Source organism: Agrobacterium sp. 22-223-1 (assembly GCF_053522385.1).
This window is the reverse complement of record NZ_JBNWCN010000004.1, coordinates 1-57,532: the sequence shown is the minus strand read 5'-3', so window position 1 is coordinate 57,532 and position 57,532 is coordinate 1. Positions and strand designations below refer to the sequence as shown.

Annotated in this window: 51 protein-coding genes (1 of these 51 cut by a window edge); 31 read left to right on the top strand and 20 right to left on the bottom strand. The window is 60.7% G+C overall.

Annotated elements, in window-relative coordinates; all coding sequences use genetic code 11:
- Both ACQZ60_RS17840 and ytfQ read right to left on the bottom strand, forming a co-directional pair.
- Window positions 1–1,331 carry the 5' portion of a sugar ABC transporter ATP-binding protein gene (locus tag ACQZ60_RS17840; RefSeq protein ID WP_448735798.1) on the bottom strand. 193 nt of this gene lie to the left of the window's left edge, so the window shows 1,331 of its 1,524 coding nt (coding positions 1–1,331); it begins with the start codon at window positions 1,329–1,331; the stop codon falls past the left edge of the window.
- 75 nt (window positions 1,332–1,406) lie between these two features.
- Window positions 1,407–2,366, bottom strand: a complete 960-nt coding sequence (gene ytfQ, locus ACQZ60_RS17835; protein WP_020809449.1) for a galactofuranose ABC transporter, galactofuranose-binding protein YtfQ — start codon at window positions 2,364–2,366, stop codon at window positions 1,407–1,409.
- 522 nt (window positions 2,367–2,888) lie between these two features.
- Here ytfQ and ACQZ60_RS17830 point away from each other — a divergent pair.
- A complete protein-coding gene (locus ACQZ60_RS17830; protein ID WP_020809448.1) occupies window positions 2,889–4,700 on the top strand; it encodes an IlvD/Edd family dehydratase in 1,812 nt (603 codons plus the stop codon).
- Window positions 4,701–4,838: 138 nt separating this feature from the next.
- Here ACQZ60_RS17830 and ACQZ60_RS17825 read toward each other — a convergent pair whose 3' ends face one another.
- From ACQZ60_RS17825 to ACQZ60_RS17780, 10 genes are all read right to left on the bottom strand, one after another.
- Window positions 4,839–5,048: a hypothetical protein gene (locus tag ACQZ60_RS17825; RefSeq protein WP_020809447.1), complete on the bottom strand. Its 210-nt coding sequence runs from the start codon at window positions 5,046–5,048 to the stop codon at window positions 4,839–4,841.
- A 56-nt stretch (window positions 5,049–5,104) separates the two neighbouring features.
- The gene (locus ACQZ60_RS17820) at window positions 5,105–5,509 is read right to left on the bottom strand and encodes a VOC family protein (RefSeq protein WP_003523747.1); all 405 of its coding nucleotides are present in this window, start codon (window positions 5,507–5,509) and stop codon (window positions 5,105–5,107) included.
- Window positions 5,510–5,523: 14 nt separating this feature from the next.
- Entirely contained in the window at window positions 5,524–6,012 is a 489-nt protein-coding gene (locus ACQZ60_RS17815) for a helix-turn-helix domain-containing protein (protein WP_448735797.1), read from the bottom strand.
- A 66-nt stretch (window positions 6,013–6,078) separates the two neighbouring features.
- Entirely contained in the window at window positions 6,079–6,273 is a 195-nt protein-coding gene (locus tag ACQZ60_RS17810; protein ID WP_003523745.1) for a hypothetical protein, read from the bottom strand.
- Window positions 6,274–6,431: 158 nt separating this feature from the next.
- The gene (locus ACQZ60_RS17805; RefSeq protein ID WP_448735796.1) at window positions 6,432–7,550 is read right to left on the bottom strand and encodes a pyridoxal-phosphate-dependent aminotransferase family protein; all 1,119 of its coding nucleotides are present in this window, start codon (window positions 7,548–7,550) and stop codon (window positions 6,432–6,434) included.
- A gap of 9 nt (window positions 7,551–7,559) precedes the next feature.
- The gene (locus ACQZ60_RS17800) at window positions 7,560–8,339 is read right to left on the bottom strand and encodes an ABC transporter ATP-binding protein (RefSeq protein WP_448735795.1); all 780 of its coding nucleotides are present in this window, start codon (window positions 8,337–8,339) and stop codon (window positions 7,560–7,562) included.
- Entirely contained in the window at window positions 8,336–9,139 is an 804-nt protein-coding gene (locus ACQZ60_RS17795) for an ABC transporter ATP-binding protein (protein ID WP_448735794.1), read from the bottom strand. The genes ACQZ60_RS17800 and ACQZ60_RS17795 overlap by 4 nt, the downstream gene beginning before the upstream one ends.
- On the bottom strand, window positions 9,136–9,966 hold the full coding sequence (locus ACQZ60_RS17790) for an ABC transporter permease (protein ID WP_448735793.1): 831 nt from the start codon (window positions 9,964–9,966) through the stop codon (window positions 9,136–9,138). The genes ACQZ60_RS17795 and ACQZ60_RS17790 overlap by 4 nt, the downstream gene beginning before the upstream one ends.
- On the bottom strand, window positions 9,963–10,952 hold the full coding sequence (locus ACQZ60_RS17785; protein WP_448735792.1) for an ABC transporter permease: 990 nt from the start codon (window positions 10,950–10,952) through the stop codon (window positions 9,963–9,965). Before ACQZ60_RS17785 ends, ACQZ60_RS17790 begins: the two co-directional genes overlap by 4 nt.
- A gap of 9 nt (window positions 10,953–10,961) precedes the next feature.
- Window positions 10,962–12,572: an ABC transporter substrate-binding protein gene (locus tag ACQZ60_RS17780; RefSeq protein WP_448735791.1), complete on the bottom strand. Its 1,611-nt coding sequence runs from the start codon at window positions 12,570–12,572 to the stop codon at window positions 10,962–10,964.
- Between the two features lie 374 nt (window positions 12,573–12,946).
- Between ACQZ60_RS17780 and ACQZ60_RS17775 the strand changes: the two genes are divergently transcribed.
- Together ACQZ60_RS17775 and ACQZ60_RS17770 are read left to right on the top strand one after the other, a co-directional pair.
- Entirely contained in the window at window positions 12,947–15,640 is a 2,694-nt protein-coding gene (locus ACQZ60_RS17775; RefSeq protein WP_448735790.1) for a DNA translocase FtsK, read from the top strand.
- A 92-nt stretch (window positions 15,641–15,732) separates the two neighbouring features.
- Window positions 15,733–16,809 carry an Ldh family oxidoreductase gene (locus ACQZ60_RS17770; RefSeq protein WP_448735789.1) on the top strand — a complete coding sequence of 359 codons (1,077 nt, stop codon included), beginning with the start codon at window positions 15,733–15,735 and terminating at the stop codon, window positions 16,807–16,809.
- 42 nt (window positions 16,810–16,851) lie between these two features.
- Here the strand turns inward: ACQZ60_RS17770 and ACQZ60_RS17765 are convergent, their stop codons facing one another.
- Window positions 16,852–18,846 (bottom strand): putative bifunctional diguanylate cyclase/phosphodiesterase, encoded by a 1,995-nt coding sequence (locus ACQZ60_RS17765; RefSeq protein WP_448735788.1) that lies wholly within the window; start codon window positions 18,844–18,846, stop codon window positions 16,852–16,854.
- 316 nt (window positions 18,847–19,162) lie between these two features.
- Between ACQZ60_RS17765 and ACQZ60_RS17760 the strand changes: the two genes are divergently transcribed.
- The 9 genes from ACQZ60_RS17760 (at window position 19,163) to ACQZ60_RS17720 (ending at window position 32,141) form a co-directional block, all read left to right on the top strand.
- Window positions 19,163–20,209, top strand: coding sequence for a methyltransferase domain-containing protein (locus ACQZ60_RS17760; protein ID WP_196379118.1), 1,047 nt, complete (start codon window positions 19,163–19,165; stop codon window positions 20,207–20,209).
- A 92-nt stretch (window positions 20,210–20,301) separates the two neighbouring features.
- Window positions 20,302–21,126, top strand: a complete 825-nt coding sequence (locus ACQZ60_RS17755; RefSeq protein WP_448735787.1) for a bifunctional allantoicase/(S)-ureidoglycine aminohydrolase — start codon at window positions 20,302–20,304, stop codon at window positions 21,124–21,126.
- 166 nt (window positions 21,127–21,292) lie between these two features.
- Window positions 21,293–22,798 carry a diguanylate cyclase domain-containing protein gene (locus tag ACQZ60_RS17750; RefSeq protein WP_448735786.1) on the top strand — a complete coding sequence of 502 codons (1,506 nt, stop codon included), beginning with the start codon at window positions 21,293–21,295 and terminating at the stop codon, window positions 22,796–22,798.
- A gap of 473 nt (window positions 22,799–23,271) precedes the next feature.
- Window positions 23,272–24,462: an efflux RND transporter periplasmic adaptor subunit gene (locus ACQZ60_RS17745; protein ID WP_448735785.1), complete on the top strand. Its 1,191-nt coding sequence runs from the start codon at window positions 23,272–23,274 to the stop codon at window positions 24,460–24,462.
- 11 nt (window positions 24,463–24,473) lie between these two features.
- On the top strand, window positions 24,474–27,608 hold the full coding sequence (locus ACQZ60_RS17740) for a multidrug efflux RND transporter permease subunit (protein WP_448735784.1): 3,135 nt from the start codon (window positions 24,474–24,476) through the stop codon (window positions 27,606–27,608).
- Window positions 27,609–27,726: 118 nt separating this feature from the next.
- A complete protein-coding gene (locus ACQZ60_RS17735; RefSeq protein WP_080854673.1) occupies window positions 27,727–28,347 on the top strand; it encodes a TetR family transcriptional regulator in 621 nt (206 codons plus the stop codon).
- 192 nt (window positions 28,348–28,539) lie between these two features.
- Window positions 28,540–30,063: a sugar ABC transporter ATP-binding protein gene (locus tag ACQZ60_RS17730; protein WP_448735783.1), complete on the top strand. Its 1,524-nt coding sequence runs from the start codon at window positions 28,540–28,542 to the stop codon at window positions 30,061–30,063.
- A gap of 50 nt (window positions 30,064–30,113) precedes the next feature.
- Window positions 30,114–31,115 (top strand): ABC transporter permease, encoded by a 1,002-nt coding sequence (locus tag ACQZ60_RS17725; protein WP_448735782.1) that lies wholly within the window; start codon window positions 30,114–30,116, stop codon window positions 31,113–31,115.
- Window positions 31,116–31,187: 72 nt separating this feature from the next.
- A complete protein-coding gene (locus ACQZ60_RS17720) occupies window positions 31,188–32,141 on the top strand; it encodes a substrate-binding domain-containing protein (protein WP_020810860.1) in 954 nt (317 codons plus the stop codon).
- Between the two features lie 56 nt (window positions 32,142–32,197).
- Here ACQZ60_RS17720 and ACQZ60_RS17715 read toward each other — a convergent pair whose 3' ends face one another.
- Window positions 32,198–33,091 (bottom strand): LysR family transcriptional regulator, encoded by an 894-nt coding sequence (locus ACQZ60_RS17715; RefSeq protein WP_020810861.1) that lies wholly within the window; start codon window positions 33,089–33,091, stop codon window positions 32,198–32,200.
- A gap of 537 nt (window positions 33,092–33,628) precedes the next feature.
- On the opposite strand from ACQZ60_RS17715, the gene odc2 reads away from it, so the two are divergent.
- From odc2 to ACQZ60_RS17685, 6 genes are all read left to right on the top strand, one after another.
- On the top strand, window positions 33,629–34,762 hold the full coding sequence (odc2, locus tag ACQZ60_RS17710; RefSeq protein WP_035261035.1) for an ornithine/lysine decarboxylase: 1,134 nt from the start codon (window positions 33,629–33,631) through the stop codon (window positions 34,760–34,762).
- 249 nt (window positions 34,763–35,011) lie between these two features.
- The gene (locus tag ACQZ60_RS17705; protein ID WP_174057694.1) at window positions 35,012–35,581 is read left to right on the top strand and encodes a GNAT family N-acetyltransferase; all 570 of its coding nucleotides are present in this window, start codon (window positions 35,012–35,014) and stop codon (window positions 35,579–35,581) included.
- 147 nt (window positions 35,582–35,728) lie between these two features.
- Window positions 35,729–36,130, top strand: a complete 402-nt coding sequence (locus tag ACQZ60_RS17700; RefSeq protein WP_448735781.1) for a MarR family winged helix-turn-helix transcriptional regulator — start codon at window positions 35,729–35,731, stop codon at window positions 36,128–36,130.
- Between the two features lie 86 nt (window positions 36,131–36,216).
- Window positions 36,217–37,512: an MFS transporter gene (locus ACQZ60_RS17695; RefSeq protein ID WP_174057693.1), complete on the top strand. Its 1,296-nt coding sequence runs from the start codon at window positions 36,217–36,219 to the stop codon at window positions 37,510–37,512.
- A 310-nt stretch (window positions 37,513–37,822) separates the two neighbouring features.
- On the top strand, window positions 37,823–38,521 hold the full coding sequence (locus tag ACQZ60_RS17690) for an OmpW/AlkL family protein (protein WP_059757254.1): 699 nt from the start codon (window positions 37,823–37,825) through the stop codon (window positions 38,519–38,521).
- A gap of 209 nt (window positions 38,522–38,730) precedes the next feature.
- On the top strand, window positions 38,731–39,174 hold the full coding sequence (locus tag ACQZ60_RS17685) for a glyoxalase superfamily protein (protein ID WP_448735780.1): 444 nt from the start codon (window positions 38,731–38,733) through the stop codon (window positions 39,172–39,174).
- Between the two features lie 72 nt (window positions 39,175–39,246).
- On the opposite strand, the gene ACQZ60_RS17680 is transcribed toward ACQZ60_RS17685, so the two are convergent.
- From ACQZ60_RS17680 to ugpB, 4 genes are all read right to left on the bottom strand, one after another.
- Entirely contained in the window at window positions 39,247–40,308 is a 1,062-nt protein-coding gene (locus ACQZ60_RS17680) for a sn-glycerol-3-phosphate import ATP-binding protein UgpC (RefSeq protein ID WP_448735779.1), read from the bottom strand.
- Window positions 40,308–41,156, bottom strand: a complete 849-nt coding sequence (gene ugpE / locus ACQZ60_RS17675) for a sn-glycerol-3-phosphate ABC transporter permease UgpE (protein ID WP_003523347.1) — start codon at window positions 41,154–41,156, stop codon at window positions 40,308–40,310. Before ugpE ends, ACQZ60_RS17680 begins: the two co-directional genes overlap by 1 nt.
- A 9-nt stretch (window positions 41,157–41,165) precedes the next feature.
- Window positions 41,166–42,047, bottom strand: a complete 882-nt coding sequence (gene ugpA / locus ACQZ60_RS17670; RefSeq protein ID WP_003523346.1) for a sn-glycerol-3-phosphate ABC transporter permease UgpA — start codon at window positions 42,045–42,047, stop codon at window positions 41,166–41,168.
- A 69-nt stretch (window positions 42,048–42,116) separates the two neighbouring features.
- The gene (gene ugpB, locus ACQZ60_RS17665; RefSeq protein WP_448735778.1) at window positions 42,117–43,427 is read right to left on the bottom strand and encodes a sn-glycerol-3-phosphate ABC transporter substrate-binding protein UgpB; all 1,311 of its coding nucleotides are present in this window, start codon (window positions 43,425–43,427) and stop codon (window positions 42,117–42,119) included.
- A 338-nt stretch (window positions 43,428–43,765) separates the two neighbouring features.
- Between ugpB and ACQZ60_RS17660 the strand changes: the two genes are divergently transcribed.
- From ACQZ60_RS17660 to ACQZ60_RS17650, 3 genes are all read left to right on the top strand, one after another.
- Complete coding sequence (locus tag ACQZ60_RS17660; protein ID WP_162144099.1) at window positions 43,766–44,872, top strand: CobW family GTP-binding protein; 1,107 nt, start codon at window positions 43,766–43,768, stop codon at window positions 44,870–44,872.
- Window positions 44,869–45,138, top strand: coding sequence for a hypothetical protein (locus tag ACQZ60_RS17655; protein ID WP_020813339.1), 270 nt, complete (start codon window positions 44,869–44,871; stop codon window positions 45,136–45,138). The genes ACQZ60_RS17660 and ACQZ60_RS17655 overlap by 4 nt, the downstream gene beginning before the upstream one ends.
- Before the next feature lie 96 nt (window positions 45,139–45,234).
- On the top strand, window positions 45,235–45,672 hold the full coding sequence (locus ACQZ60_RS17650; protein WP_031234538.1) for a YqaA family protein: 438 nt from the start codon (window positions 45,235–45,237) through the stop codon (window positions 45,670–45,672).
- A 192-nt stretch (window positions 45,673–45,864) separates the two neighbouring features.
- On the opposite strand, the gene zigA is transcribed toward ACQZ60_RS17650, so the two are convergent.
- Window positions 45,865–47,070 (bottom strand): zinc metallochaperone GTPase ZigA, encoded by a 1,206-nt coding sequence (gene zigA, locus ACQZ60_RS17645; RefSeq protein ID WP_020813337.1) that lies wholly within the window; start codon window positions 47,068–47,070, stop codon window positions 45,865–45,867.
- 296 nt (window positions 47,071–47,366) lie between these two features.
- Between zigA and aztA the strand changes: the two genes are divergently transcribed.
- From aztA to ACQZ60_RS17595, 10 genes are all read left to right on the top strand, one after another.
- Window positions 47,367–48,194, top strand: coding sequence for a zinc ABC transporter ATP-binding protein AztA (gene aztA / locus ACQZ60_RS17640; RefSeq protein WP_020813336.1), 828 nt, complete (start codon window positions 47,367–47,369; stop codon window positions 48,192–48,194).
- On the top strand, window positions 48,187–49,053 hold the full coding sequence (gene aztB / locus ACQZ60_RS17635) for a zinc ABC transporter permease AztB (RefSeq protein WP_174057685.1): 867 nt from the start codon (window positions 48,187–48,189) through the stop codon (window positions 49,051–49,053). The genes aztA and aztB overlap by 8 nt, the downstream gene beginning before the upstream one ends.
- 28 nt (window positions 49,054–49,081) lie before the next feature.
- The gene (aztC, locus tag ACQZ60_RS17630) at window positions 49,082–50,107 is read left to right on the top strand and encodes a zinc ABC transporter substrate-binding protein AztC (RefSeq protein ID WP_020813334.1); all 1,026 of its coding nucleotides are present in this window, start codon (window positions 49,082–49,084) and stop codon (window positions 50,105–50,107) included.
- 125 nt (window positions 50,108–50,232) lie between these two features.
- The gene (locus ACQZ60_RS17625; RefSeq protein ID WP_448735777.1) at window positions 50,233–50,706 is read left to right on the top strand and encodes a ribonuclease H family protein; all 474 of its coding nucleotides are present in this window, start codon (window positions 50,233–50,235) and stop codon (window positions 50,704–50,706) included.
- A 229-nt stretch (window positions 50,707–50,935) separates the two neighbouring features.
- Window positions 50,936–51,628: a FadR/GntR family transcriptional regulator gene (locus ACQZ60_RS17620; RefSeq protein WP_191856105.1), complete on the top strand. Its 693-nt coding sequence runs from the start codon at window positions 50,936–50,938 to the stop codon at window positions 51,626–51,628.
- Window positions 51,625–52,797: a PLP-dependent transferase gene (locus ACQZ60_RS17615; RefSeq protein ID WP_448735776.1), complete on the top strand. Its 1,173-nt coding sequence runs from the start codon at window positions 51,625–51,627 to the stop codon at window positions 52,795–52,797. The genes ACQZ60_RS17620 and ACQZ60_RS17615 overlap by 4 nt, the downstream gene beginning before the upstream one ends.
- 38 nt (window positions 52,798–52,835) lie before the next feature.
- Window positions 52,836–54,095: an ABC transporter substrate-binding protein gene (locus ACQZ60_RS17610; RefSeq protein ID WP_448735775.1), complete on the top strand. Its 1,260-nt coding sequence runs from the start codon at window positions 52,836–52,838 to the stop codon at window positions 54,093–54,095.
- Between the two features lie 150 nt (window positions 54,096–54,245).
- On the top strand, window positions 54,246–55,190 hold the full coding sequence (locus tag ACQZ60_RS17605) for a carbohydrate ABC transporter permease (RefSeq protein ID WP_003525091.1): 945 nt from the start codon (window positions 54,246–54,248) through the stop codon (window positions 55,188–55,190).
- 3 nt (window positions 55,191–55,193) lie between these two features.
- Complete coding sequence (locus ACQZ60_RS17600; RefSeq protein WP_035228147.1) at window positions 55,194–56,024, top strand: carbohydrate ABC transporter permease; 831 nt, start codon at window positions 55,194–55,196, stop codon at window positions 56,022–56,024.
- 4 nt (window positions 56,025–56,028) lie between these two features.
- A complete protein-coding gene (locus tag ACQZ60_RS17595; RefSeq protein ID WP_448735774.1) occupies window positions 56,029–57,105 on the top strand; it encodes an ABC transporter ATP-binding protein in 1,077 nt (358 codons plus the stop codon).
- Window positions 57,106–57,336: 231 nt separating this feature from the next.
- On the opposite strand, the gene ACQZ60_RS17590 is transcribed toward ACQZ60_RS17595, so the two are convergent.
- Window positions 57,337–57,532 (bottom strand): TOBE domain-containing protein (locus tag ACQZ60_RS17590; RefSeq protein WP_448735773.1); only part of this gene is annotated, 196 nt, incomplete at its 5' end.

The window sequence follows — 57,532 nt, the reverse complement described above, 5'->3', positions numbered from 1 at the left end:
ATTTTCAGGATTTCCGCATGCGCGCCGATATCGATGCCGCGTGTCGGCTCGTCGAGGATCAGCAGCCGGGGCTGGGTGGCGAGCCAGCGCGCCAGAATGGCCTTCTGCTGATTGCCGCCGGACAGGAATTTGATCGGCCGGTCGGGGTCGGCCGGGCGGATATCGAGCGACTTGATAAAGCTTTCGGCAAGCTCAGCCTTCTGCCGGCGCGAGAGCGGCCGTGCCCAGCCCTGCCGTGCCTGCAGCGCCAGGGCAATATTATCGGTAACGGAGAAGTCGCCGATGATGCCGTCCGTCTTGCGCTCTTCCGGACAGAATCCGAACCCGGCCGAGATCGCAGCTTCAGGAGACGAAATCGCCGCCGTCTTTCCGTCGATTGTCGCCGTGCCGGTATCGGGCCGGTCGATGCCGAACAGCAGGAAGGCGGTTTCGGTTCGGCCGGAGCCAAGGAGACCGGCGACGCCGACGATTTCTCCCGGGCGGATGCCGAGATCGAAGGGCCCGATGCTGCCGCGTTTGCCGTAACCTTCGAAACGGATCGGCGGCTCGCCCTCGGCAACCGTATCTTCGGTCGCCTGATGGTCATGGGTAATGTGCTGAAGCTCGCGACCGAGCATCATCGAAATGAGTTCGGATCTCGGCAGGCTGCCGATGTCGCGGGTGCCGACGAGGCGGCCATTGCGCAGCACCGTCACCCGGTCGGCGATATCATAGACCTGATTGAGGAAGTGGGTGATGATGACGATGCCGATGCCGCGGGCGCGCAGGTTTTTCAAAACCCCGAACAGCATCTCGACCTCATGGGCATCAAGGCTGGCGGTTGGCTCGTCCAGCACCAGCACCTTGCCGGAAAGATCGACGGCGCGGGCAATGGCGATGATTTGCCGGATGGCGACGGAATAACTTGAAAGAAGCGCGTTGACATCGATGGAAAGCCCGTATTGGGCAAGCAGCGCCTGCGAATTCTTTTGCATCGTGTTGCGGTCGATCAGCCCGAAGCGGCGCGGTTGGCGGCCGAGAAACAGGTTTTCGGCAACCGTCAAGTTTTCGAGAAGGTTCACTTCCTGATAGACCGTGCCGATGCCGAGCGCCTGCGCCTCGCCCACATTGGCGGGCGAAATCTCGCTGCCCTCCAGAAAGATCGAGCCGCTGTCGCGGTGATAAACGCCGGTCAGGATTTTGATGAGCGTCGATTTACCCGCGCCGTTTTCGCCGAGCAGGGCATGGATTTCACCATGTCCAAGCGAAAAATCGACGCCATCGAGCGCCGTGATCCCCAGAAAGGATTTGCCGATGGCGCGTGCTTCCAGAAGTGGTGCCGTTTCGGACATTGAGCAGGTTCCGCATGAAAAATGCCATGATGGAGCGGCACGAACGGCGCGCCGCTCCTTCCGAAGAATGGGGTATCAGTAACCCAGACCCTTCTTCGCCTCGTAGACCTTCATCGGGTCGTCGGACGCCGTGTAGAGCTTGGATTCGGTCTGAATCCACTTCGGCGGGGCCTTCTTGTCCTTCAGATAGGCTTCGAGCGCGTCGAAGGCGGGGCCGGCCATATCAGGCGTCAGTTCGACGGTGGCGTTGGCTTCGCCGGCCGCCATGGCCTTGAAGATATCAGGCACGGCATCGATGGAAACGACCTTGATGTCGGTTCCGGGTTTCAGACCGGCTTCCTTGATCGCCTGGATCGCGCCGACGGCCATGTCGTCATTATGAGCGTAGACCGCACAGATATCCTTGCCGCCACCTTCGGCCTTGATGAAGCTTTCCATCACTTCCTTGCCCTTGGTGCGGGTGAAGTCACCGGTCTGCGAGCGCGCGATCTTGATGTTCTTGTGCGAGGCAATCGCCTCTTCGAAGCCCTTCTTGCGGTTGATGGCGGGCGAAGAGCCGGTCGTGCCCTGCAATTCAACGACCTTGCAGTCCTTGGAGCCGACATCCTTGACCAGCCAGTCGCCGGCAACCTTGCCCTCATGAACCTGATCGGAGGTCACGGCGGTGAGGTAAAGATCGTCCGAAGCCTCGATCTGGCGGTCGAGCAGGATGACAGGGATTTTTTCTTCCTTGGCTTCCTTCAGCACGGCGTCCCAGCCGGTTGCGACGACCGGAGCGATCAGGATCGCATCGACGCCCTGCGCGATGAAGCCGCGAACGGCCTTGATCTGATTTTCCTGCTTCTGCTGCGCGTCGGCGAATTTCAGCGTGACGCCGCGCTTCTCCGCCTGCTGCTTGGTGACGGTTGTTTCAGCCGCGCGCCAGCCGGATTCCGAACCGATCTGCGAGAAGCCGACGGTAAGCGATTGTGCGGAAACACTGGATGCAAGGCATGCGGAAACGGCGACAGTGAATGCCGCAAGAGCTTTTCTCATCTTATCCTCCCAGAGATGATGTCAGCGTGACGGCGACACTATGAGCATATAGTAATACTCTTGAAAAGTGGTTTTTTGGCCTTTTCGCAATTTGGTTTTCACGAGCTGCGACGAAATTTTGTCATAAAATACAATGAATCAATGGTTTGAATGGAAATTAATTGCGCTTTTTTCCTGTCTGAACACGCCGAAAATGGCCCGTGATGTGGCTTGACAGCCAATGATGGCATCTAATAGTAATACAAATAAAGAGATCAGACTGAGGCGGAGTGCCGGGCCATCGGGCCGGCCGCATTCAGGCAAGGCAGGGAGGAAGAGGCCGTTGCGCGAAACCGGTATCATCGTAAATGCCGAAAAATATTCGGTTAAAGCCGAAGAACAGCTCCAAATCACTCGTCTGGGGCTGCTCTGTCGGTTATGCGTGATCTCCGAAAGCTGATTCCATTTTCCTTGCGCACAACATAAGCTTGTCGCATTTCGTAATATTTTACCGTTGGCCACTTCCGGCTGGAGACCTGCATAATGACCAAATCCGACAATCTGCCTGCAACCCAAGGCAAGCTTCGCTCGCGCGCGTGGTTCGACAATCCCGCCAACGCGGATATGACCGCGCTTTATCTCGAGCGTTACATGAACTTCGGTCTGAGCCAGGCCGAGCTTCAGTCCGACCGCCCGATCATCGGCATTGCGCAGACCGGTTCGGACCTTTCGCCCTGCAACCGCCACCATCTGGAACTGGCGAACCGCCTGCGCGAAGGCATCCGTGAAGCGGGCGGCATCGCCATCGAATTCCCGGTGCATCCGATCCAGGAAACCGGCAAGCGCCCGACCGCCGGTCTCGACCGTAACCTTGCCTATCTCGGCCTCGTGGAAGTGCTTTATGGCTATCCGCTCGATGGCGTCGTTCTGACCATCGGCTGCGACAAGACCACGCCTGCCTGTCTTATGGCGGCGGCCACCGTCAACATTCCGGCCATCGCCCTTTCCGTCGGCCCCATGCTGAACGGCTGGTTCCGTGGCGAACGCACCGGTTCCGGCACCATCGTCTGGAAGGCGCGCGAACTGCTGGCGAAGGGCGAGATCGATTATCAGGGCTTCGTCAAGCTCGTCGCCTCTTCGGCTCCCTCCACGGGTTACTGCAACACCATGGGCACGGCAACGACCATGAACTCGCTTGCTGAAGCGCTCGGCATGCAGCTTCCGGGCTCCGCCGCCATCCCGGCGCCTTACCGTGACCGTCAGGAAGTCTCCTATCTTACCGGCCTGCGCATCGTCGAAATGGTCAAGGAAGATCTGAAGCCTTCCGATATCATGACCAAGGATGCCTTCATCAACGCCATCCGCGTCAATTCGGCGATTGGCGGTTCCACCAATGCGCCGATCCATCTGAACGGCCTCGCCCGCCACGTCGGCGTCGAGTTGACGGTGGATGACTGGCAGACCTATGGCGAAGACGTGCCGCTGCTCGTTAACCTGCAGCCGGCCGGTGAATATCTCGGCGAGGATTATTACCATGCCGGCGGCGTTCCTGCCGTCGTCAACCAGCTGATGACACAGGGACTGATCATGGAAGACGCCATGACCGTCAACGGCAAGACCATCGGCGAAAACTGCCGTGGCGCGATCATCGAAGACGAGAAGGTCATCCGCCCCTATGAGCAGCCGCTCAAGGAGCGCGCCGGCTTCCGCGTTCTGCGCGGCAACCTGTTCTCCTCCGCCATCATGAAGACCAGCGTGATCTCGGAAGAGTTCCGCAACCGTTACCTCTCCAACCCGAACGATCCGGAAGCCTTCGAAGGCCGCGCCGTGGTGTTCGACGGTCCGGAGGACTACCATCACCGCATCGACGATCCGTCGCTGAAGATCGACGCCAATACCATCCTCTTCATGCGCGGCGCAGGCCCCATCGGTTATCCGGGTGCGGCGGAAGTGGTGAACATGCGCGCACCGGATTATCTTTTGAAGGAAGGCGTCAATTCGCTGCCCTGCATCGGCGATGGCCGTCAGTCCGGCACGTCGGGCAGCCCGTCCATCCTCAACGCTTCCCCGGAAGCGGCGGCAGGCGGCGGTCTTGCCATTCTTCAGACGGGCGACCGCGTCCGCATCGATGTGGGCCGCGGCAAGGCGGATATCCTGATTTCCGGTGAAGAGCTGGCCAAGCGTTACGAGGCGCTTTCCGCCGAGGGCGGTTACAAGTTCCCCGATCACCAGACCCCATGGCAGGAAATCCAGCGCGGTATCGTCAGCCAGATGGAAACCGGCGCGGTTCTGGAGCCGGCCGTGAAGTATCAGCGCATCGCCCAGACCAAGGGCCTGCCGCGCGACAACCACTAAGGTCAGGTAGTTTCGGCCGACCGCTTTTTAATCGGCCCCGGGGTAAAACCCGGGGCCGAAACATTTTGAATACCGTGCTTCGCAACCGCATAAACTGCACGGCGGCCGAAGAGCGCGATAGCATCATTGCTTATCTGCCTACTTCTCCGATGGGGCTGGCGGCTTTCCCAGATATGGCAGGAAGAACATGTAAAGCCCGCTGAAAACAAGCAAAGTCAGAGGCAGCAGCGGAGCAAAGACGATCACCGGCGGCGTCGGGCCGAAGGCCATCGAAGCGAAGTTCGCCAGAATGGTAATGGTCAGCAGAATGCCCAGCCACCGATGGCCCTGCCTTATCCAGTTTCGCAAGATCAAAATCGCCCCCAAGAAAAAGCATCCATGATGGAATGTGACACATCGGCGCTTCAGCGGGCCTGAACGAGCTTCCAGCCATTGCCGGAAGGATCGCGGAAGCTCGCATCCACCGAGCCGTAGCGGGCGATCGGTTCCTGGGTGAATTCGACGCCGCGTTTGTGCATGGCGTCAAAGGCTTTCTGGCAATCCTCGACCACCAGAACCAGCGGCGGCATGGCGCCTTTGGCCACGGCTTCGTTCAGATCCTGCGCCGTCGCCTCATCAACGGTCGGGGCCTGCGGCCGAAACAGGCCCAGCTGGAAATCCGGCTGGTCCGGGTGCTGCACGGTCAACCAGCGATAATCGCCGTTACGTGCGTCCGTATGCAGACGAAATCCGACTTTTTCGACATAAAATTGCAGCGCTTCGTCCTGGTCATGAACATAAAGCCCGACAAGTTGAACACCATTTTTCATGAGCTATCTCCCTTTCACTCACCGTGCCTACCGCTTTCCGTTCGCCGGCGCTTCTCCGAAACTGCGATTGTGAGATGGGGACGATGTGCGGCGCTGACGAAGCAATGGGGAACCTGCTCAAGGTCGGCAGGCAAAAGCCGCATCCTGCGCCGCAATTCACTCGGGTTTTCCCCGGTCACGTCGCGGAAAACACGGCCGAATGTGCCGATGCTGTTCCAGCCGGTTTGCAACGCGATTTCGATGACCGGAAAATCCGTGTCACGCAACAGCGCCACTGCGCGCTCCACCCGGCGGGTCAGCAGATAGCGGTGAGGAGGTATGCCGAAAGCATCGCGAAACGATCTCGCGAAGTGCGCCTGCGAGGCGCCGCTGACGCTTGCAAGGCGTGAAACAGGCCACGCCTCATGGGGCGCCGCGTCCATATGATCCTTGGCCCGCAGAAGGCGGCGCAGCAGTTTCAAGTCTCTGTTTGCAGAGTTCTTTTCATTTCCGGACCGGCGCATGCGGCAATCATTGAATGAACCCGCGGTCCTTGGCAAGGTTCATGCCTGCAAGCCGCTGTGAGTGGCTCAGATCACCGGGTAAAGCGACCAGAAGAACAGTTCATATTCCTGATCGCGGTCATCGTCATGCGACTCGTCATCGGGTCTGCGCGGTGTTTTGTCCTGAAACTCCGTCTCCACCCGCTCATTGACGACGGGCATCCTTCGGCCGATGCCAAAGAGGTCAAAGGAGAGCATGTTGAACCCTGCTACCATGGCCATTTCCCTTCTTCACGCGAGTTAACGTAGCGTTAAGTTTCGCGCGTTGCCATGATTTCGTCAAGATTGGCCGAGGAATTTGTCTACCATTTTTAACAACAATGTCGTGACTGACATTCCACCGCTGCCGGATTTGGCGCAATGAACGTTTATTAGCCGCATTAAACGCCGTTCGCAGGGCCGTCAGAATAGGTTTTTTCAGTCGCTTCCAGTGCGGAATCGGTATCTGCGGCATGGCCGAGGCTCTTCAGGGCGCTGGAGAAGGCCGCGATATTGGCTTTTACCGCCTCCGGATGCGCCCGCCGACCGGTGTGATTGAGCCTTATCAACCGTTCCGCGCCGGGGCCGACACCGGCGGAAAGATCCGCGCCCTGCTTTTGGGATGCAGCGGCGAGGAACGCTCCGGCTTCCACGGTATCCGGCAGGATCGCCGTGGAAACGAGGGCGGAGGCGTGTGCCTCTTCCACCCAGGTCGGGATACCGAGCGCCCTGATGCCGTTCCGGGTGGCCGCGGCCGCTCTTTCATGGCGTTCATTGGCAGACGCCAGACCTTCTGTCTCTATCCGGTCGAGGGCGGCCTCCAGCGCGTAGAATTCCAGCGGAGCGGGCGTTCCGGGCAGCACGCCGCGGCCGGCATCGAGCCAGAGTTTTTTCTGGTCCAGAAGCGAGAGCATGGAGTTTGCCGGCGCATCACCATGGGAAAGTAGGTCCCAGGCTTTTTCGCTGACGGAAATGGCTGAAACCCCGGCCGGGCCGGCCAGCGCCTTTTGCGGGCCGATCACGGCGATATCGATGCCCAGCCGGTCGACCTCGAAGGCATGGCCGCCGATGGAGGCGACGGCATCGACAAGGGTTACGATGCCCCTTTGCCGAGCGAGCGCGGCAATGGCGGGCAGGGGGTTGAGAATGCCGCTTGCCGATTCCGCATGGACGATGGCGAGAAGATCGAAGCCCGGACCCTCGTTCAGCGCCCGCTCCACCTCCTCCAGCGTGACCGGCTTTGCCGGGCTGGCGGTCAGGTTGCGCACCGTCGCGCCACCTCTCGCGAGCCAGCCGCCGAACCATGCGCCATAGGGGCTGGTGACGATGTTGAGCGCTCTAAGACCCGGTCGGGCAAGGCTCGTCGCCGCAGCCTCAAGCGCCAGCACGGCTTCCGCCTGTATGAGAAGGACGTCGTTCCCCGTGCCCATCAAGGCTGCCAGCCGGTCGGCCAGAATGGCGTAACGCTCCGCGGGAAAAGCGGGTGGGTCGAGCAGCAATGCATAATCCGGAACGGGCATGTCTTTTCCTTACGTGGCAATGGTCAGGCGCGGTGCGGCGTCGATCAGGGTTCTGGCGGTCGAGGATTGCGGCGCCGAGACGATATTTCCCGTCCTGCCGATTTCAACGATCCGTCCCGCTTCCATGATGGCGACGCGGTGGCAGACGGCCCGGATGACCGCGAGATCATGGGAAACGAAAATACAGGAAACAGCCGTCTCCCGCTGTATTTCCACCAGCAGTTCGAGGATTTGCCGGCGAACCGAAACATCGAGCGCGGAGACAGCTTCGTCCAGAATGAGAAGCGACGGTTTGAGCGCAATGGCCCGTGCAATCGCGACACGCTGCCTTTGGCCGCCGGAAAGCTCGAAGACCGAGCGGCCGGCATAGCTGGCGGGCAGGCCCACGCGCTCGAGAAGGCGGCGTATTTCCGCCGCACGCTCGCGTCTTTTGACCGTGCGATGGATGCGCAACGGTTCGCCGATGGCATCCTCGACGCTGGCGCGCGGATTGAAGGCGCCATGCGTGTCCTGAAACACCATCTGCATGTGCCGGCGGGCGGGGCGAAGCTTGCCGTCGTCAAGCGCCAGCCAGTCACGGCCTTTGAAATGGATCGTGCCTTCGTCGGCTGGGATCAGCCGCATCAGAATGCGCGCCAGTGTCGATTTCCCGCAGCCGGAGGGACCGGCAAGCCCCATGGTCTCGCCCGGCTGAAGCGAAAAGGAGATGTCGGAAAGCGCCGCCACCGTTCTTGCGCCGGTGCGATAGGTTTTCGACAGTCCGTCGACGCTCAGAAGGGCTTCGTTCATGACGCGGCCTCGCTGATGAGCGGCGGGGTGGAGAGATCGAGATAATCGGCAAGCAGCGCACGCGTATAGTCATGGCTGGGTGCGGAAAGCACCCGCCGCGTCGGGCCGTGTTCCACCAGCAGCCCCGCGCGCAGAACCGCGATCTCGTCGGCAAGGCTGGAAGCAAGGCCGATATCATGGGTGATGAACACCAGCGTCTTGTTTTCCTGCCGCACCAGATCGTCCAGCAGCGTGGCGATGGCGGCCTGACTGACCGTATCGAGCGCGCTCGTGGCCTCGTCGGCAATAAGGATCGAAGGACTGGCGGCAATGGCGGCGGCAATCGCCACGCGCTGCCTCTGGCCGCCGGAAAGCTGGTGCGGATAGGCGGCAAGCAGATGGGAAGGATGCGGCAGCCGCACCCGCTCCAGAAGGTCGCGGGCAAGATCGCGCGCTTGCCTCCATGACAGGCCGAGATGTCGCACGGCGCCTTCCGCCACCTGTTCTCCGATGGTGAGAACCGGGTTGAGTGTCGCGCCGGTATCCTGAAAGATCGTGCCGATATCGCGCCCTGGCAGCGGCCTGCCATGAAACAGGCCGCTATCGCGGCTCCAGGAAATATCGCCGGAAACCCGCGCATTGCCGGGAAGAAGCCCGGCAATGGCTCTGCCGAGCGTGGATTTTCCTGAACCGCTTTCGCCGATGATCGCCAGCCTCTGCCCCTGCCGAATCGTCAGCGAAACATTCTGCAAGGCCGGTGCATCGCCCGCCGCATAAAAAACGCTGAGATCGTCGATCCGGCACAGCGCATTTCCGCTCATGGCGCTTGCCTCCTCGTCGCCATCGCCCTGTTGATGCCTTCGCCGAGAAGGTAAACGCCGAGAACGGTGACCAGAAGGCCGATGCCGGGGATGATGGACAAAAACGCGGCTGAGCGCAGGACGTTGCGTCCTTCGGCGATCATAGAACCCCAGGTGACGATATTGGGATCGCCAAGCCCGAGGAAGGACAGTGCCGCTTCGGTGAGAATGGCTGCCGCGACGATGATGGCGGCCAGCGCCAGAACCGGCGGCAGGGCATTCGGTAAAATCTGCCGGAAGGCGATTTCCAGCGGATGCATGCCGATGGCGCGGGCGGATTGAACATAATCGCGCTCGCGGATGCTCAACACCTGCGCCCGCATCAGCCGCGCCGGATCCGCCCATGCGCCGAGCGCAATGGCGAGAATGACGATGGGCATTGAGGGGCCGATGGTGCTGACGAAGGCGAGCGCGAGCAGGAAATTCGGCACGATCTGGAAGGCGTCGGTGACGCGCATCAATGCTTCATCCACGAGACCGCCCGCAAAACCGGCAATGGTGCCGATGACGGTGCCGATCACCAGCGCGGCGGCGGCAGCACCCATGCCGACGAGCAGGGAGGCCTGCGCGCCATGGGCAAGCTCGGCCAGCACATTGCGGCCCAGCCGGTCGGTGCCCAGCGGCAGGGCGGCATCCGTAAACGGCGCAATCAGCGGTTCGCCGACGATGGCCAGCGGGTCGCCCGGAAAGAGGAGGGGGGCGGCAAGCGCCGTCACGGCAAGCAGCACCAGAATGATGGTGCCCGTAGCGCCTTCGAAACTGCGCAGCAGCCGGAGAGCGAAACTCATGCCTGTCGCTCCCCGCTGCCGATGCGCGGATCGAGAACGGCATAGACAATATCGACGGCGAGATTGACGAGGATGACGAAGACGGCGCTTGTCAGAATAATGCCCATCAAAAGCGGCGTATCGCGGCCGCTGACCGCCTCCTGCGCCAGCCGGCCGAAGCCGGGAATCGCGAAGACGCTTTCGATCACCACGCTGCCGCCCAGCATGGTTGCGGCCTGCAGGCCAAGCACGGTGACAAGCGGAAGAGCGGCGTTGCGCGCGACATGGCGCAGCACGATCCGTCTCCTGGAAAGTCCCTTGGATTGAGCAAAAAGCACGAAATCCAGCGGCCAGACCGCAGCCATGGCAGTGCGCATGACGCGCAGGAAAAGCGCGAGATAAATGAGGCCGAGACTGGCGACCGGCAGCACGAGATGGCGGGCAATATCGAGCGCCCTTGCAAATCCCTGCTTGCCCGAGGCGATGGTTTCGATGCCTGAGGTGGGCAGCCATTTGAGTTGAACGGCAAAGACGATGGCCAGCACGAGGCCGAGCCAGAAGCCGGGCGTGGCGTAAAGCGCCAGCGAAAGCGTTGAAAGCACGCGATCCGTCAGCCCTCCGGGACGGGCACCCGCCACAATGCCAAGCCCGGTGCCGAGAATGAAGGCGAGTGCGGTGGCGCTGCCCATCAGGAGAAGCGTGTTCGGCAACCGCTCGAGGATCAGCCCCAGCACCGGCCGGTCGAAGGCAAGCGACCAGCCGAGATCGAGCCGCAGCACCGAGCTGGCATAGAGCCAGAAACGGGCCAGCACCGAACCGTTCAGGCCATATTGCTCGCGCAATACATCCCTGAGCCCGGCATCGCCGCCGCCGATGGAGACGAGATAGGCGTCTACCGCGTCTCCAGATGCATTTTCAAGCAGTACGAAAGTGAAGATGAGAACGATCAGCAGCACCGGAATGGCGCTGACTGCCCTTCGCTTCAGCAATGTTACTGCACGCTTCACGATGCGTCCTTACGTATCGACCGCCGTATCCGCCCAGTTGGAAACGGCCCAGCGGGGATTGCTGGCGACATGTTTGACGGTATCGCGCGCCACTGTGATGAAGCCCCATTCGGCAACGTTGATCAGCGGCAGATCGGCGGCGACCTGCTTCTGGAAATCCTTGTAAAGCGCCGTGCGCGCGGCGGTGTCGACCGTTATCGCCGCCTTGTCGATCAATTCGTCCAGCGTCCTGTTCTCGTAACCGCCCTGGTTGGAGAAGCCGACGCCCGCCGGAATGCCGGAACGCACGAGAATGGTGGTGGAAATTGCCGGGTCGCCGCGGAAGACCGGCGGCGCGATGGCGAGATCGAAGGCATGATCGGTGTAGACGGCCTTCTGGTGAGCGGCTGAATCATTATTGACCAACTCGGCATCGATGCCGATTTCCTGCAACGCCTGACGAAGATAGGAGCCGAACTGTCTGGTTTCGTTGAAATAGGGCGCCGGCAGAAGTTTCAGCGAGAAACGTGTTCCGTTCGGGCCGCGCGCATAACCCGCCTCGTCCAGCAGGGCATTGGCCTTGGCCACATCGAAATCATAGGTCTCGACATCGTCGGTGTAGAATTCAGGGGCGTTTTTCGGTACCGGGCCTGTGGATGCCGTGGCGTAACCGAGGAAGACCTTGTCGATGACGAATTTTTTGTCGATGGCGTGGGCGATGGCCTTTCTGACCTTGAGATCGGCCAGTTCCTTGCGGCGATGGTTGATTTCGACCACCAGCTGATAGGTCAGCGCCTCGTAACCATCGGCAATGACCTTGATGCCCGCCACCTTTGAGATGCGGTCGAGATCGGCCAAAGGCACGGCGGAGAAGGCGGCGAGCTGGATTTCCTCTGCTTCGAGCGCGGAGGCCGCACCGGCCCGGTCCGGCAGGACGCGGTAGATGATCTCTTCGAGCTGCGGTTCGTCCTTGCCCCAGTAGTTGGGATTGCGGGTCAGGCGATAATATTCGCCGGGCTTGTATTCGGCAAAGACGAAAGGCCCGGTGCCGACCGGTTTGGTATTGGCCGGGTTGGTGGCGATATCGGTGCCTTCATAAAGATGTTTCGGCACGACGCTAGTAACGACCGGCAGCGCGTTGCGGATGAGCTGGAAGGGCGTGGGCTTGGAGAAGCGGAAGATCGCCGTGTGTTCATCCGGCGTGTCCACCTTCTCGAGATTGGCGAAGACCAGCCGTCCGAGATTCTGTAACGGCTTCCAGATGGAGAGCGCAGAAAAGGCCACATCCGCCGAGGTGAACGGCTTGCCGTCATGCCAGGACACGCCTTCGCGCAGCTTGAAAGTGGCGCTGAGACCGTCATCCGATCCCTGCCATTCGGTCGCAAGCCGCGGCGTGAGCCCATCCTTGCCATCGAAGGAGGCCTCGGCCAGCGGCTCGACGATCTTGCTGGCGATATAAAACACGCCGTTTGAGGCGACGATCGCCGGGTTGAGGTTCTTCGGCTCCGAATCGGCCGCCACGATCAGCCTTCCGCCGGGTGCCGCCTGCTGAGCGGCGGCGATGCCCGCCAAACCCGTGGTTGCGGCAAGAAGGAGTGACGTCTTGAGAAGCGAGCGGCGGGACAGGTGGACAGGCGACATGATTCACTCCGGAAATGAGGGCTGGGCGGGCCTTTCCACTTGGTCCGCGGCGGCCGATCTTAAGACTGCAACCTCGGCAGTGTCCACGTTAATTCGCGGGCTTTACAGCAATGATTTTACGTTGCGTGGGCCTTTGCGGAAACAATATGCTTTCCGGCGGTAATACGCTTTTCTCCTGCTGCGGTGCTACCGGCGGCGATGTTCCGGAAAATTGATTTAACGCAATGAAATTAGGTGGTTGGGATACCGATGCTTCGGCCGTGTGTGCCCCGTTGCGCCTGTGGGCGGAGCGAAAATCTGCCGCGGTGACCCCGTTTGGAAAGGGGTAATTAACCTTTATTTTCTATTTCAGGGAGACCGAAATATGTACGTTTATGATGAGTGTGCACGCTGCCATGAGTTTCTCCCGATCCAGATTCCAGAATTCGTCCAATAGCGTAGGGGAGGGGAGCGAGAAGGCTCGTCATGCCGGCGGCCAGTCGGTTGCCGGGCAGCAGACGGCGGGAATGAAGGTGGGCGCGACACCCCGGCCGAATGCCGATGTCAGTGCAGCCGACGCCATTGAAGGCCGCGCCGAGATGCCCGGCTGGCAGAATGCTTTCGTGCTTGGCCCGAATGTGCGTTTCACCCGCACGCCGGAAAGCGCCTTTGCCCGGCGCATGCCGGTCGAGACACCCAATATTCCGGAAGAGGAAATCCCGGTTGCCGCTCCGCCTGAAACGGTGGAGCAGGAAGCGGTGGCGCAGCAGCAGGCTGTGCAGGAGGAGGCTGCTCCTGTCTCCCAACCCGTCGTGAAGCCGGCGGAGCAGCGCGTGCCGCCGCCGCGCATGCCGTTTCTGCCGCAGCCGCCGGAGGCCCGGGGCGCCAGAGCGCTGACTTACAAATTGCGGCTGGAGCTTGCCCGCAAGCAGGCGGAAGAGGCGGCTGCCGCTGCGCAGATGCCGGTTCAGGAAGGTATCTCCGTAGCCGTGGAAGCGCCCGTGCCGCAGATATTCCCGTCGGTTCAGCCGCAATCCGTCGCACCTGCTGTCGAGGCCGCTCAGGCCGTCATTCCTGCTTTCGCCGCCCATCTGCCGGATGAGCTTTTCTGGGAAGTGATGACGCTCGATCTGCCGGGCAGCGCCGGCGAGGGCGTTTCCGCGTCCACGCGCGCCGTTCTTGCAAATTCGGTCGTCACGGCGCCAGCGATAGTCGCGCCGGTCGCCGTCGTGTCGCCGGCAGCCGCTGCGATCGTGCTTTCGTCCGAACCTCCTGTCGTCACCGTGCCGGGCGGTTCGGCAATCCGGCTTTACCGCGAGATCGGCGTGCGCCAGTCCGTCGTTCCTGCCGCCCTTCCGGTCGCGGAACAGGAAGTCATACCGCCGCCCGTCGCGGAAGCGCCGATGGTTGTCGAGACGCCGAGACCTGTGGAGCAGGTTCAGCCGGTTGAGAGAATTGCGGCCGAGCCGCGCTTCACGCCGCGCGCGCCTATCCAGGCCTCGCAGCCGATGTTCCGCGAAGCGCCTGTCTTCGCCGAGGGGGAATATGAATACCCCTCCATCGATCTTCTGCAGGAGGCCCGCGTCCAGCAGACCACGACCATGACGCCGGAAGCGCTGGAGCAGAGCGCCGGGCTTCTCGAAAGCGTGCTGGAGGATTTCGGCATCAAGGGCGAGATCATCGACGTTCGTCCCGGCCCGGTCGTCACGCTGTACGAGTTCGAACCCGCCCCCGGCGTCAAGTCCTCGCGCGTCATCGGTCTCTCGGACGATATCGCCCGCTCCATGTCGGCGCTCTCGGCCCGTGTCGCCGTCGTGCCCGGCCGCAATGTCATCGGCATCGAACTGCCGAATCCGGTGCGCGAGACGGTTTATCTGCGCGAACTGATCGAAGCGACAGACTATGCCGAGACCCGCCAGAAGCTCGCGCTTTGCCTCGGCAAAACCATCGGCGGCGAACCTGTCATCGCCGAACTGGCGAAGATGCCGCATCTGCTGGTCGCCGGCACCACCGGCTCCGGCAAGTCGGTTGCCATCAACACCATGATCCTGTCGCTGCTCTATCGTCTGAAGCCGGAAGAATGCCGTCTCATCATGGTCGATCCCAAGATGCTCGAGCTTTCCGTTTATGACGGTATTCCGCATCTGTTGACGCCTGTGGTTACCGATCCGAAAAAGGCGGTCATGGCGCTGAAATGGGCCGTGCGCGAAATGGAAGACCGTTATCGCAAGATGTCGCGTCTCGGCGTGCGCAATATCGACGGCTACAATGCAAGGGCCGCTGCCGCACGCGCCAAGGGCGAGACGGTGTTCTGCAACGTGCAGAGCGGCTTTGACCGCGCCACCGGCGAGGCGGTCTACGAGCAGGAGGAAATGGACCTCACGGCGATGCCTTATATCGTCGTCATCGTCGACGAAATGGCCGACCTGATGATGGTCGCGGGCAAGGAAATCGAAGGCGCGATCCAGCGCCTGGCGCAGATGGCGCGTGCTGCCGGCATCCATCTCATCATGGCAACCCAGCGCCCGTCGGTCGATGTCATCACCGGTACGATCAAGGCGAACTTCCCGACCCGCATCTCCTTCCAGGTGACCTCGAAAATCGACAGCCGTACCATCCTTGGCGAACAGGGCGCGGAGCATCTGCTCGGCCAGGGCGATATGCTGCACATGATGGGCGGCGGCCGCATCGCCCGTGTCCACGGTCCCTTCGTTTCGGATGAGGAAGTGGAAAAGGTGGTCGCGCATCTGAAGACGCAGGGACGCCCGGAATATCTCGGCACCGTTACCGAAGACGCCGACGAAACCGACGAAGAGGTGGAAGAAGAAGCCACTGTTTTCGACAAGACCGCCATGGGTGAGGACGATAGCGACGATCTCTATGAAAAGGCCGTCAAGGTGGTGATGCGCGACAAGAAGTGCTCCACTTCCTATATTCAGCGCCGCCTGTCCGTCGGTTATAACCGTGCCGCTTCGCTGGTCGAGCGAATGGAACAGGAAGGCATTGTCGGGCCTGCCAACCATGTCGGCAAACGCGCGATCATCGCCGGCGAACGATCTTCTTACGATGCCATGGGAGCGGAAGACTGATTGAGCTTTCGGGGCGCGCGATATTCGATTGCAAAAACGCGCCCCGTGAATAGCTTGTGCGGCATGGATTCTGGAATTGGGAGGATTCCCTCATGGCGCACAGCAATGAAAAAGCCACCGTTCTGGCGAGTCTGGATGAGCTGGAGCGGTTTTGCCGCACCGTTTTCCTGGCCGCCGGCACCGATGACGAAACGGCCGATGCGGCGACACGCGCCATGATGCACGGCACAAGGCTCGGTGTAGACAGCCACGGTGTGCGGCTGCTCGCACATTATATTACCGCGCTCGAAGGCGGGCGTCTCAATCGGCGGCCGCAGATCCGCCGCGTTTCGGGCTTCGGCGCGGTGGAGACGATCGACGCAGACCATGCCCATGGCGCCCGCGCCACCTATGCGGCGATGGACAGCGCCATGGCGCTCGCGGAAAAATTCGGCATTGGCGCGGTGGCGATCCGCAACTCATCGCATTTCGGCCCGGCCGGCGCTTATGCCCTGGAAGCGGCGCGGCAGGGCTATATCGGCCTCACCTTCTGCAATTCCGACAGTTTCGTGCGCCTTCATGATGGCGCCATGCGTTTCCACGGCACCAATCCAATCGCCATCGGTGTGCCGGCGGCGGATGACATGCCCTGGCTGCTGGATATGGCCACCAGCGCGGTGCCCTATAACCGTGTCCTGCTTTACCGGAGCCTCGGCCAGCAATTGCCGCAAGGTGTGGCCTCTGACGGCGACGGCGTCGATACCCGCGATCCCCATGCCGTTGAAATGCTTGCCCCGGTCGGCGGCGAGTTCGGTTTCAAGGGTGCGGCGCTTGCGGGAATGGTCGAGATTTTCAGCGCTGTTCTAACGGGCATGAAACTCAGCTTCGATATCGCTCCGATGGGCGGGCCGGATTTTTCCACGCCGCGCGGGCTTGGGGCCTTCGTTCTGGTGCTGAAGCCGGAAGCCTTCCTGGAGCGCGAGGTGTTCGACGAGGGCATGAAACGTTATCTCGAGGTCCTGCGCGGATCCCCCGTGCGGGAAGACTGCAAGGTCATGGCGCCGGGTGACCGGGAGTGGGCGGTGGCGGCAAGACGGGAAAGGGAAGGGGCTCCTGTCGATCCCGTCACGCGGGCGGCCTTCTCGGAGCTTGCTGCAAAATTCTCGGTCAACCCGCCCGCTTATCATTAAAGCGGCCTGCGGCTGACGGCGGCGTTCTGCCGTCATACAGGATTAGGCGGGGCGTAGCAGCATATTCGGGCGCGGATAGGGCGCTGCCGCCGCGCCCAGCCTTTCGGCCCCGATGGGGCGGCCGATATAATAACCCTGCGCGTAGTCGATCTCCATCTGACGCACGAGCCTCAGCTGTTCCTCGGTCTCTACGCCTTCGATCAGGATCTTGTGGCCGCGATTTCGGATGAGGCGGATCATGTCCTGCAGCATCGCGCGGCCGCGCGGGGTCTTGCTGTCGTGCAGGAAGGAGCGGTCGATCTTGACGGTATCGAAATCCGTCATGCGCAGCCACGAAAGGCCGGCAAAACCCGTTCCGAAATCATCCAGCCAGATATTGATGCCGAGCGTTTTCAGGTCGTTCAGACAACGCAGCACGTCCGAATGCATTTCCATGTCGACGCCTTCGGTGATTTCGAAGGCAAGCCTGTTGCCGGCAATTCCCGCCTCCACGAGAATGGCCGCCACGGAGGTGGCGAAACCCGGATTTTTCAATTGCATCGGCGACACGTTGACACTGACGACGGCCACCTTGTCATCGGCCAGTATCTGCTTGCAGACGGTCTTGATGGTCCACAGGCCCAGTTCCATGATCGTGCCGGTGCGTTCGGCAATCGGAATGAAAATACCGGGTGCGACTGGATTGCCATCCAGCAGGCGGAGCCGCATCAGCGCTTCGACCCCCGCGGTCTCGTTGGTCGAAATGTTGAGAATAGGCTGATAGACGAGGGAAACGAGATCTTCCGCGACGGCGATTTTCAGGAGGGCGGCAATGTTTTCCGTCTCGTCGCTGGTCTGCGGATCGTCCGGATCGAACAGCTTCATGCAGTTGCGGCCATTGCCCTTGGCTATATAGAGCGCGCGGTCGGCCTCGTTGATAATCTTTTCCAGCTTGCCGTCCGCATTGGGACGGGTGAAGGATGCACCGATGCTGACGGTGACGATGAAGGTGCCATCCCGGCGCTGGTCATGCGCAAGCGACAGGTCTTCAACGGTGTGGCGGATCGTCTCGGCAAGCTCACCCACCTGCTGCTTGGACTTGAACGGCGCCAGCACGATGAATTCCTCCCCGCCATAGCGGCCGATGGAAGCGCCGTGTTCGGTGATTGCATCCTGCAGGGCGTTGCCCACCGTCACCAGGCACTTGTCGCCTTCCTGGTGGCCGTAACGGTCGTTGTATTTCTTGAAGAAGTCGACATCGATCAGAAAAACAGCAAAGCCTTCTTCCTTCCTGATCCAGTTGTCCCACAGCAGGCGCAGATGGTGGTCGATGGCGCGGCGGTTCTGCAGGCCCGTCAGGGAGTCGGTATTGGAAAGCCGCAGCAGCGCCTGGCCACGTTCGTCGGCCGCCTTCTGCTGGGCCTTCGCCTCCAGCCCGTTGACGAAGACGTGGTAGCGCTCCCGGTTCAGGTTCCAGTTCACGTAAGAGGTGAAGACGAAACAGGATATGTAGAAGGTGCCGAAGGCGAACTTGTAGAAGCTGTCTTCGGGAAACTGCGTTGCCGCCAGAAAATAGGTAACGAGAATGATGCCTGAAGACACCAGCGACAGATGGAAGCGGAAGGTGAAAAACAGATTGGCGCCCATCATGAAGATCGCCCCGAAAACCATGTAATAGGACATGTTTTCGGTATTGTCGGTCAACAGCGAAGGCAGCAGCCAGCCGATATAGCCCATGACGAGAGCGGTGGCGCAGGTGAGATCGAGCGCCGTGGTGCTGGCGCCCTTGCTTAGCTGAATCTCCAGCGTCAGCAGGGATGACAGGACAACAATCAGACGTGCGATAATGGTGAAAAAAGCGACGTCGGGTATCAGAATGATGTCGGTTGCGGCAAACAGCAGATAGATAAAGACAGCGGTCCACAGGCCCCGCCGGATCGAACCGCGGCGGCTGCGCTCACCTTCCTGCTGGTAAAGGGCAAGGAGTTCATCAGAAAACCGGGAGTCCGGCCGCCGATAGTCTTGCTGTCCACTCACCTCTCCCAATGTGTGCTTCATGCACTTTCCCATAGTGTTGCGTATACTTTATTAAGTAACTGCTTATTCCACTTTTCCGTGTGCTGTCGCACCCAGTGCGGGTTCCCGTCGATCTCTGCCGATGCGTGCGGAGAACATGGAAAGGAAGAACGCATCATACGTTCGCAACATTAAGTTTCACTAAATCGCGTATCTGCTTTCTCCCGTCCTCACGAGTGTGACCAAAAAAATACGCTAATCTACTAATGTATCCCTACACCGCTCAAAAATCGAAAGCGAGTGGCCTTCCGCCTCCCAGAAACGTATAGTTAACAATGCGTTAATACTGGAGGCTGAAGTGGTGCGGGTAAAGAAGAAAAATCTTGACGGGGCAAGTCTGATTACCCCGGATACTGTCGCAAAAGAGATTTTTGCACGCAGAACGGAAACATTCGATGAGCAGTTCGCAGTTGCGAAAGCAGAGATTGCGCTCATTCTCGAATTGGCACAGCAGCAATTCGACAATCGTGTTTCAGCACGTGAGATAATACATAGAACGGCGGGTGCACTGCATGCCCTGCGGGAGAAGCTCCACTCCAGCGTGTGGGCTGAACTGATTCCGCTGGTGCAGAATCACCCCGTTTCGGTCCATTTTCTGGAGGACCCGTTCACGCGCTGGTCTTTCGAAAAGCCGCGGGGTTATTCGGGCGATGCGCAGCTGCTCGATTTCATTTATGGCCACGACAGCGTTGCCGAACTGGTAAATAATGCCACGCCGCTCGGTGCGGCCCTTTACGACTACACCAGGGATGCCAGTTCCTCGGTCGCCGTGCGCGAGCGGCGCGATTTGCTGACGCGGTTCGTCGATGAGGCCGCGGCCCGGCATGGCAATGAGACGGAAATCCTCACCATCGCTTCCGGCCATCTGCGCGAAGCGGATGCCTCCGTTGCGCTGAAAGAGGGTAAAATCAAGCGCTGGGTGGCGCTCGATCAGGACCCCTTGAGCGTCGGTTCCGTCGCCCGCGATTTCAACGGTAGCTGCATCGAGGCGATCGACGGTTCCGTGCGCGATATCGTCCTGCGCACGCAGGAACTCGGCACTTTCGACCTGATCTACGCGGCCGGTCTCTACGATTATCTGAACGACCGCGTGGCGATCAAACTCACGCGGCGCTGCATGGAAATGCTGAAGCCCGGCGGCATGTTCCTCTTCGCCAATTTCTCGGAGGATATCGTCGTCGACGGTTACATGGAAACCTTCATGAACTGGGCGCTGCTGTTGCGCTCCAAGGCGGATATGTGGCGGATCGTCAATGCCAGCGCCGATCCCGCAAGCATCGAGGCGGATGTGTTCTTCGGTGAGAACCACAATATCGTCTACGCCACGATGCGTAAGAAGGCGTGACATCCTTCGGGCCAGTCTCTGCTTGCCAATAACCATTTGATTAAACGCCGGCGCGGGCCTAAGAATCCGCGCCGAATGCGTTGCAGAATGGAATGGCTGAAATGAAGAGATATTATTCGGATATGGGCGGTCTGCCGGGACAGACGGAACTTCTGTCGAGCAAGGCGGTGTTCAAGACCGCCTATGCGGTCATCCCCAAAACCGTCATGTCCGATATCGTAACCAGCGTGCTGCCGCACTGGACCGGCACTCGCGCGTGGATCATCGCCCGGCCGATGACGGGTTTTTCCGAAACCTTTGCGCAATATATCGTCGAGGTGCAGCCGGGCGGCGGCAGTGACCGGCCGGAACCGGACGCACGGGCCGAAGCGGCGATATTCGTTGTCGACGGCGAAATGACCGTGGAATTCGAGGGCGTGCAGCATGCGTTGCGGGAAGGCTCCTTCGCCTTCCTGCCGGCCGGTTCCCGCTGGCAGCTTTGCAATTCGGGCAAGGCGCCGGTCAAGTTCCACTGGGTCCGCAAAGCGTTTCAGGCGGTCGAGGGGCTGGAGCCGCCGCCGGCGATCTTCACGCATGAGGATGAGCACGCTTTGTCGGCCATGCCGGATACGGACGGCAAATGGGCGACGACCCGCTTCATCGATCCGGAAGATGTGCGTTACGACATGCATCTCAACATCGTCACCTTCGAGCCGGGCGCGACCATTCCCTTCATGGAAACCCATGTGATGGAACACGGCCTTTATGTGCTGGAAGGCAAGGCCGTCTACCGGCTGAACGAGGACTGGGTGGAAGTGCAGGCGGGCGACTTCATGTGGCTGCGCGCCTATTGCCCGCAGGCCTGCTATGCGGGTGGACCGGGCCGCTTCCGTTACCTGCTCTACAAGGATGTGAACCGGCACGTAAAGCTCTGGTAACGGGCATCATATCCGCAAAACCCATGAATTATCGCGCAATCCGGCGGTTTGCGCGATAAATGCTTGCGTTAAATCGAATATCACTAATAAATCCGGTTATGCGGGCGGCTATCGCTGTTCCGCACCGTTTCGGCATTCGCCTGCTATCCTTGAGAAGACCTCCCGTATGAATGAGATAATCGATACCAATGTCTTCAATCTTGCCCCCGTGGCGATGTGGATCGAGGATTTCAGCGAGGTGAAAAGCCAGTTCGATATCTGGCGATCGCAGGGCGTCGAGGATATCCGGGCGTTTCTTCTGGAAGATTTATCGAGAGTGGCGGCCTGCTCGCAGAAAATCCGCGTGATCAAGGTCAACGCCAGGACGCTGGAACTGTTCGAGGCCCGCGATCAGGCGCATCTCATCGACAATCTCCACCGGATTTTTCGTGACGACATGCTGGAAAGCCATGTGAACGAGCTTTCAGAACTCTGGGCGGGCAAGACGGAATTCACCAGCAACGCGGTCAATTATTCAATCGGCGGCAAGCGGCTGGATATCCAGTTGCGCGGCGCGGTCATACCCGGCCATGAAGAAACCCTCGGGCGGCTGCTTTTGACCACCGAGGATGTGACGGAGCGGGAGGAGGCGCGCCGCAAGGAACTTCTCAACCGCCGTTACGCCGAAGGCATGTTCAAACATTCGCCCGTTTCCCTGTGGGTGGAGGATTTCAGCCGGGTGCGACGGCTGATCGAGGAGGTCAGGGACCGCGGCATCATCGATTTCCGGGTGTTCATGGATGTGCACCCCGAATTCGTGCGGCAATGCATGAGCGAAATCCGCGTCATCGACGTCAACCGCGCGACGCTCGACCTGTTCTGCGCGCCGGACCGGCAGGTTCTGTTGCAGCGGCTCGGCGATATTTTTCGCGGCGAGATGGAAAAGCCGTTCCGGGAACAGCTGATGGAGCTTTGGAACGGCAATCTCACCCACCATCGCGAGGTGGTGAATTACGCGCTTGACGGTTCGGAGCGGCATGTGCTCCTGCATTTTTCGGTTTTCCCCGGCCATGAGCACGACTGGTCGCTGGTGCAGGTGGCGCTGACGGACATTACCGCGCGCAAGAAGGCGGAAGCCTATCTCGAATATCTCGGCAAGCACGATGTGCTGACCAAGCTGCACAACCGCGCCTTCTATTCGGACGAGCTGAACCGGCTGGAGCGCAGCGCGCTCAGGCCGGTTTCGGCCATCGTCATCGATCTCAACGGCCTGAAAGACGCCAATGACAGACTGGGACACGATGCCGGCGACGCATTGTTGCGGCGTGTAGGCGAAGTGCTGAACGGCGTGGTGACCGCGCCGAACCATGCCGCGCGCATCGGCGGCGACGAATTCGCCATCCTTCTTCCCGGCGCCGACAGGCAGGTGGCCGCCGCCATGGTCGAGACCGTTTATGAATTGCTGAAGATAAACAACCAGTTCTATTCCAGCGCGCCGCTCAGCCTGTCGCTGGGCGTGGCGACCAGCGAGGCCGGCGAGACGATGGAATCGCTGGTGCGCCGTGCCGATATGAATATGTACGAGCAGAAGAACGCCTATTATGCGGCCCTGCGCAGCAGATCCGCCGACAATAACGACACGACGAAATCCGACCCGCAGTCGGAAGCCACCTCGCTGAAGCGTCTGTCCTAAGGGGGGAGGGCGCTCTGACGTGCGGGGCGTTCTGCTTATTGCGCTTTCCCTCAGCCTCGACGTCATCCTCGGGCTTGTCCCGAGGATCTGCAACCGATTGATTTTATTCGACGTGATTAGATCCTCGGCACAGGGCCGAGGATGACGTCGAAAGAATGTTGACCCTCCGCCGATGACTTCAAGCTGGCTGCGGGCCGCCCGGAATCCGGACAGCGGTGGGACAGGCCCGAGCATGACGGAAGGAGGGGCGGGACTTCATTGGTCCGGCTGTCGCCTCCGGCTAGTCGCGATATGTCCCGCCTTGGACGCCGTTTACCTCTCTATCCTAATCACAACGTCCTGTCCCACCCCTCTCACCCGCCTTCACAAGCGCGTGAGAGGGCTGTTGCACTGCAATAAATCCGTTGTCAGAAATTTACATACGTCTTAGTATGTATGTAAATATGGCTTATTTCATGGATTCGGAGCGCAGTATGGCGAAGAGATTGGGGCAGATCGCGGCGGTGTTGTTGGCGGGCATCGTTTTGGTCGGATGTAGCGATGAGCAGGCGTCCGCGCCCGGCGCGCCGCCGCCCGGTGCGGTGAAGATCGTGACGGTGAGCCAGGAAGAACTGCCCATCACCAACGAATTGCCGGGACGTATTGCGCCGACGCGGCTTGCCGAAGTGCGTCCGCGTGTCTCCGGCATCATCGTGGAACGGGTGTTTGAGCAGGGCTCGCTGGTGACGGAGGGCGACGTTCTCTACCGGATCGATCCCGCGCCGTTCCAGGTGCGCGTCGATAGCGCCGAGGGCACGTTGCGCCGGGCGCAGGCCGCGCAGCTTCAGGCGCGGCAGACGGCCGACAGGCAGCAGCAGCTACGCCGTTCCAACGTTGGTTCCCAGCAGGAATTCGACAACGCCATCGCCCAGCTGGCGCAGGCCGATGCCGAGGTGGCCGTGGCCGAAGCCGGCGTCGCGGAAGCGAAGCTCAATCTGCAATATGCCGATGTCAAAGCCCCGATCAGCGGCCGCATCGGTCGCGCGCGTATTACCGAAGGCGCCCTCGTCAGCGCCACTGGCTCTGAAAATCTGGCGACGATCCAGCAGCTCGATCCGATCTATGCCGACTTCACCCAGCCGGCGGCCGATCTTATCCGCCTGCGCAAGGCCCTGCAGGATGGCAAGCTGATGACCGGCCCGAACGAAGCCGAAGTCAACCTTCTGTTCGATGACGGCAGCCGTTACCCGCTGCCCGGCCGCCTGCTGTTTTCCGAAGCGGCGGTAGATGAAACCACCGGTCAGGTGACGCTGCGCGGTGAGTTCCCCAACCCGAACGGCGATCTGCTGCCGGGCATGTATGTCCGTGTGCAGATCCAACAGGGTATCCAGAAGGCGGCCTTCGCGGTGCCGCAGCAGGCGGTTCAGCGCGATGCCGGCGGCCAGGCGAGCGTGCTTGTCGTCAATGCCGAAGACACGGTGGAGCAGCGTCGCGTCAGCGTCGGCCGCTCCATCGGCGATCGCTGGGTGATTTCCGAGGGCCTGAAGGACGGCGACCGCGTCGTGGCCGAAGGTTTCCAGAAGACCGCTCCGGGCGCGAAAGTGAAGCCGGAACCGTGGTCCGATGAGGCCGATGTCGCAACCGCCGCTGACAGCGAGAGCGCGGCTCCGGCTGCGAAGCAATAAGGACCGATTTCATGGCACGTTTTTTCATCGATCGGCCCATTTTTGCCTGGGTCGTCGCCATCTTCATCATGCTGGCGGGCCTGCTCGCCATTCCCATGCTGCCGATTGCGCAATATCCGAATGTCGCACCGCCGCAGATTTCCGTCTCGACGACCTATCCGGGCGCGTCGCCGGAGGATATTTACCAGAGCGTCACGCGTCCCATCGAAGAAGAGCTGAACGGCGTTCCAGGCCTGATCTATTTCGAATCGACGTCGGAATCCTCGGGTCGCATTTCCATCAATGTTACCTTTGCGCCGGGCTCCAACATCGGTGAAGCCCAGGTGGAGGTCCAGAACCGCATTGCGCGCGTCGAACCCCGCCTGCCGCAGGCGGTGACGCAGCAGGGCCTGCGCGTGGAGCAGGCGGGCACGTCGTTCCTGATGATGGTGGCGCTGACCTCCGTCGACGGTAACACGGACGCCATCGGTCTCGGCGATTATCTCAGCCGCAATGTGCTCGGCGAATTGCGCCGTGTTCCCGGCGTCGGCAGTGCGCAGCTCTTCGCTACCCAGCGCTCCATGCGCATCTGGATGGACCCGGACAAGATGCTGGGCCTCAGCCTGACATCGAACGACGTCATCGGCGCCATTCAGGCGCAGAATTCGCAGGTTGCCGCCGGCCGCATCGGCGCGTCGCCAAATCCCATCGGCCAGCAGATTTCCGCAACCGTCAACGTGCAGGGGCAGCTCACCTCGCCGGAAGAATTCGGCTCCATCGTGCTGCGCGCCAATCCGGACGGCTCATCCGTGCGGCTGCGCGATGTCGCACGTGTGGAAGTGGGCGGCGAAAGCTATAACTTCTCGAGCCGCCTGAACGGCAAGCCGAGCGCCGCCATCGGCGTGCAGCTTTCGCCCACCGGCAATGCGCTGCAGACCTCCGAGGGCGTTCGCGCCACCATGGAAGAACTGTCCCGATATTTCCCGCCGGGTCTGGAATATGAAATTCCCTATGACACCAGCCCCTTCGTGAAAATCTCCATCCAGAAGGTAATCAACACGCTGGTGGAGGCGATCATCCTCGTCTTCGTGGTGATGTTCGTCTTCCTGCAGAATATCCGCTACACCATCATCCCGACACTGGTGGTGCCCGTGGCGCTGCTCGGCACCTGCGCCATCATGTATGTCTCGGGTTTCTCGATCAACGTTCTGACCATGTTCGCCATGGTTCTCGCCATCGGCATTCTGGTGGATGACGCGATTGTCGTCGTCGAGAATGTCGAGCGCATCATGGCGGAAGAGAATCTGTCGCCCAAGGAGGCCACCCGCAAGGCCATGGGCCAGATTTCCGGCGCGATCATCGGCATCACGCTGGTGCTGACCGCCGTGTTCGTGCCCATGGCCTTCTTCCCGGGCGCCGTCGGCATCATCTATCAGCAGTTCAGCCTGACCATGGTGGTGTCGATCCTGTTTTCGGGCTTCCTTGCTTTGTCGCTCACGCCGGCGCTCTGCGCATCGTTCCTGAAGCCCATCAAGGCCGGGCACCATGAGAAGAAGGGCTTCTTCGGCTGGTTCAACCGCGGCTTCGACAAGGCGTCGCACAAATATTCCTCGTCCGTCGGCAGCATCATCAAGCGTTCCGGTCGCTTCATGGTCATCTACGCGGCTTTGCTGGTCGGTCTTGGCTGGGCGTATATGCAACTGCCGAGCTCGTTCCTTCCGAACGAAGACCAGGGCTACCTGATCGTCGACATTCAGGCGCCGGCGGAAGCCAGCAGCGACCGCACCCTGCAATCCATCCAGCAGATCGAAAAGATCTTCATGGAAGAGCCGGCGGTGGATCGTGTGATTGCGGTTTCGGGTTTCTCCTTCTCCGGCTCCGGCCAGAATGCGGGTCTCGCCTTCGCCACCCTGAAAGACTGGAGCGAACGCGGACCGAACGATTCCGCCGCCGCCATATCGGCGCGCGTCAACGCCAAGCTGTGGGGTCTTCCGGACGCCATGTCGTTTGCGCTGTCGCCGCCGCCGATCCAGGGCCTCGGCAATTCCAGCGGCTTCACCTTCCGCCTGCAGGATCGCTCGGGCGCGGGACAGGCGGCTCTCAGCGCCGCCGGTGCGCAACTGATGGCCGCCGCCCGTCAGAGCCCCATCCTCGCCGGCCTTCGCATCGAAGGCATGCCGGATGCGGCGCAGGTCAATCTCATCATCGACCGTGAGAAGGCCAATACGTTCGGCGTCACCTTCAGCGACATCAACGCCACCATCTCGGCCAATATGGGGTCGTCCTACGTCAACGACTTCCCCAATGCCGGCCGCATGCAGCGCGTAACGGTGCAGGCGGAACAGGGCCAGCGCATGAAGACGGAGGATCTCCTGAACCTCAACGTCCGCAATGCCAATGGCGGCATGGTGCCGGTGAGCTCATTCGCCACAGTGGAATGGGTGCGCGGTCCCTCGCAGGTGGTCGGTTACAACGGCTATCCGGCGGTCCGTATCGGCGGCCAGTCGGCCCCCGGTTATTCGTCGGGTGACGCCATTGCCGAAATGGAGCGCTTAGCGGGTGAGTTGCCGAGCGGCTTCGGTTTCGAATGGACCGGCCAGTCGCTGCAGGAAATCCAGTCCGGTTCGCAGGCACCGGCATTGATCGGGCTCAGCGTTCTGTTCGTCTTCCTGCTGCTTGCAGCACTTTACGAAAGCTGGTCCATTCCGCTCTCCGTCATGCTGGTGGTGCCGCTCGGCGTCATCGGCTCGGTGGCGGCGGTGATGCTGCGCGGCATGCCGAACGACGTCTATTTCCTCGTAGGCCTCGTCGCGATCATCGGCCTGTCCGCCAAGAACGCGATCCTGATCATCGAATTCGCCAAGGATTTGCGGGCGGAAGGAAAATCCACCTATGATGCGACGGTGGAGGCGGCGCATCTGCGCTTCCGGCCGATCCTGATGACGTCGCTGGCCTTCTCGCTCGGCGTGCTGCCGATGGCGATTGCGTCGGGCGCCAGCGCGGCGAGCCAGAACGCCATCGGCACCGGCGTGCTCGGCGGCATGATCTCGGCGACGATCCTCGCGATCTTCTTCGTTCCCGTCTTCTTCGTCTTCGTCATGAAGATTTTCGGGGATCGGAAGAAGGAGAATGAGATTGCTGCTGACGCGGTATCGCCGGCGGAATAAAACGGGTGTGACGGCTGGGCGAAAAGTCACGTGAATGCGTTCATCTGACTGACAGCCCGGCATCGCAAACAAGGCACGGTGCGAAAGCGCCGTGCCGCGACTGGAAGGAGACATCAGCATGCGCCGAACCAAGGCCGAGGCAGAAGAGACGCGTCAGGCGATCCTTGCCGCTGCCGAGCGGGTGTTCTTCAAGAAGGGCGTGGCCAACAGCTCTCTGGATGAGGTGGCGGCTGCGGCCGGCGTTACGCGCGGGGCGATCTACTGGCATTTTTCCAGCAAGAGCGACCTTTTCATCGGCCTTTACGAATCGGTGGCGCTGCCGGAATCGGACCTGCTCGATTTCGGCGATCCGGACCTCAAGGGGGAGGCGCTGCTGGCCAAGATCGAGGACGCCGCGTGCAACTGGCTTTCGCTTCTTTCAAAAGACGAACAGCGCCAGCGCATCATGACCATCAGCCTGCGCACCAATTATTCCGATGAATTCGCCCCCGTGCTGCGCGCGCAGGAGGAGCTGGACCGTTACCACAAGCGGCTGCTCGAGGAGGCTTTCGAACGGGCGCAGGCGGAAGGGGCTTTCAACGATAACTGGACAGCCGAGTCCGCGCTCGGGGCGCTCTACTGGCTGCTGAAAGGCATGTGCTCGGACTGGCTACTGTTCGGCAAGCGTTTCGATCTGGCCAATGAGGGTGCGGAAGCGGTGCATCGTCTCATGAAGGCTTTTCGACGCTCCCCGGCATAGCGAACGGATTTCCCGGACCCGCGCGGCGGTCAAATTTGAGTGTATTCTAAAACACCGACGAAATTTGCTTTACGTACCTCAAAACGAAGGCTAGCTTCTTCCTCGAGCTTTGGGAGGAGTTCGCAGATGGTCGTTTCAGATAAAATCAAGGGGCAAGTGCCGTCCGTTCGCGCCGGATTCCGGTGACGGCACATGGCTTTTGCTGACGAATCTCCAGACCACGCCCTTATCCGGACGGTTGGGCTGTCCAAGTCTTTCGGGCCGGTACAGGTTCTCAAGGATATAGAGATCGCGGTGCGCGCCGGTGAGGTCCACGCGATCATTGGCGAGAACGGTGCCGGCAAGTCGACGCTGATGAAGCTGCTGGCCGGCAATGAAAAGCCGTCGGGCGGCGAAATCCGCATCGATGGCGAAGCCGTTACGCTGAGCGGTCCGGTGGATGCCGAACATCGCGGCATCGTTCTCGTGCATCAGGAAATATTGCTGGCCCCGGATTTGACGGTGGCGCAGAACATCTATCTCGGCCGCGAAGTGCGGCGGGGCGCCATGGTGGACGACCGCGCCATGCGCGCCGGCGCCCGCAAGGCAATCGCCGATCTCGGCGCTACGATCGATCCGGACGCCATTGTCGGCAGCCTGTCGATTGCCCAGCGGCAGCTGGTGCAGATCGCCCGTGTGCTGCTCGTGCCGCATCGCGTGGTCATTTTCGATGAGCCGACGGCGAGCCTTACGCCCATCGAAACGGATGCGCTGCTGAATGTCATCAGGGACATCCGGGCGAAAGGCGTGGCCGTGCTTTACATTTCGCATCGTCTGCCGGAGGTGAAGGAGATCGCCGACCGTGTGACGGTTCTGCGAGACGGCAGGCTGGTCGCTTCCCATCCGGCATCGGTGCTGGAGCCTGCCGATATGGCGCGGCTGATGGTGGGGCGCGATGTCGCCAAGCTTTATCCGGACCGCGCCGCCGGCGGAGAGCACGAGCCGGTTCTGCAGGTGGAGCGTTTTACCGTTCCGGGTTATGCTCAGGATGCCGGTTTCAGCCTGCGCAGGGGCGAAATCCTCGGTTTTGCCGGTCTGGTCGGCGCGGGCAGAACGGAGCTCATGGAAGGAATACTCGGCCTGCGCGCCGGTCGAGGAGCGGTGCGTCATCACGGCAGGCCGGTGCATTTCGCAAAGGCGGAAGACAGCCTGAAGGCCGGCATCGTTTATCTGAGCGAGGACCGCAAGGGCAAGGGCCTGCTGCTTACCAAGGATTTGCGTGTCAATCTCACGCTTGCTTCGCTCAAGAAATTCAGCCAGCTGTTCCAGATCGACACCCGCCGGGAAACGGCGGCGCTCGATGATGCGGTCCGGGATTTCGACATCCGCACCGGCCGCAAGGATTTGCTGGCGGGCCAGCTTTCCGGCGGCAACCAGCAGAAGCTGCTGCTGGCCAAGATGATGCTCATCGATCCGTCCATCGTCATCATCGACGAACCGACGCGCGGTATCGATATCGGCACCAAGGAACAGATTTACCGCTTCATCGCCAGGCTCGCGGATGAGGGGCGCTCGATCATCGTGGTTTCCTCGGAAATGCCGGAGCTGATCGGCATCTGCGACCGCATTCTGGTGATGCGTTCGGGCCGGATCGTCGGCGAGGTGACGGGTGAGCGCATGACCGAAAACGACATCGTGGCGCTGGCGACGGGCGTTCACACGCAGGAACCCGCCTGAGCGCCCGTTTGCCGGGAAACATGGCCTGACAAAAGAGACTGAGGGGAAACATGACTGAGGCCGCATTTGACAACGGCAAAACGCCGAAGACCTCGAAGGACTGGGATCTGCGCGCCGTCGCGCCTTTCGTGGCGCTGGCCCTGCTGCTGGTTCTCGGCACTATCGCCAATCCCAATTTCATCGGCATCGACAATCTCCTGAACGTCATCACCCGCAGCGCCTTCATCGCCATCATCGCGCTCGGCGCAACTTACGTCATCACATCGGGCGGGCTCGATCTTTCGGTTGGCGCGATGGTGGCTTTCGTCGCCAGCCTGATGATCCTGTTCATGAATAGCGGCGTCATCGCCAGTCCGCTTTTAATGCTGCTCACCGCCACGGCGCTGGCGCTCGCCATCGGGGCTGCCTGCGGGTTGACGAACGGCCTCATCACCACCATCGGCCGTATCGAACCCTTCATCGCCACGCTCGGCACCATGGGCATTTATCGCGGCTTGACCACATGGCTGTCGCAGGGCGGGGCGATCACGCTGCGCAATCCGGAAATCCAGACGCTTTATCGTCCGGTCTATTTCGGCAATGTCCTTGGCGTGCCGGTGCCGGTCATCGTCATTTTCGTCACAGCCGCCATCGCCGCTTTCGTGCTTTACCGCACCCGTTACGGCCGGCATCTGACCGCAGTAGGGTCGAGCGAGGATGTGGCGCGTTATTCCGGCATCTCGGTCGCGCGGGTGCGCACCATCGCTTATGTGGTGCAGGGGCTGTGTGTCGCCGTTGCGGTGCTGCTTTACGTGCCGCGTCTTGCATCCACTTCGGCCACGACAGGCATGTTGTGGGAGTTGCAGGCCATCACCGCCGTCGTCGTCGGCGGCACGGCGCTGAGGGGCGGGGTGGGGCGCATCTGGGGGACGATCTGCGGCGCCTTCATTCTGGAGATCGTCGGCAACATCATGATCCTGTCGAACTTCGTCAGCGAATATCTGATCGGCGCCATTCAGGGGGCCATCATCATCATCGCCATGCTGGTGCAGCGTTCGCTCAGCCGCAGGTGACGTATCACGCCGCGCCATGTGGGGCAGGCGCGGTCGAAGGAGGAACGCCCCGGTCTTGGGAGGAAAGAGACTATGCGTAGTAAATTCATCGGCGTGGCCTTTGCCGCGCTGGCCACGGTGCTTGCCGCTTCAGCGCATGCGCAGGATAAGAAGGTCACCATCGGCGTTTCTATTCCAGCGGCCGACCATGGCTGGACGGCGGGCGTCGTCTACCATGCCGAGCGTGTGGCGAAGCTTTTGATGCAGGAACATCCGGGGCTCAATGTCATCGTCAAGACGTCGCCGGACGCCGCCAATCAGGCCAATGCGCTGCAGGACCTTGCCGTGCAGGGGCTCGATGCGCTGGTCGTGTTGCCGTCCGATCCCGATCCGCTGGTCAACGCCATCAAGGAGATCAAGGACAAGGGCACCTTCGTCGCGCTGGTCGACCGCGCGCCGAGCGTCAACGACAATTCGATCCGCGATCTCTATGTTGCCGGCAACAACCCCGCACTTGGCCAGGTGGCAGGCGAATACATCAAGAAGACCACGCCTGACGCCGAAGTCGTGGTCATTCGCGGCCTGCCGATCCCGATCGATCAGCAGCGGCAGGACGGTTTCGACAAGGGTATCGCCGGTTCCAGCGTCAAGGTTCTCGACCGTCAATACGGCAACTGGAACCGCGACGACGCCTTCCGCGTGATGCAGGACTATCTGACCAAGTACAAGAAGATCGACGTGGTCTGGTGTCAGGATGACGACATGGCTATCGGCGTGCTGGAGGCGATCCAGCAGGCGAAACGCACCGATATCCAGTATATCGTCGCGGGCGCCGGTTCCAAGGACATGATCAAGAAGGTCATGGATGGCGACAAGCTGGTGCCGGTCGACGTTCTCTACCCGCCGGCGATGGTGGCGACCGCCATGCAGCTGACAGCCGGGCATTTCTACGATCAGGTGCCGGTCGCGGGTGAATATATCCTCGATGCGACGCTCATCACCAAGGACAATGCCGAGCAGTTCTACTTCCCGGATTCGCCGTTCTGATCTGATTTTCCGCTAACACCGACGCCCGCCAAAAGGCGGGCGTTTCATTTTGTGGCTCACCCGTTCTTCCTGAACCAGGCCGAGAGATAATCCACGAAGCTGCGCACCTTGGCCGGCAGGTAGCGGCGATGCGGATAGACCGCATAGATACCCCTGTCCTTGGAAATAAAATCGTCGAACAGCGTCACCAGCTCGCCGGACTGGATATAGGGTCTGGCGATGAAATCGGGCACCAGCGCAATGCCGAGGCCGGCGCGGGCGGCGCGCAGCGTGGCCTGTGGGCTGTTGACCTCGATCGGTCCGCTGATGGTGACGGAGTTCGAGCCGCCATCCGGCTCGAGATAGCGCACCGTATTGTGAAACCGCGTATTGGTGTCGATGATGAAGGGAACGCGGGAGAAATCCTGCGGTCCGTCGAGCGGCCCATGTTTCGCCACGAAATCCGCCGTCGCCACCGCATAGACCCGGAAATCGGAGAGCTTGCGGGCGATGAGGCCCGAATCCTCCAGCCGGGTTATCCGAACCGCGAGATCGAAACCCTCCTCGATCAGGTCGACGAATCGGTCTTCCGCGACGATTTCCAGCGACAGCTCCGGGTTTTCCTTGGCGAAGTCGATCAGGCTCTGGCCGACATCGGCATCGATGAAGGTGCGGGGAACCGAAATCCTGAGCTTGCCCTTGAGATCGGCATTCTTTTCGCGCACCAGATCGGCAAGGTTATCGATCTCCTTCAAAATGTCTGAAGCGGTGCGGTAATAGGTGTGCCCGGCTTCCGTCAGAGAGAACTGCCGGGTGGTGCGGTTGAGGAGGAGCGCGCCGAGATCGTCCTCCAGTTCCCGCACATATTTGGACAGAAGCGCCTTGGAACGCCCCGTCTTGCGCGCAGCGGCGGAAAAACCCTCCGCTTCGACGACATCGATAAAGGCGCGGATGCGGGTGAGTGTGTCCATGAAAACCCTCCAGTTCGTTCCATATAATTGAACGGCGAGGACGGACTGTTCAACCCTTAATTCATTGCCGAAAAAATCCGCTCTTTGGTGAAAAAATCCTCTTGATTATGACTGCGAATATTCTTATTTCCCGTGCTGCCCAAAGTCGCACGTGCCCATGTGTGTCCGCCGATTCCTCGATGTGGTGAGGATTTAGGTAAGGTACCTGGAACTAACCCCTCCAGTCGCTATTCCGGCCAACCGGAAAATGCGAGGACATACGAAGCAACGACGGTGCGGGCCTTTCTGGTTCTCTGCCGGCTTTCCATCAGCCGGGGTACTAAAGAGGCACACCATCATTGCCTGAAGTGCGGTCGGGTCATTCCCTCCAATCCATGGCAGACAAAGCCGAATGATGCTCTGGCAGGGCATCGTTCACATTCGCGCCTTGAGCGTATGCTATCGATTCTGCGCCTCCACCGGCTGATTCGAATGCATATCTCGAGCGTCCTTTGTCCTTCGGATTTTTCCGAAGCCGGTTTAACAGGGAATACATCGATGACGACTGCACGCATTCTCGACTTCATCAAGACCCGACGTCCCGAAGGCCCTTGCCTCGTGGTTGATCTCGACGTCGTGCGCGACAATTTCAACGCTTTCCGGCATTCCCTGCCGAACAGCGCCATCTATTACGCCGTCAAGGCAAACCCGGCTCCCGAAATCCTGAAGCTGCTCGCTTCGCTCGGCTCCAACTTCGATTGCGCCTCCGTGGCTGAAATCCAGATGGCGCTCGATGCCGGTGCGACGGCCGACCGTATCTCCTTCGGCAACACCATCAAGAAGGAACGCGATGTTGCGCGCGCCCATGCGCTCGGCATCGATCTCTTCGCCGTGGACAGCCATGAGGAAGTCGAGAAGGTTGCCCGTGCGGCTCCCGGCGCGCGCGTCTTCTGCCGCGTGCTGACGGATGGCGAAGGTGCGGAATGGCCGCTGTCGCGCAAGTTCGGCTGCGTTCCGCAGATGGCTGTCGACGTTCTCGTCTACGCACATCAGCTCGGCCTCGAATCCTACGGCGTGTCCTTCCATGTCGGTTCGCAGATGATGAATCTCGACGCATGGGATGCGGCGCTGGCCGATGCCAAGCGCGTCTTCGCTTCGCTTGCCAAGCAGGGCATCCACCTGCAGATGGTCAATATGGGCGGTGGTTTCCCGACCAAGTACCTGCGCGACGTTCCTGCCGCCGAAGAATACGGCCAGGCGATCGACACGGCGCTGCGCAAGCACTTCGGCAACCAGATCCCGAAGACGATCATCGAGCCGGGCCGCGGCATGGTCGGCAATGCCGGCGTCATCAAGGCGGAAGTCGTTCTCGTGTCGCGCAAGTCCGACAATGACAACCACCGTTGGGTGTTCCTCGACATCGGCAAGTTCGGCGGTCTCGCCGAGACGATGGACGAGGCTATCCGTTACCCGATCCGCACGACACGCGATCAGGACGAGATGGAGCCCTGCGTTCTGGCCGGTCCGACCTGCGACAGCGCCGACGTGCTGTATGAAAAGAACATGTACCCGCTGCCGGTCTCGCTGACCATCGGCGACGAAGTTCTGATCGAAGGCACGGGCGCTTACACGACCACCTATTCGGCGGTCGCGTTCAACGGTTTCGAGCCGCTGAAGGCCTACGTCATCTAAAGCATCGAACCGAAAAGCGTTACGCGGTTTTCGGAAAATCCGATGCTCCTTAAAAGTCCGAACGCCGTCCGCTGAGCAGAGCGGCGTTTCGACCAAGCTTCCGTTCCGGCCCTGCCGATTGTGCTGATGCGCAAATCCCTGCTTGCTGCACCTCTTCCAGCCGAGGAAAGCGTGTCGGCGGGCCGGAACGGCTCCACCAATTTTTCATCAAGGGCCGCGTGTGGGCGGTAGTGTGACGGGAGGCCAAGGATGGCCGCTCTTTTGAATTCGGTACGGGCATTTTTCACGCCGCAGACATTTCATGTCGATCAGGAAAATCCGGGCGATGTCGTCGCCCGTGAGAACCTGCTCGACCGCGCCATGGGCGCCGGCCGCCGCCGCAAGTCTTCCGAAAAGCTGCGCGCCGGTCGCGTTCCGGCCGAAGGCCTGGCGCTCGTCGCCCGCGATGAGGATGGCCATGTCATCGGCACGGTGCGCCTGTGGAATGTCGAGGCCGGAATCTCGCGTGAAGGCCGCGCCGTCGAAGCGCTGCTGCTCGGCCCGCTGGCCGTCGATGCCGCCCATGAGGGCAAGGGCATCGGCTCGGCGCTGATGCGCGCCGCCATTGCCGAAGCCACCAAGCGTGGCCACGGCGCCGTTCTTCTGGTTGGCGATGCACCTTATTACGAGCGCTTCGGCTTTTTCGCCGACAAGGCCCAGCACCTCATCATGCCCGGCCCGTTCGAGCGCAGCCGTTTCCTGGCGCTGGAACTGAAATCCGGCTGGCTTGAAGGCGCTGCCGGCCTGCTGGTGGCAAGCGGCCGCAGGCTCTCGGCCTGAGACTGGCCTCGCTGCTGATATCAAACCCCGGCCCAAAGCCGGGGTTTATTGTTTCTGCTCTATGGCCATGGGGCCGGCCGTTGCTCGCCGATAATTTCTCGGGGCGCCTCTTGCGCACAGAAATTTACGGGTATATACCCGAGACAAATGCCAAACGATAGTTGCCATTGCATCCTGTTGCGCAAAGCATCCCGCAAGGTTTCGTCCTATTATGACGAGGCCCTGGCGCCGCTTGGCGTGAATATCGGTCAGTTCAGCCTGTTGCGGAATATCAATCGCACCGCGCCGGTTTCGCTGACCGATCTGGCCGCGCGGGTGGAACTGGATCGTTCCACCGTCGGCCGCAACGCCAAGGTGCTGGCTCGTATGGGTCTGGTTGCCATCGGTCACGGCGAGGATCAGCGGGAAGCGATGCTGACCGTGACGAAGGAAGGCCACACGATCCTGAAAGCGGGCGCGCCGCTCTGGGATGGGGTGCAGGATGAAATCGAGGCCCGGCTTGGGCCTGAGAAGACAGCACAATTGCAGGAACTGCTCGCAGCACTGTGATTTTTGGGGACATAAGCGGGTATCTGCCCGCAATACAGGGTATATACCCGTAAATCGGCCGCGGCCGCTGGAAAGGGAATTTGAACATGCTCTCCACACGCCTCGCCAGCTGGATGGCCGGCAGAAATCTGCATTATGGCTGGCTCGTTGCCGCAACCACCTTTTTGACCATGCTGGCCACCGCTGGTGCGATGGGGTCCGCGGGGGTGATGATCCAGCCGCTGCATCAGGAATTCGGCTGGGATATTGCCGATATTTCCTCCGCAATGGCCGTCAGGCTGGTGCTTTTTGGCCTGCTCGGGCCTTTTGCCGCCGCCTTCATGAATCATTTCGGCGTCCGGCAGGTGGTGTCCACCGCGCTTGCCCTGATCATGGGCGGCATTGTCGCCTCCTTCTTCATGACCGAGGTATGGCAATTGCTGCTGCTCTGGGGCGTGGTGATCGGCGTCGGCACCGGCATGACCGCGCTGGTGTTGGGCGCCACCGTGGCGACACGCTGGTTCTCCAAGCGTCGCGGACTGGTGATCGGCCTCATGACGGCGAGTAACGCCACCGGTCAGCTGGTTTTCCTGCCGCTGCTGGCGGCGCTGACGGAAGCCTATGGCTGGCGAACCGCCTTGACCCTGTCCGTTGCGGTAATCGCAACGGCCATGGTCCTCGTCCTGCTTTTGATGCGTGACCATCCTGCCGATGTCGGCTTGCCGGCCTATGGCGAGACGGTGGTGGCAAAACCGGTCAAGCAGGATCACAATCTTCTTGCCACACTGGTATCGCCGCTGGTGACCCTGAAGAGCGTATCGGGCAACCCCGTCTTCTGGGTACTTTTCGGCACCTTCTTTGTCTGCGGACTTTCGACCAATGGTCTCATCCAGACACACTGGATTTCGATCTGCGGCGATTTCGGCATGGCTGCGGTGACGGCGGCGGGCACGCTGGCGGTGATCGGCATTTTCGATTTCTTCGGCACGATCTTCGCCGGCTGGCTTTCCGACCGCTTCGACAATCGTTTCCTGCTGTTCTGGTTCTACGGTCTGCGCGGGCTTTCCCTGCTATATCTCTCATTCTCGGGGTTCAGCTTCGTGGAGCTTTCGGTCTTCGCTGTCTTTTACGGGCTGGACTGGGTGGCGACCGTGCCGCCGACGGTGAAGCTCGCTGCCGAGAATTTCGGGCGCGAAAAGGCCGGTCTCGTTTTCGGCTGGGTGTTTGCCGGCCATCAGCTGGGAGCCGCCACCGCCGCCTTTGGTGCCGGTTTCTTCAAGAGCGACTTCGACACCTATATGCCCGCGCTGCAGATTGCCGGTCTGATGTGCATGATCGCGGCCGTCTCGGTTCTGCTTCTGCGCAAGCCGGGTTCCGCAACCCTGACGCCGCAGGCCGCGTAATAGAGGTGATGCACTGGAAGGAGGCCTGCAAATGCAGGCTTTTTTCGTATTTTTCCGACATCTGCCGGGCTCGTTGTGCATCCGCTTCTCGATCGCTGGATGGCATTTGTTGCGTAATTGTCACAATGCTTGCCGGTTAATCGTTCCGATCCATGATCGGCGTCCCGGTTTGATCCATCTCAATCGGCCCGCCTCTCCCTTCGTCATAGTGGCCCCAAGCGGTTGCGGCCGGCGAAGATTCGCGAAAGCCCGCCGTCATCAGCCGGTTCCGGGGACTTGCCCGGCTGCGGTGCGCTATAGGAGAGATGGAATGACGAACAGAAACAAAAAAACCGCCTTGCTTGCCAGTGTCGCAGTCGGTGTTGCGGCCATGCTGGTATCCGCCAATGCCATGGCTGCCGATCTGGCCCAGGCAGCGCCGGCCCCCACTGCCGAAGAGGCGATTGCGGCGGCAAGCCCGTGGATGCTGCGCGTGCGCGGTCTCGGCGTCATCACCCATGATAGTGGCAGCGTCGACGGTTTGCCGGGAGCGGGCCTGTCCTATTCGGACACCGTGATCCCTGAACTCGACATCAGCTATTTCTTCACCGAAAACTTCGCCGCAGAGCTTATCCTCGGCACCACCTATGCCAAGATCAATGGCGAAGGTGTGCTGGCCGGCACGCCGGTCGGCAAGACGTGGCTGCTGCCGCCGACGCTGACGCTGCAATACCACTTCACCGATTTCGGCGCTTTCAAGCCCTATATCGGCGCGGGCGTGAACTATTCGCTGTTCTATAATCAGACGGAAAAGCCCGGTTTCAGCAATCTCGACGTCAAGAACAAGGTCGGTGCAGCCGTGCAGGTCGGTTTCGACTATATGCTGGACGAGCATTGGGGCGTGAACTTCGACGTGAAGAAAATCTTCCTCAAGACCGACTGGACGGCGGAACTCGGCGGCACACCGATCAGCGGCAAGGCCAAGCTCGATCCATGGCTGATCGGCGCGGGTATCACCTATCGCTTCTGATTAGGGGATCGGTTAAGCGTCGCCTTTGACGGGCGGCGCTTTCTGGGCTATAGGGACGGCCACGGGCATAAGAGCCCCGGCCGTCCGCAGGCGTTTGCGCCCCTGGTGAAGCTCTTTATTAAATAACGGTCATCCCATGTTTTGCATGTCGTCGATGGCAACGCGGACCCCCTTCGGAATAGTCGGCATGCGCATGTTGGAGAACCGTTATGAACGTGTCCAAACCGCTCCCCGCACTTGAGGGGCTGAAAGAACAGGCGAAACGCCTGCGCGCCGCTCTCGAGGATCAGGGGCAGGCAATCACCCATTCGAAAGCGCTGGAACTCATCGCCGCGCAATATGGCTTCCGCGACTGGAATACCCTGCACGCCACGGCCGGCAACCGCCCCGCTTTCAACCCCTATCTTCTGGGGTCTAGGGTGGAAGGTTTTTACCTCGGCCAGCCTTTTGTGGCCTCCGTTCTGGGCGTGCAGGCGCTCGGCGGCGATCCCGAACGTTACCGGCTGACCCTGCATCTCGACGATCCGGTGGATGTGGTGACTTTCGAAAGCTTTTCCGCTTTCCGGCAGCGCGTTCATTGCAATGTCGATACATCCGGCCGCACGGTGGAGAAAACCTCTAATGGCCGGCCGCAGGTGGAACTCGTCTGGTAAGGAGCCGCCGGAGATTCTTGCGATAGTGCGAGCACCCGCCGAGTGGCGGGTGTCCCTTTTTCGTCGGCAGGCTTAGATTCTCTTCCCCGTCGCATCGAACAGGTGAAAATCCTTCGCCTGGGCGGCAATCTTCAGCGTTTCGCCGATGCGCAGCTGCGAGCGTCCGTGGACGCGGAAGACGATGGTGGTGCCGTCGGCGAAGGAGCCGTGCACGTAGCTTTCCGCACCCACCAGTTCCACGGCGTCCACCTGCACGGTGCCGGTGAAGGCGGCGTCTGCGGGGGCTTCATCGGCAAGGGTAATGTCTTCGGGGCGAATGCCGAGCGTGGCGACGCCCTGCGGTAGTGCCGCGGTTCCCTGCACCGACCAGCCGGAAGAGCCGTTTGCCGATGTCGCGCCATGGCTCAGCAGGTTCATGGAAGGCGAGCCGATGAAGGTGGCGACGAAGGTGGTTGCCGGCTTTTCGTAAAGCTCGATCGGCGTGCCCATCTGCTCGATGCGGCCGGCATTCAAGACCACCAGCCGGTCGGCCAGCGTCATGGCCTCCATCTGGTCATGGGTCACGTAGACGCTGGTGGTGGCGAGCGAGCGTTGCAGACGGCGGATTTCGACACGCATCTGCACGCGCAGCTTGGCATCGAGGTTGGAGAGCGGCTCATCGAACAGGAAGGCCGCCGGCTTGCGCACGATGGCGCGGCCCATGGCCACGCGCTGGCGCTGGCCGCCGGAAAGCTGGCGCGGCTTGCGTTCCAGGAACTGTTCGATCTCCAGCGCCTTGGCCGCCTCGGTGATGCGCCGTTCGATTTCCTCCTTCGGCGTGTTACGGTTCTTCAGGCCATAGGCAAGGTTCTGGCGCACCGTCATATGCGGATAAAGCGCATAATTCTGGAACACCATGGCGATATCGCGGTCGGAGGGTTCGAGATCGTTGACGACACGGTCGCCGATGACGATCTGGCCGCCGGAAATGCCCTCCAGCCCGGCGATCATGCGCAGCAGTGTGGATTTTCCGCAGCCGGAGGGGCCGACAAGTACGATCATTTCGCCGTCGGCAATGTCCATCGACACGCCCTTGATGGCCTCGACATTGCCGCCATAAACCTTGCGGACGTCTTTCAGCGCAATTTTTGCCATTACTTCTCGGTCTCCACCAAACCTTTGACGAACCAGCGCTGCATCAGCACCACAACGATAATCGGGGGGATGATGGCGAGGATCGCCGTCACCATCACATAATTCCAGGGCGTCGAAGCGTCGGTGAAATCCACCATGCGCTTGAGGCCGATGATGATCGTGTTCATCTTGGCGTCGTTGGTCACGAGCAGCGGCCAGAGATACTGGGTCCAGCCATAGATGAACAGGATCACGAAAAGGGCGGCGATATTGGTTCTCGACAGCGGCAGCAGAATATCGCGCATGAAGCGGAACGGCCCTGCATTGTCGATACGCGCCGCCTCGACCAGCTCACCGGGAATGGTCAGGAAGAACTGCCGGAACAGGAACGTCGCCGTCGCAGATGCCATCAGCGGCAGCGTCAATCCCGCATAGGTGTCGATCAACCCAAGATCGACGATGACCTTGTAAGTGGGCAGGATGCGCACTTCCACCGGCAGCATGAGGGTGATGAAGATCATCCAGAAGAAGCCCATGCGGAAGGGAAAGCGGAAGAAGACAATGGCGAAGGCCGACAGGAACGAAATGACGATCTTGCCGATGGCGATGGCGAGCGCCACGACGAAGCTGTTGAACAGCAGCCGCTCAAGGCTGACGCCGACCACTCTTTCGACACCGCCGACCATGGCCTCGGTGTAATTGGCGCTCAGATGATCGCCGGGCAGGAGCGACATGGGCGGGCGGATGATATCCGTCGACGTCATGGAGGAGGCGACGAAGGTGTAATAGATCGGGAAGGCCACGATGATGATGCCGAGAACCAGCATCAGATGGGCGATCACGCGGGCGACCGGGCGATTTTCAATCATGGGAAATCCTCAGCCGTAATGCACGCGCTTCTCGACGAAGCGGAACTGGAAGGCGGTGAGCGCGATGACGATCACCATCAGGATCACGGATTGCGCGGCGGAAGAGCCGAGATTGAGGTTCACGAAACCATCATTATAGACCTTGTAGACCAGCGTTTCGGTCGCCTTGGCCGGGCCGCCGCCGGTGACGGCATGGATGATGCCGAAGGTATCGAAGAAGGCGTAAACCGTGTTGACGACCAGAAGGAAGAAGGTTGTCGGCGCCAGCAGCGGGAAAACGATGGTCCAAAAGCGCCGCGAACCGCGCGCGCCGTCGATGGAGGCTGCTTCCAGCAATGATTTAGGAATTGCCTGCAAGCCTGCGACAAAAAACAGGAAATTGTAGCTGATCTGCTTCCACGCCGCCGCCGCGACGACGAGCAGCATGGCCTGATCGCCGTTGAGCAGCGGGTCCCACATGATGCCGTTGCGGCGCAGGATGTAGGAGAAGGTGCCCATGGCCGGGTTGAACATGAAGAGCCACAACATGCCGGCCACCGCGGGGGCGACGGCATAGGGCATGATCATCATGGTGCGGTAAAAACCCTTGCCGCGCACCACGCGGTCCGCCGCCGTCGCCAGAAGCAGCGCCAGCCCCATGGAGACGAGCGCGGTCAGGATGCTGAAGATGACGGTGACCTGCAGCGAGTTCAGATAGCTTTCATCCGACAGCACGGCGGAAAAATTCGCCAGCCCGACGAAATTGCTGTTCAGCCCGAAGGCGTCCTCGCGCATGGTCGACTGGTAAAGCGCCTGGCTTGCCGGCCAGAAGAAAAAGATCACCGTGAGGATGATCTGCGGCGCGACCAGCAGATAGGGCAGGATCTTGTTGGGGAATACGACGCTTTGCACGGCGATCTCCTGATGAAATGGGAATGCCGCCCGCACCCTTTTGAGGATGCGGGCGGGGCAGGGGATCGTTTAGTTGCCGGCAGCCTGTTTGATGGCCGCATCGCCGCGCTCGACGATCTTGTCGAGTGCCGCTTTCGCGTCCTGCTTGCCGGCCAGCATCGCCTCGAACTCTTCATTCATGATGTCGCGCACCTGCGGCAGGTTCACGAGACGCACGCCCTTGGAGTTTTCTGTCGGCGGCTTGCCCATCATCTGCAGCAGCGGCGTTTCACGGGCGGGGTTCTTGTCGTAGAAGCCGGATTTCTTGGTTTCCTCATAGGCCGCGATGGTCACGGGCATATAGCCGGAGACCTGATGCAGGCGCGCCTGGATATTGGTCTGGGAGAGGAAGTGGAAGAACTCGGCTACGCCCTTATATTCGGCGTCGCTCTTGCCGCCGAAGACCCAGAGGCTGGCGCCGCCGGGAATGGTGTTCTGCGGACCATGGCCCTCATAATAGGGAAGCTGGCCGATGCCGTAATTCATGCCGGTCTTGACGATATCGCCAAGGCCGCCAGAAGATTCGGTCAGGATGCCGCATTCGCCGGACATGAACAGCTGCTTGGCTTCCGAGGTGCGGCCGCCATAACGGAAGGTGCCGTCCTTGGCGAGATCGGCAATCGCCTGGAAATGCTCGACGAAGAGCGGTGCATTGACCGCAAGCTTCACATCCGTGCCGCCAAGGCCGTTTTCATTGCTGCCATAGGAGACGTTGTTCCAGGCGGCGAAGTTTTCGGTCTGAATCCAGGTGAGCCAGGTGGAGGTGAAACCGCATTGGGCCGCACCGCTGGTCTTGATCTTCTTGGCGGCTTCGAAAACTTCCGGCCAGGTCTTCGGCGGGTTGGCGGCGTCGAGGCCGGCCTTCTGGAAGACATCCTTGTTGTAATAGAGGATCGGCGAGGACGAATTATAGGGGAAGGACAGCATGGTGCCGTCAGGCTTGGAATAATAGGCCACGATGCCGGCCAGATAGTCGGCCTTGTTGAAGGTATAGCCGCCTTCCTTCAGCACGTCGGCCACCGGCTTGATGGCGCCGGCAGCACCCATCATCACGCCCGAACCGGCGTCGAAGACCTGAATGATCGCCGGCGGCTGTTTGGCGCGGAACGCCGCAATGCCGGCATTTAGGGTTTCCGGATAGGTGCCCTTGAAGACGGGCGTGATCTTGTATTCTTTCTGGCTATCGTTGAATTCTTTGGCAAGCGTATCCACGACCTCGTTATTGGCGCCGGTCATGGCGTGCCACCACTGAATGTCCGTTACTGCATATGCATTCGATGTGACAAAAAACGAAAGCGCGGATGCCGCGGCGAGGCGGTAGCTGAGTTTTTTCAAGGTCATTCCTCCCGTTATGAAAACAGTAAAAGATACAGCCCCTTATTGCAGTCGTTCCTCCTCGATCCGGCTGCGGGCGATCTTTTCTGTACTAGCGATCTGATTAAAAGCGAACTCTAACGAAAATGCAAGAGAACGTGGAACGATTAAAACGAAAGTGAAGGAAACGGATTTATTATTCCATTTCCTGCGTTCCATGGTTTTTTCATGCGCCCGACCGTTAGGGGAATGCCGGCGCGGGATTAGCTCCCGCCGGAAATCCAATAATCGTCATTGATATGTTATTACATTACGTATTATGGTGCGGCGAATTTATGGATGGCGAAGGTGCGGATGTGTTCGGAATGAAGCGGAAAAATGCGGTCGATTCCAGGGACGATTCGGCCGTCGCGCCACCTGTCCGCACGGTGCCGGTTACCCTGCTGACCGGTTTTCTGGGCGCGGGCAAGACGACGTTGCTGAACGCGCTTCTGACTGAGCCGTCCATGCGCGATGCCGCGGTCATCGTCAATGAATTCGGCTCGGTGCCCATCGATCACGGTCTGGTGCGAACGGGTTCTGAACGATATTTCAGAACGACGACGGGCTGCATCTGCTGTACGGCCACCAGCGATATCCGCACCTCGCTTTACGAGCTGCATCAGGCCTTTCTGGAAGGGATGATGCCGGAAGTATCGCGGGTCGTCATCGAAACCACCGGCCTTGCCGATCCCGCGCCGATCATCAACAGCCTGATCGCCGGTGGCACGCCGGCGCTTGGCCTGCGCGATCACATCGTGGCCCGGCATTTCCACCTTTCAGGCGTGGTCACGGCTTTCGACGTTGTCTCCGGTCCGGCGATGCTCGACAGTTTTATCGAAGGCTGGAAACAGCTTGCCTTCGCCGATCATATCGTTCTGACGAAAACCGATCTTGCCGATGCTGCGGCCGTGGACCGCGAAAGCCTCGCGGATCTCAATCCTGCGGCATCGTTTCATGACCGTAATGCCGCCGATTTCGATCTGATGTCGTTGTTTGCAGCGTCGGATTATTCGCTGCGCGGCAAGCCGGAGGATGCGCCGGGGTGGCTTGCGGCCGACAGGCTGAGCCTTCATGCCGCCCACCAGCACGATATCAATCGCCATGGGGTCGGGGTCGAGGCTTTCGATCTCACCTTCGACGGCGCTTTCGATCCGCAGGCGATCGTCACTTTTCTGGAGCTCGTCACCAGCAATGTGCATTCCGGCCTGTTGCGGCTCAAGGGAATTTTCGGCGCGACGGATGACCCGGAGCGGCCGGTTGTCGCCCATGCGGTGCAGCACCGGCTTTATCCATTGACCCGCCTGGAGCGCTGGCCGGATGGCAATCGTTCCACGCGCATCGTGCTGATCGGCATGGATATGCCGCAGCAGCCGATCCGCGCTCTCTTCGATACGTTGGCCTCGCGGGCGGGGCGAAAGGGCAGGGCATGAACAATCCGCTTGCGCGTAGCGGCTCGGCAATCGTCTCGCAGGCCCGTCTTCTGAAGCAATGGTCCCGCGATCTGCTGCATCTCTACCCCGAAGACATTATCACCGTCAGCGAGCTTTCCTGCTCCCTGCCGGATTGCCCACCACGCGAAACGGTGATCGTCATCCTGTCGGCTTCCGGTGCCAGCCGGCAACTATCCATCCACAAGGCGCTTCTCGCGGTGGATCATGACGATATCGTGCGCGCCATCGCCGCGAATTCGGCTTGAGAACCCGTCTTCAGGCTCAGGATGCGCTTGACCGCCGCCGCCCTCATCCGCCACTTCAGGGGCAGCGCGGGATTCGCGGATGATGAAGGGCGGGCAATGGCCGATCTGGCGGTATATGCGGGTTTGTTCCTGACGGCGTTTATCGCGGCGACCATTCTGCCCATGCAGTCGGAGGCCGCACTGGCCGGCCTCATCGTTTTGAAATCGCAGCCCGTCTGGCTGCTGGTCGTCGTGGCCAGCGCCGGCAATGTCGCCGGCTCCTTTGCGAACTGGCTGCTCGGCCGAGGCATCGAGCGCTTTCGGCATGAACGCTGGTTTCCGGTCGGTGAGGCGGCGCTGGAGCGCGCCCAGAACTGGTATCGTCGTTATGGCAAATGGTCACTGCTCATCAGCTGGGCGCCGCTGATCGGCGATCCGCTGACGGTCGCCGCCGGCATCATGAAGGAACCGCTGCCGGTCTTCCTGCTGCTGGTCACCATCGCCAAGGTCGGGCGTTATCTCGTTCTGGCGCTGGTGACGCTGAATTTTCTGTAGTGTTTCGCAAGAAACGCTGCGGCCTGTTTCTTCTCTCCGCCGGGGAGAAGGTGGCCCGAAGGGTCGGATGAGGGGGCAACGCTGCCGTAACTCACTGCCCTTGCCCCCTCATCCCGCTGCCGCGACCTTCTCCCCGGCGGGGAGAAGGCGAAAGACGCAACCGCTCGGCTGAAATGCGGGCGGTGGAGACAATCAAGCCGCCTGCCGGTCCCAGCTTGCGAAAGGATCGGGTAGATGCCGCCATGCATCCGGTGTGAATGCCTCGGTATCGATCAGGCAGGCATCGAGCTGCGCGCGGATGCGCGCCTCGTTCATCGGGTCGGAGCCGATGAAGACGATTTCCTGTCGGCGGTCGCCGAAGACCGGATCGAGATAGGGCTTCATCATATCGAGGAACTGCTTTTCGCGCGGCCATTGCTCCTTCGGCACGGCGGACCACCACAGGCCCATCTTGCCGGTACGCACCAACGCGCCGGCCTGGCTGATCTCACCGACATAACGCGGACGCGTCGCCAGCCAGAAGAAGCCCTTGGCGCGCACCACGCCGGGCCAGGCGCGGTCGATGAAACGCTGGAACAGCACGGGGTCGAAGGGTTTCTGGGCGCGGTAAACGAAGGAGCGGATGCCATATTCCTCGGTTTCGGGAATGTGGTCCTTGAAGCCGTGCAATTCCTTGAACCACAGAGGGTGTTCTTCGGCCCTGGCGAAATCGAAACGCCCCGTGCCCAGAACCTCCTTCAGCACCACTTTGCCGAAATCGGCTTCAATCAATTTCGCATCCGGGTTCAGCCCGACAATGATTTTGCGGGCGGCGTCTCGCTGTTCCGGTGTGGCAGTCCCGATCTTGTTGAGAACGACGACATCGGCGAATTCGATCTGCTCCACCAGAAGGTCGACGATGGTGCGGTTGTCGCCATCGCCCGCCGTTTCGCCCCGGTCGGCGAGAAAATCGGACGAGCCGTAATCGTTGAGAAGATTGGCGGCATCCACCACCGTCACCATGGTGTCGAGACGCGCAACATCGGAAAGGCTGCGGCCGTTTTCATCGCGAAAATCGAAGGTCGCGGCCACCGGAAGCGGCTCGGCGATGCCGGTGGATTCGATCAGAAGGTAATCGAAACGGCCCTGTTCGGCCAGCGCCCGCACCTCCGTCAGGAGGTCGTCGCGCAGCGTGCAACAGATGCAGCCATTGGTCATTTCCACCAATTGCTCTTCCGTGCGGGAGAGATTGGCGCCGCCATCGCGCACCAGTGCGGCGTCGATATTGATCTCGCTCATGTCATTGACGATCAACGCCACGCGCAGACCATCGCGATTGGCGAGAATATGGTTGAGAAGCGTCGTTTTGCCGGCGCCGAGAAAGCCGGAAAGCACGGTGACGGGAAGTTTTTGCGACATATGGACCTCGTTCTTTGGCAACGCTCGCGTGGACCTCATGGCGACCACGCGCACGATCTGGAAACGACGGGTTCGGTGCTGCCCCGTCTTTGTTTTGTAACGTAATAACATTACATGTTGACCGCCTGTCAACGGGCGACAGAAAAAAAGCGTCCCCGCAATGCGGAGCTGCGGCTTATGCGAAGCGCAACGTATCTTTCCGATAGTTAATGTTATTTCATTACATATTCGTTTGACGAATGTAATAACATTACATATCAAGGGCCATCGAATGACATCCTGCCCCGGAGGGATCGATGAGCGATCCGTGCCTCGCCTTCAAAAATCTGACGCTTGGATATGCCGGCCGCGCGGCCGTGCATCATCTGAATGGCGATATCGCCAAAGGCTCGCTCACTGCGGTGGTCGGCGCCAATGGCTCGGGAAAATCCACGCTGATGAAAGGCATTGCCGGCATTTTGAAGCCGCTCGGCGGCGAATGCCGGGTAAGCCCAAATCTGTCCGTCGCTTATCTGCCGCAGCAATCGGAACTCGACCGCTCTTTTCCGGCGCAAGTGCGGGATCTGGTGGCGCTTGGTCTCTGGCCGAAACGCGGCCTGCTTGGCCGCCACCGTCCCGAAGACCGGGCGGCGATGGGCCGCGTGATGGAGGCGGTCGGGCTTTCCGGTTTCGAAAAGCGCAATATCGACTCGCTCTCCGGCGGCCAGATGCAGCGCGCCCTGTTTGCCCGCGCCATGTTGCAGGATGCGCAACTGATCCTGCTCGACGAACCCTTCAACGCCGTCGACGAGCGCACCGTTTCCGACCTTATGGTCCTCATCAAATCATGGGTGGCGGAGGGGCGCACGGTTCTGGCCGTCCTTCATGATTTCCAGCTCGTGCGGCAGCATTTTCCGGAGACCCTGTTCCTTGCCCGAAAGCTTGTCGGGCTGGGTCCGACGGCCGAGGTCCTGCAGGCGGAGAACATCCGGCAGGCGCGGCATTTCCACGAGGCGTGGGAGGAGAATGCGCCCTGGTGCGAGCCGGCCGAGGCGCCTTCGCTGCAGATCGTCGGGGCAAGTCCGCAGGCTGCATCCGCCCATTCCCATGCCCACTCCCACGCGAATTCGAATGTCCATGGCTGATATCTTCATCCAACCCTTCGTCCAATATGTCTTCATGCAGCGCGCGCTTGCCGGTGCGCTGATCCTTGCCATCAGCTGCGGCCCGGTCGGTGTGTTTCTGATGCTGCGCCGCATGAGCCTGACGGGCGACGCCATGTCTCACGCCATCCTGCCGGGAGCGGCGATCGGGTTTCTGTTCTACGGGCTGGAAATCCTGCCCATGACCATCGGCGGGCTGGCCGTCGGCCTTCTGGTCGCGCTGGGTGCCGGTGCTGTGTCACGCTTCACCATCCAGAAGGAAGACGCCTCGCTTGCCGCTTTTTATCTCATCTCGCTGGCGCTCGGTGTGCTGCTCGTCTCATGGCGCGGTTCCAGCGTCGATCTGATGCATGTGCTGTTCGGCACCGTGCTGGCGCTGAACAATGAGGCGCTTGGCCTGATCGGCGGCATCTGCATCGTGACGTTGGTGGTGATGATAACCTTCTGGCGGGCGCTGCTGGCGGAATGCCTCGATCCCCTGTTTTTGCGCTCGGTCAGCAACTGGGGCAGCCCGGTGCATTTCCTCTTCCTTGCCATCGTCGTGCTCAATCTGGTCGGCGGCTTTCAGGCGCTGGGAACACTGCTTTCCGTCGGGCTGATGATGTTGCCCGCCGCCGCCAGCCGCTTCTGGTCCAACCGTGTCGCGCCCATGTGCTTCATTTCCATCGGCATCGGCATGGTGTCCTGCTTTGCCGGTCTGCTTTTGTCCTATCACGCGTCGCTGCCATCCGGCCCGGCGATCATCCTTTCCGCGGGCGTCATCTATGCGCTCTCCATCCTCATCGGCACGCGCGGCGTGCTCAGCGATCTTCTCGGTTCCGGCCGTCACAGGACGGCCTGAAAACAGCGTTCGAAAAAGGAGAACCTTCATGTTCAAAACCTTCCGTCTGGCCACCTGCGCCAGCCTTCTTTCCCTCTCCCCGGTTCTGATGGCGCAGGCCTCCGCCGCCGAACTCAAGGTCGTTGCCAGTTTCTCGATCATCGCCGATTTCGCGAAGAACGTCGGCGGCGACCGCGTCGAAATCACCACGCTGGTCGGGCCGGATGGCGACGCCCATGTCTATGAACCCCGCCCGGCCGATGCCGTCGCCGTCAGCAAGGCGGATGTGGTGCTGGTCAACGGTCTGGAATTCGAAGGCTTCCTGAAGCGGCTGATCGACACCAGCGGCACCAAGGCGCCGGTGGTGGAACTGACCAAGGGCGTGGAGCCGCTCAAGCTTTCCGAAGAGCCGGCAGGTCACGCCCATCCGGAAGCCGAGGAAGAGGAAGGTCACGACCACAAGGCAGAGGAAGCCGGCCACAGCCATGAGACCGCCGAGGCCCATGATCACGACCACGGACATGAAGGACATCACCATCACGGCGAGTTCGACCCGCATGCCTGGCAGTCGATCAAGAACGCCGAAATCTACGTGAAGAATATTGCCGGCGCCTTTTGCGAGGTCGACAAGGCCGGTTGCGCGACCTACACCGCCAATTCGGATGCCTATATCGCCAAGCTTGCCGCTCTGAACGAGAAGGTGAAGACCGAGATCGCCGCCATCCCGCCGGAAAAGCGCGTCATCATCACCTCGCATGACGCCTTCGGTTATTTCGAGCATGCCTATGGCTTGAATTTCCTCGCACCTGAAGGCGTTTCGACGGAATCCGAAGCCTCGGCCGCCGATGTCGCCAAGCTGGTGGATCAGGTGAAGCACGACAAGGCCTCGGCGATCTTCGTCGAAAACATCACCGACAAGCGGCTGATCGACCAGATCGCCAGCGAAACCGGCCTGAAGGTTGGCGGCACGCTCTATTCCGACGCGCTTTCGACCGCTGACGGCCCGGCTGCAACCTATATCGACATGATCAACCACAATATCGAGACGATCACGGCGGCCGTGCTCGGCCAGTAAGTTCGACCATATCGCTGTGAGTTCGGGGAGGGTGGCTTGTGCCGCCCTCTCTGCTTTTGTGTTTATGCAACGGCCCTGGAACTCTTCCTTTAGCGATTTCCATATTGGTGCTACAAAGCCTCCTCATGTCCGATGCGCTTCACATCTTCACCGACGGCTCCTTCGACGATGCTTCCAGCTCCGGAGGATGGGCGTTCGTGGTTCATGAAGCGGGCCACCAAGTCCATTCCGCTTCAGGCAGGACTGTCGGCACATCGAACAATACGTTCGAGGTCCTCGCCGTTCTCAACGCACTATCCTGGATCGCCGTCGAGGCGCCAACACGGGCAGTCACACTCTGGACGGATGCCGTTCATGTCATCGAAGGCTGCCGCCGATATAGGGCGATCTGGCGCAACAACGGCTGGAAGCGGATCACGCCCAACCAGCGCAGCCGCCGAAGACCGATCCCCGACAGGGACATCTGGCAGCAGCTCGACAGCCTGCTGGAGCGGCATCCCCATGTGGTTATAGAATGGTGCAAAGGGCATTCCGGCACTGTCGGCAACGAGCATGCCGATGCTTTGGCGCGTGGAGTTTCCTCCGCGACGGTGACTTAGCCGGAGGCCGTCAGTCGCCGTGATTCGGCGCATGAATCTCTTCACTTCAGCCATCCCCATCTCGACCGTTTTCCGTATCGAGCGGTTGCGCCGGTACTCTTTCGCGACTCCAACCGAATGGTGTGCACGCCCGGCCGCCTTGCCGGTTGACAATCGCCGTCCCGTTTGAAATGGTAAGATGTCAGACCAATTTAGAGGATGCGTCTTGGACAGGTCCAGCCGGGAACTCATGCAGCCAATTCCGCCGAGCGACCGCGTGCGCCAGGTCGAGGCCGCGCTTTCCGACTATGTGGAGCGGGCAGGGCTGAAGGCTGGAGACCGGCTGCCGGCCGAGCGGGAACTGATGGCGGCGCTGGGCGTCGGCCGGTCCACCATCCGCGAAGTCATTCGCAAGTTTCAGGCGCTCGGGGTCATCGACAGCCGCAAGGGCAGCGGCAATTATCTGCTGAAGCCGATTTCCGCCGCCACCGTGCATATGCCGATTTCCATCGATGCCGAAAGCCTGCGTGATGCGCTGTTGATGACGCTGGAAGTACGGCGCGGCATCGAGGTTGAGGCCTCCATGGCCGCCGCCCGCCGCCGCACGCCAGACGATATCGCCACGATGGAAGCGCGGCTTGACGAGATGGAGCGGGTGCATCTGGCCGAAGGCACCTCCGGCAAGGCAGACCTTGCCTTCCATCTGTCGATCTACGACGCCACCCATAATACGCTGTTCAAGCAGCTTCTGGAGCAGATGCGCGAAGGTTTCGAACGCTTCTGGTCGAAGCCGTTCGACCGCCCGGATTTCGCCGGCCGCTCTTTTCCCTTTCACCGCACGCTGTTCAACGCCATCGCCGCCGGCGATGCGGCGGGTGCGCGTGAAGAAACACTGAAAATCCTCGCTGTCGTCGAGGAGGATATCAAGGACATGTCGAAATGAACCATGGCAACGATCTCTTCGATCCCGCCTCATTTATAGTTGCGCATGACGAGGCCCACGCCTTCGAAGCCGTGGTGCCGCCCATCGTGCAGACCTCGCTTTTCACCTTTTCCAGCTATGACGAAATGGTCTCCACCTATCGCGGCGAAAAGGTGCGGCCGGTCTATACCCGCGGGCTGAACCCCACCGTGCGGCTGTTCGAGGAGATGCTGGCGAAGCTGGAAGGGGCCGAAGATGCGCTTGGTTTTGCAAGCGGCATGTCGGCCATTTCCTCCGCCGTGCTCTCCTTCGTTTCGCCGGGCGACCGGATCGTCGCAGTGCGCCATGTCTATCCCGATGCGTTCCGCCTGTTCGGCACCTTCATGCAGCGCATGAATATCGAGGTGGTCTATGTCGACGGCCGCGATGAGGCGGCGGTTGAAAAGGCGATGCCGGGCGCAAAGCTGTTCTACATGGAAAGCCCGACGAGCTGGGTGATGGAAGCTCATGATGTCGGCGCGCTGGCGGCTATCGCCAAGCGGCATGGTGCCGTCACCGTCATCGACAATTCCTGGGCAAGCCCGGTCTTCCAGCAGCCGATCTCGCTCGGAGTCGATCTCGTCGTGCATTCCGCCTCGAAATATCTGGGCGGTCACAGCGACGTGGTTTCCGGTGTGGTGGCCGGTTCGAAGGCGATGATCGACCGCATCCGGGCGGAAACCTATCCCTATCTCGGCGGCAAGATGTCGCCTTTCGATGCCTGGCTGCTCATTCGCGGGCTTCGCACCCTGCCGCTGCGCATGAAGGCGCATCAGGCCTCGGCGCTTGAGATCGCAACCCGCCTGCAGGCGCTGGATGTGGTGGAGAAGGTCTGCCATCCGGGGTTGGCGAACCGCCTGCCGCCCGGTCTCAACGGCACGTCGGGCCTGTTTTCCTTCATCTTCAAGGAAGGGGTGGATGTGCGCGCTTTTGCCGACCGCCTCAAGCTTTTCAAACTGGGTGTTTCCTGGGGCGGGCATGAAAGCCTCATCGTCCCCGGCGAAGTGGTGCTCGAACAGAAGGCGCAGCCAAACTCCGCCCACACCTTCGGCATCAGCGCGCGTTCGGTGCGCCTGCATGTCGGGCTGGAGGGCACGGAAGCCCTCTGGAACGATCTCGAACCCGCGATCAAGGCGGCCACCGCCGCCTGACGTGTTTTTAAACTGACGACAAAAAAGGGGAGAACGACATGAAAAAACTGGTAACAGCAGCAATCTTCACCGCCCTGATGACCGGAACGGCGCTGGCGGACACGACCTTGAAGCTGGTGGAAGTCATCACCAGCCCGGAACGCACCGAAACGCTGAAGGGCATCGTTTCGAAATTCGAGGCTGCCAATCCCGGCACCAAGGTGGAAATCATCTCGCTTCCCTGGAGCGAAGCTTTCCAGAAATTCGCCACCATGGTCTCGGCCGGCGATGTGCCTGACGTGATGGAAATGCCCGACACATGGCTGTCGCTTTATGCCAATAACGGCATGCTGGAGAGCCTTGAGCCCTATCTTGCCAAATGGGAGCACACCGCGGGCCTGAGCGAGCGCACGCTCGAACTCGGCCGCGATGTCAAGGACACGGCCTATATGCTGCCCTATGGTTTCTACCTGCGCGCCATGTTCTACAACAAGAAACTGCTGGCCGAAGCCGGCGTGAATGAGCCGCCGAAGACACTCGAGGAATTTGCCGATGCCTCCAAGAAGGTCGCAGCCCTTCCCGGCAAATCTGGCTACTGCCTGCGCGGCGGCCCGGGCGGCCTTAACGGCTGGGTCATGTTCGGCGCATCCATGGCCGGTTCGAACGAGTTCTTCACCAAGGACGGCACCTCCACCTTCGATAGCCCCGGCTGGGTGAAGGGCCTGACCTATGTGGTCGATCTCTACAAGAACGGTTACGCGCCGAAGGACAGCGTCAACTGGGGCTTCAACGAGATCGTCGCCGGCTTTTATTCCGGCACCTGCGCCTTCCTCGATCAGGATCCGGATGCGCTGATCGCCATTGCCCAGCGCATGAAGCCGGAAGATTTCGGCGTCATGACCATGCCCAAGGGCCCCGACGGCAAGACCTTCCCGACGATTGGTTTCGCCGGCTGGTCGATGATGTCGAAATCCGAAAACAAGGACCTTTCCTGGAAGCTGATCGAGACGCTTGAAGGGCCGGAAGGCAATATCGAGTGGAACAAGAAGACCGGTGCTCTGCCGGTGCACAAGTCGGCGGAGAAGGACCCCTTCTATGCCAGCGAGCAGTTCAAGGGCTGGTTCGACGAACTGGCCGACAAGAACGCCGTGCCGACGACGATGCCGACCTATCTTGAGGAATTCGCCTTCTTCAAGGATTCGCTTGTGATCAAGACATCGCAGGAAGCGCTGCTCGGCGACATCACGCCGGAAGACCTTGCCAAGCAATGGGCTGATTACATGACCAAGGCGCAGCAGAAGTTCCTGGCGTCCAAGTAACGACATTGACCGGCCGTGCGGGCGCAAATGCCCGTGCGGCGGTCTTGCCGGCCTTCGCTGCGACAGGCCTTTTCCTCGCAATTTTTCGGATCGGTAAGCCGAGAGGCTGGAAAACCCGTCCGTTCCGTCGTCCGATCAGGGAGCGATACAATGTCCTATGCCCATGGCGCCGGGCCGGTGGCTGCGCGCAAACCGGCTGGCAAGCCCGCGATGCGGCGGTTTGCCGATTGGGCCGAACCCTGGCTTTACAGCGCGCCCGTGCTGGTGCTCATCGTCGCCGTCATGCTGGTGCCGCTGGTGCTTGGCCTCTCCTATGCCTTTCGCGATGTGCAGCTGCTCAATCCGTTTTCCGGCGGTTTCGTTGGCCTCAAGCATCTGGAGGCGCTGTCGCAGGATGCGGCCTTTTACCGGGCGCTGAAAAATACGCTGTGGTGGACCGGCGCTTCGGTTTTCCTGCAATTCTTCTTCGGCCTCATTCTGGCGCTGCTGCTCGATAAACCCTTTGCGGGCAGGGGGCTGGCGCAGGCGCTGGTCTTCCTGCCATGGGCCGTGCCGACCTTCCTTGCCGGCCTCAACTGGGCATGGCTGTTCAATCCGGTCATCGGGCCGCTGCCGCACTGGATGGTCTCGCTCGGACTTCTCTCCGCACCCAACAATATCCTCGCCGATCCGCAGCTTGCCATGTGGGGGCCGATCATCGCCAATGTCTGGTGGGGCATTCCCTTCTTCGCCATCACTTTGCTTGCCGCATTGCAGGCGATCCCGCGCGATCTTTACGAGGCGGCGGAAATTGACGGGGCGAACCCGCTGCAGCGTTTCACCTCCATCACCCTGCCGTTTCTGGCGCCCACCATCGCCATCACCATCCTGCTGCGCACCGTCTGGATCGCCAATTTCGCCGACCTCATCATCGTCATGACCAATGGCGGGCCGGCCGACCGCACTCAGATCGTCGCCAGCTACATCTTCACCCAGGCCTTCCGGCGTCTGGATTTCGGTTATGCCTCGGCCATCGCGCTGGTGCTGTTGGTGCTGCTGCTTGCCTATTCCATGCTGATCGTGCTGCTGCGCCAGCGCCTGATCGAGAAGGACTGACCGATGACATCAAGGATATTTCTCACCCTTGCCCATCGTCTGGCGATCCTTGCCTATATCGCCTTTGCACTGTTCCCACTGTTCTGGCTGCTCAAGGTGTCCGTGACGCCGAATGATCTTCTCTATAGCGAAGGTGTGAGGATGTGGCCATCGCGGGCGACATGGGATCATTATCGTTTCGTCATTGAAAACAGTGCCTTCCCGACGTTTTTTAAGAACAGCGTCATCGTCGCGGGCTCCACCGCAATTGCCGTAACGATACTTTCTTCGCTGTCGGGTTACGCGCTGTCCCGCTTCCGTTTCAAGGGCAAATACTGGATCGTCGCGCTAATGCTGATCACCCAGATGTTTCCGCTGGTCATGCTGGTCGCGCCGATCTTCAAGATGCTGTCGCCGCTCGGGCTTACCAACAGCCTGACGGGCCTCGTCATCGTCTATACCGCCTTCAACGTGCCCTTCGCCACCTTCCTGATGCAGTCGTTCTTCGATGGCATTCCGAAGGATCTGGAAGAAGCGGCGATGATTGACGGGGCGAGCCGGTTTACGGCCTTCCGCCAGATCATTCTGCCGCTGACGCTGCCGGGCATTGCCGCGACGCTTGGTTTCGTCTTCACCGCCGCGTGGAGCGAGCTTCTGTTTGCGCTGATGCTGATTTCCGGCAACCAGAGCGCCACCTTCCCGGTTGGCCTTCTGACCTTCGTTTCGAAATTCTCCGTCGATTTCGGGCAGATGATGGCGGCGGGCGTTCTGGCGCTCATTCCGGCCTGCCTCTTCTTCCTGCTCATTCAACGTTATCTCGTGCAGGGCCTGACGGCCGGCGCGGTGAAAGGATAATCCCATGGCTTCCATCGAGCTGAAGAATGTCGGCAAGACCTATGGCGACCTCGCCGTGCTGCATGGCGTCGATCTTGATATAAGGGATGGCGAGTTCATCGTCCTCGTCGGTCCCTCCGGCTGCGGAAAATCGACGCTGCTGCGCATGATCGCCGGGCTTGAAGAGATAACGTCCGGCGACCTGTCCATCGACGGCGAACGCGTCAATAATCGCCGCCCGAAGGATCGCGATATCGCCATGGTGTTCCAGTCCTATGCGCTCTATCCGCATATGAGCGTCGCCGACAATATGAGCTATAGCCTGCGCCTGCGCCGCAGCCCGAAAGAAACCATCGCTGCGGCGGTGGCCGGTGCTTCCGCCAAACTCGGCCTCGATCCCTATCTCGCCCGCCGCCCGAAGGCGCTCTCCGGCGGCCAGCGTCAGCGCGTCGCCATGGGCCGCGCCATCGTGCGCCAGCCAAAGGCCTTCCTGTTCGATGAGCCGCTGTCCAACCTCGATGCCCGGCTGCGCGAGCAGATGCGCGCCGAGATCAAGCGCATGCATGCCGATCTTGGCGCAACCTCGGTCTACGTCACCCATGACCAGATCGAGGCGATGACGCTTGCCTCGCGTATCGTCGCCATGAATGCCGGCCATGTACAGCAGATCGGCGCACCGCTCGATCTTTACGATCGTCCGGCCAATCTTTTCGTCGCTGGTTTCATCGGTTCGCCCGGCATGAATTTTCTGGAAGGGCGGCTTGCGCAGGAGAATGGCGGTAGCTTCGTCGTGCTGGGTGACGGAACGCGCCTTGCGCTCGGCCGCGATGTGAAGCTTACCGATGGCGAGCCGGTCACGCTCGGCATTCGCCCGGAACATGTCGTCGTTGCACCGGCTGAGGGCGGTGTCGAGGCAACCGTCGATCTCGTCGAGCCGACCGGCCTCGGCGTCATCCTGCATCTCACCGTGCATGGATTGCCGTTCAAGCTGTTTTCATCAGACCGGGCATTGTTGCAGCCGGGCAAGTCCCTGCGGGTCGGTTTCCCGCAGGAAAGGCTGCATGTCTTTGATCGGAATGGCGTGAGGATCGGGGAGGGCTGAGGTTTGGCATAGTACGGAGGAATATTTCCTGTACACATCCACCTCCGTCATTCCGGCCTTGAGCCGGAATCCAGCCGACGCGCGTCTGCGCGGCGGGATGAGTCTTTTCAGCCCAAGGACTTGGGCTGGCTGGATTCCGGCTCAAGGCCGGAATGACGGGAAGTTGGAGACGTTGGGAGCCTTCGCAAACGCCGCGAAGCTGGCGTCAGATTATCCTTTCCAGTCTTCCCGTCATATTGCCTTGCCCTTTTCATCGAACCTGTGGATCTTGGTTTCATCCGGCGTGATGAACACAGTATCGCCATGCCTGCATTCGAACTCGCCGTCCGTGCGGGCAGTGATCGGCCCGATGCCTGACACCTCGAGATGCAGGAAAGTATCCGATCCGAGATGTTCGGCGACGGTGACCTTGCCCTGCCACAGCCCG

Bases quoted from the DNA above. Each gene is read 5' to 3' on its own strand.
- ACQZ60_RS17770 (WP_448735789.1), top strand. From the start codon at position 15,733: ATGGCGCACAGCAATGAAAAAGCCACCGTTCTGGCGAGTCTGGATGAG.
- ACQZ60_RS17805 (WP_448735796.1), bottom strand. From the start codon at position 7,550: ATGCCCGTTCCGGATTATGCATTGCTGCTCGACCCACCCGCTTTTCCC.
- aztA (WP_020813336.1), top strand. From the start codon at position 47,367: ATGAGCGATCCGTGCCTCGCCTTCAAAAATCTGACGCTTGGATATGCC.
- ACQZ60_RS17680 (WP_448735779.1), bottom strand. From the start codon at position 40,308: ATGGCAAAAATTGCGCTGAAAGACGTCCGCAAGGTTTATGGCGGCAAT.
- ACQZ60_RS17720 (WP_020810860.1), top strand. From the start codon at position 31,188: ATGCGTAGTAAATTCATCGGCGTGGCCTTTGCCGCGCTGGCCACGGTG.
- ACQZ60_RS17655 (WP_020813339.1), top strand. From the start codon at position 44,869: ATGAACAATCCGCTTGCGCGTAGCGGCTCGGCAATCGTCTCGCAGGCC.
- ACQZ60_RS17830 (WP_020809448.1), top strand. From the start codon at position 2,889: ATGACCAAATCCGACAATCTGCCTGCAACCCAAGGCAAGCTTCGCTCG.
- ACQZ60_RS17650 (WP_031234538.1), top strand. From the start codon at position 45,235: ATGGCCGATCTGGCGGTATATGCGGGTTTGTTCCTGACGGCGTTTATC.
- aztB (WP_174057685.1), top strand. From the start codon at position 48,187: ATGGCTGATATCTTCATCCAACCCTTCGTCCAATATGTCTTCATGCAG.
- aztC (WP_020813334.1), top strand. From the start codon at position 49,082: ATGTTCAAAACCTTCCGTCTGGCCACCTGCGCCAGCCTTCTTTCCCTC.
- ACQZ60_RS17750 (WP_448735786.1), top strand. From the start codon at position 21,293: ATGAATGAGATAATCGATACCAATGTCTTCAATCTTGCCCCCGTGGCG.
- ACQZ60_RS17690 (WP_059757254.1), top strand. From the start codon at position 37,823: ATGACGAACAGAAACAAAAAAACCGCCTTGCTTGCCAGTGTCGCAGTC.
- ACQZ60_RS17810 (WP_003523745.1), bottom strand. From the start codon at position 6,273: ATGGCCATGGTAGCAGGGTTCAACATGCTCTCCTTTGACCTCTTTGGC.
- ACQZ60_RS17705 (WP_174057694.1), top strand. From the start codon at position 35,012: ATGGCCGCTCTTTTGAATTCGGTACGGGCATTTTTCACGCCGCAGACA.
- ACQZ60_RS17765 (WP_448735788.1), bottom strand. From the start codon at position 18,846: ATGAAGCACACATTGGGAGAGGTGAGTGGACAGCAAGACTATCGGCGG.
- ACQZ60_RS17610 (WP_448735775.1), top strand. From the start codon at position 52,836: ATGAAAAAACTGGTAACAGCAGCAATCTTCACCGCCCTGATGACCGGA.
- ACQZ60_RS17695 (WP_174057693.1), top strand. From the start codon at position 36,217: ATGCTCTCCACACGCCTCGCCAGCTGGATGGCCGGCAGAAATCTGCAT.
- ACQZ60_RS17730 (WP_448735783.1), top strand. From the start codon at position 28,540: ATGGCTTTTGCTGACGAATCTCCAGACCACGCCCTTATCCGGACGGTT.
- ugpB (WP_448735778.1), bottom strand. From the start codon at position 43,427: ATGACCTTGAAAAAACTCAGCTACCGCCTCGCCGCGGCATCCGCGCTT.
- zigA (WP_020813337.1), bottom strand. From the start codon at position 47,070: ATGTCGCAAAAACTTCCCGTCACCGTGCTTTCCGGCTTTCTCGGCGCC.
- ACQZ60_RS17700 (WP_448735781.1), top strand. From the start codon at position 35,729: ATGCCAAACGATAGTTGCCATTGCATCCTGTTGCGCAAAGCATCCCGC.
- ACQZ60_RS17740 (WP_448735784.1), top strand. From the start codon at position 24,474: ATGGCACGTTTTTTCATCGATCGGCCCATTTTTGCCTGGGTCGTCGCC.
- ACQZ60_RS17745 (WP_448735785.1), top strand. From the start codon at position 23,272: ATGGCGAAGAGATTGGGGCAGATCGCGGCGGTGTTGTTGGCGGGCATC.
- ACQZ60_RS17795 (WP_448735794.1), bottom strand. From the start codon at position 9,139: ATGAGCGGAAATGCGCTGTGCCGGATCGACGATCTCAGCGTTTTTTAT.
- ACQZ60_RS17615 (WP_448735776.1), top strand. From the start codon at position 51,625: ATGAACCATGGCAACGATCTCTTCGATCCCGCCTCATTTATAGTTGCG.
- ACQZ60_RS17815 (WP_448735797.1), bottom strand. From the start codon at position 6,012: ATGCGCCGGTCCGGAAATGAAAAGAACTCTGCAAACAGAGACTTGAAA.
- ACQZ60_RS17725 (WP_448735782.1), top strand. From the start codon at position 30,114: ATGACTGAGGCCGCATTTGACAACGGCAAAACGCCGAAGACCTCGAAG.
- ACQZ60_RS17600 (WP_035228147.1), top strand. From the start codon at position 55,194: ATGACATCAAGGATATTTCTCACCCTTGCCCATCGTCTGGCGATCCTT.
- ACQZ60_RS17595 (WP_448735774.1), top strand. From the start codon at position 56,029: ATGGCTTCCATCGAGCTGAAGAATGTCGGCAAGACCTATGGCGACCTC.
- ACQZ60_RS17820 (WP_003523747.1), bottom strand. From the start codon at position 5,509: ATGAAAAATGGTGTTCAACTTGTCGGGCTTTATGTTCATGACCAGGAC.
- ACQZ60_RS17800 (WP_448735795.1), bottom strand. From the start codon at position 8,339: ATGAACGAAGCCCTTCTGAGCGTCGACGGACTGTCGAAAACCTATCGC.
- ACQZ60_RS17660 (WP_162144099.1), top strand. From the start codon at position 43,766: ATGAAGCGGAAAAATGCGGTCGATTCCAGGGACGATTCGGCCGTCGCG.
- ACQZ60_RS17735 (WP_080854673.1), top strand. From the start codon at position 27,727: ATGCGCCGAACCAAGGCCGAGGCAGAAGAGACGCGTCAGGCGATCCTT.
- ACQZ60_RS17790 (WP_448735793.1), bottom strand. From the start codon at position 9,966: ATGAGTTTCGCTCTCCGGCTGCTGCGCAGTTTCGAAGGCGCTACGGGC.
- ACQZ60_RS17755 (WP_448735787.1), top strand. From the start codon at position 20,302: ATGGCTGAAATGAAGAGATATTATTCGGATATGGGCGGTCTGCCGGGA.
- ACQZ60_RS17685 (WP_448735780.1), top strand. From the start codon at position 38,731: ATGAACGTGTCCAAACCGCTCCCCGCACTTGAGGGGCTGAAAGAACAG.
- ytfQ (WP_020809449.1), bottom strand. From the start codon at position 2,366: ATGAGAAAAGCTCTTGCGGCATTCACTGTCGCCGTTTCCGCATGCCTT.
- ACQZ60_RS17625 (WP_448735777.1), top strand. From the start codon at position 50,233: ATGTCCGATGCGCTTCACATCTTCACCGACGGCTCCTTCGACGATGCT.
- ACQZ60_RS17620 (WP_191856105.1), top strand. From the start codon at position 50,936: ATGCAGCCAATTCCGCCGAGCGACCGCGTGCGCCAGGTCGAGGCCGCG.
- ACQZ60_RS17715 (WP_020810861.1), bottom strand. From the start codon at position 33,091: ATGGACACACTCACCCGCATCCGCGCCTTTATCGATGTCGTCGAAGCG.
- ACQZ60_RS17605 (WP_003525091.1), top strand. From the start codon at position 54,246: ATGTCCTATGCCCATGGCGCCGGGCCGGTGGCTGCGCGCAAACCGGCT.
- ugpE (WP_003523347.1), bottom strand. From the start codon at position 41,156: ATGATTGAAAATCGCCCGGTCGCCCGCGTGATCGCCCATCTGATGCTG.
- ACQZ60_RS17775 (WP_448735790.1), top strand. From the start codon at position 12,947: ATGATGAGTGTGCACGCTGCCATGAGTTTCTCCCGATCCAGATTCCAG.
- odc2 (WP_035261035.1), top strand. From the start codon at position 33,629: ATGACGACTGCACGCATTCTCGACTTCATCAAGACCCGACGTCCCGAA.
- ACQZ60_RS17780 (WP_448735791.1), bottom strand. From the start codon at position 12,572: ATGTCGCCTGTCCACCTGTCCCGCCGCTCGCTTCTCAAGACGTCACTC.